The 57671-nt window shown below is 66.9% G+C and carries 37 protein-coding genes and 1 pseudogene (2 of these 38 cut by a window edge); 23 read left to right on the forward strand and 15 right to left on the reverse strand.

The annotated features are described in order from the left end of the window. Both GO999_RS20705 and GO999_RS20710 read left to right on the forward strand, forming a co-directional pair. A protein-coding gene (locus tag GO999_RS20705) for a methyl-accepting chemotaxis protein (RefSeq protein ID WP_211906805.1) crosses the window boundary here: on the forward strand, positions 1 to 611 show its 3' end. The gene continues 1021 nt to the left of window position 1, outside the view; 611 of the gene's 1632 nt are visible here — the last part of the coding sequence; the start codon falls outside the window, past its left edge; the stop codon is at positions 609 to 611. Between the two features lie 247 nt (positions 612 to 858). After that, entirely contained in the window at positions 859 to 3456 is a 2598-nt protein-coding gene (locus GO999_RS20710; protein WP_211906806.1) for a 2-oxoglutarate dehydrogenase E1 component, read from the forward strand. Between the two features lie 677 nt (positions 3457 to 4133). On the opposite strand, the gene yihG is transcribed toward GO999_RS20710, so the two are convergent. The 3 genes from yihG to GO999_RS20725 form a co-directional block, all read right to left on the reverse strand. Continuing rightward, on the reverse strand, positions 4134 to 5036 hold the full coding sequence (gene yihG, locus GO999_RS20715; RefSeq protein ID WP_021155554.1) for a 1-acylglycerol-3-phosphate O-acyltransferase, YihG family: 903 nt from the start codon (positions 5034 to 5036) through the stop codon (positions 4134 to 4136). Between the two features lie 112 nt (positions 5037 to 5148). After that, entirely contained in the window at positions 5149 to 6171 is a 1023-nt protein-coding gene (locus GO999_RS20720) for an FAD:protein FMN transferase (protein ID WP_058908594.1), read from the reverse strand. 4 nt (positions 6172 to 6175) lie between these two features. Further along, the gene (locus GO999_RS20725) at positions 6176 to 6583 is read right to left on the reverse strand and encodes a c-type cytochrome (RefSeq protein WP_011004617.1); all 408 of its coding nucleotides are present in this window, start codon (positions 6581 to 6583) and stop codon (positions 6176 to 6178) included. 228 nt (positions 6584 to 6811) lie between these two features. Here GO999_RS20725 and nosZ point away from each other — a divergent pair, with 228 nt between their 5' ends. The 13 genes from nosZ to GO999_RS20790 all read left to right on the forward strand — a co-directional run bounded on the left by nosZ (position 6812) and on the right by GO999_RS20790 (position 37593). Then, positions 6812 to 8752 carry a TAT-dependent nitrous-oxide reductase gene (gene nosZ / locus GO999_RS20730; RefSeq protein WP_028861889.1) on the forward strand — a complete coding sequence of 647 codons (1941 nt, stop codon included), beginning with the start codon at positions 6812 to 6814 and terminating at the stop codon, positions 8750 to 8752. Positions 8753 to 8809: 57 nt separating this feature from the next. Next, positions 8810 to 11428, forward strand: coding sequence for a NosR/NirI family protein (locus GO999_RS20735; RefSeq protein WP_211906807.1), 2619 nt, complete (start codon positions 8810 to 8812; stop codon positions 11426 to 11428). Beyond that, a complete protein-coding gene (locus tag GO999_RS20740; RefSeq protein ID WP_028861891.1) occupies positions 11425 to 12696 on the forward strand; it encodes a nitrous oxide reductase family maturation protein NosD in 1272 nt (423 codons plus the stop codon). Before GO999_RS20735 ends, GO999_RS20740 begins: the two co-directional genes overlap by 4 nt. Further along, a complete protein-coding gene (locus GO999_RS20745) occupies positions 12680 to 13624 on the forward strand; it encodes an ABC transporter ATP-binding protein (RefSeq protein WP_016724592.1) in 945 nt (314 codons plus the stop codon). The genes GO999_RS20740 and GO999_RS20745 overlap by 17 nt, the downstream gene beginning before the upstream one ends. Then, positions 13621 to 14445: an ABC transporter permease gene (locus tag GO999_RS20750; RefSeq protein ID WP_165591828.1), complete on the forward strand. Its 825-nt coding sequence runs from the start codon at positions 13621 to 13623 to the stop codon at positions 14443 to 14445. Before GO999_RS20745 ends, GO999_RS20750 begins: the two co-directional genes overlap by 4 nt. Then, the gene (locus tag GO999_RS20755; protein ID WP_211906808.1) at positions 14442 to 14972 is read left to right on the forward strand and encodes a nitrous oxide reductase accessory protein NosL; all 531 of its coding nucleotides are present in this window, start codon (positions 14442 to 14444) and stop codon (positions 14970 to 14972) included. The genes GO999_RS20750 and GO999_RS20755 overlap by 4 nt, the downstream gene beginning before the upstream one ends. A 621-nt stretch (positions 14973 to 15593) precedes the next feature. Continuing rightward, positions 15594 to 22931 carry a XopAD/skwp family type III secretion system effector gene (gene xopAD / locus GO999_RS20760; protein WP_249215131.1) on the forward strand — a complete coding sequence of 2446 codons (7338 nt, stop codon included), beginning with the start codon at positions 15594 to 15596 and terminating at the stop codon, positions 22929 to 22931. A gap of 262 nt (positions 22932 to 23193) precedes the next feature. Further along, positions 23194 to 33036, forward strand: a complete 9843-nt coding sequence (locus GO999_RS20765; protein ID WP_211906810.1) for a hemagglutinin repeat-containing protein — start codon at positions 23194 to 23196, stop codon at positions 33034 to 33036. Then, complete coding sequence (locus GO999_RS20770; RefSeq protein ID WP_071895811.1) at positions 33033 to 33332, forward strand: MafI2 family immunity protein; 300 nt, start codon at positions 33033 to 33035, stop codon at positions 33330 to 33332. The genes GO999_RS20765 and GO999_RS20770 overlap by 4 nt, the downstream gene beginning before the upstream one ends. A 230-nt stretch (positions 33333 to 33562) precedes the next feature. Further along, positions 33563 to 34042 (forward strand): immunity 42 family protein, encoded by a 480-nt coding sequence (locus GO999_RS20775; protein WP_118872774.1) that lies wholly within the window; start codon positions 33563 to 33565, stop codon positions 34040 to 34042. A gap of 50 nt (positions 34043 to 34092) precedes the next feature. Then, positions 34093 to 34737, forward strand: a complete 645-nt coding sequence (locus GO999_RS20780) for a hypothetical protein (RefSeq protein WP_127592247.1) — start codon at positions 34093 to 34095, stop codon at positions 34735 to 34737. A gap of 221 nt (positions 34738 to 34958) precedes the next feature. Beyond that, positions 34959 to 35849, forward strand: coding sequence for a hypothetical protein (locus tag GO999_RS20785; protein WP_165591824.1), 891 nt, complete (start codon positions 34959 to 34961; stop codon positions 35847 to 35849). A gap of 49 nt (positions 35850 to 35898) precedes the next feature. Further along, positions 35899 to 37593 carry a ShlB/FhaC/HecB family hemolysin secretion/activation protein gene (locus GO999_RS20790; protein ID WP_211906811.1) on the forward strand — a complete coding sequence of 565 codons (1695 nt, stop codon included), beginning with the start codon at positions 35899 to 35901 and terminating at the stop codon, positions 37591 to 37593. Between the two features lie 330 nt (positions 37594 to 37923). Here the strand turns inward: GO999_RS20790 and GO999_RS20795 are convergent, their stop codons facing one another. After that, entirely contained in the window at positions 37924 to 38226 is a 303-nt protein-coding gene (locus GO999_RS20795; protein WP_011004625.1) for a branched-chain amino acid transport AzlD family protein, read from the reverse strand. After that, the gene (locus GO999_RS20800; protein WP_071013924.1) at positions 38223 to 38975 is read right to left on the reverse strand and encodes an AzlC family ABC transporter permease; all 753 of its coding nucleotides are present in this window, start codon (positions 38973 to 38975) and stop codon (positions 38223 to 38225) included. The genes GO999_RS20795 and GO999_RS20800 overlap by 4 nt, the downstream gene beginning before the upstream one ends. A gap of 118 nt (positions 38976 to 39093) precedes the next feature. Between GO999_RS20800 and GO999_RS20805 the strand changes: the two genes are divergently transcribed. Both GO999_RS20805 and GO999_RS20810 read left to right on the forward strand, forming a co-directional pair. Then, positions 39094 to 39552, forward strand: coding sequence for an Lrp/AsnC family transcriptional regulator (locus GO999_RS20805; RefSeq protein ID WP_016725410.1), 459 nt, complete (start codon positions 39094 to 39096; stop codon positions 39550 to 39552). Positions 39553 to 39729: 177 nt separating this feature from the next. Continuing rightward, positions 39730 to 39963: pseudogene (locus tag GO999_RS20810) on the forward strand (IS3 family transposase); the annotation flags it as partial. A gap of 52 nt (positions 39964 to 40015) precedes the next feature. Here the strand turns inward: GO999_RS20810 and GO999_RS20815 are convergent. Next, entirely contained in the window at positions 40016 to 40489 is a 474-nt protein-coding gene (locus GO999_RS20815) for a cupin domain-containing protein (RefSeq protein WP_028854580.1), read from the reverse strand. A gap of 262 nt (positions 40490 to 40751) precedes the next feature. Here GO999_RS20815 and GO999_RS20820 point away from each other — a divergent pair, with 262 nt between their 5' ends. Further along, entirely contained in the window at positions 40752 to 42131 is a 1380-nt protein-coding gene (locus GO999_RS20820) for an FAD-containing oxidoreductase (RefSeq protein WP_019719956.1), read from the forward strand. Positions 42132 to 42213: 82 nt separating this feature from the next. Here the strand turns inward: GO999_RS20820 and GO999_RS20825 are convergent, their stop codons facing one another. Both GO999_RS20825 and GO999_RS20830 read right to left on the reverse strand, forming a co-directional pair. Further along, positions 42214 to 42555 (reverse strand): zinc ribbon domain-containing protein YjdM, encoded by a 342-nt coding sequence (locus GO999_RS20825; RefSeq protein ID WP_019719955.1) that lies wholly within the window; start codon positions 42553 to 42555, stop codon positions 42214 to 42216. A gap of 96 nt (positions 42556 to 42651) precedes the next feature. Continuing rightward, positions 42652 to 43209: a hypothetical protein gene (locus GO999_RS20830; RefSeq protein WP_016724601.1), complete on the reverse strand. Its 558-nt coding sequence runs from the start codon at positions 43207 to 43209 to the stop codon at positions 42652 to 42654. A 307-nt stretch (positions 43210 to 43516) separates the two neighbouring features. Here GO999_RS20830 and GO999_RS20835 point away from each other — a divergent pair, with 307 nt between their 5' ends. Next, positions 43517 to 44521 carry a sulfonate ABC transporter substrate-binding protein gene (locus tag GO999_RS20835; protein WP_011004633.1) on the forward strand — a complete coding sequence of 335 codons (1005 nt, stop codon included), beginning with the start codon at positions 43517 to 43519 and terminating at the stop codon, positions 44519 to 44521. A gap of 23 nt (positions 44522 to 44544) precedes the next feature. On the opposite strand, the gene GO999_RS20840 is transcribed toward GO999_RS20835, so the two are convergent. Next, entirely contained in the window at positions 44545 to 47415 is a 2871-nt protein-coding gene (locus GO999_RS20840) for a hypothetical protein (protein ID WP_249215077.1), read from the reverse strand. A gap of 75 nt (positions 47416 to 47490) precedes the next feature. Here GO999_RS20840 and GO999_RS20845 point away from each other — a divergent pair, with 75 nt between their 5' ends. Together GO999_RS20845 and GO999_RS20850 are read left to right on the forward strand one after the other, a co-directional pair. Continuing rightward, the gene (locus tag GO999_RS20845) at positions 47491 to 48042 is read left to right on the forward strand and encodes a YggT family protein (protein ID WP_016723494.1); all 552 of its coding nucleotides are present in this window, start codon (positions 47491 to 47493) and stop codon (positions 48040 to 48042) included. A gap of 121 nt (positions 48043 to 48163) precedes the next feature. After that, a complete protein-coding gene (locus GO999_RS20850) occupies positions 48164 to 48346 on the forward strand; it encodes a glycine zipper 2TM domain-containing protein (RefSeq protein WP_014631939.1) in 183 nt (60 codons plus the stop codon). A 9-nt stretch (positions 48347 to 48355) separates the two neighbouring features. Here GO999_RS20850 and GO999_RS20855 read toward each other — a convergent pair whose 3' ends face one another. Beyond that, positions 48356 to 48592: a helix-turn-helix domain-containing protein gene (locus GO999_RS20855; protein WP_211906812.1), complete on the reverse strand. Its 237-nt coding sequence runs from the start codon at positions 48590 to 48592 to the stop codon at positions 48356 to 48358. 347 nt (positions 48593 to 48939) lie between these two features. Between GO999_RS20855 and GO999_RS20860 the strand changes: the two genes are divergently transcribed. Together GO999_RS20860 and GO999_RS20865 are read left to right on the forward strand one after the other, a co-directional pair. Beyond that, complete coding sequence (locus tag GO999_RS20860) at positions 48940 to 50298, forward strand: type III effector protein (RefSeq protein ID WP_249215078.1); 1359 nt, start codon at positions 48940 to 48942, stop codon at positions 50296 to 50298. A gap of 139 nt (positions 50299 to 50437) precedes the next feature. Beyond that, positions 50438 to 51526, forward strand: coding sequence for an MBL fold metallo-hydrolase (locus GO999_RS20865; protein WP_058908299.1), 1089 nt, complete (start codon positions 50438 to 50440; stop codon positions 51524 to 51526). A 30-nt stretch (positions 51527 to 51556) separates the two neighbouring features. Here GO999_RS20865 and GO999_RS20870 read toward each other — a convergent pair whose 3' ends face one another. The 5 genes from GO999_RS20870 to flhB all read right to left on the reverse strand — a co-directional run. After that, positions 51557 to 52318, reverse strand: a complete 762-nt coding sequence (locus GO999_RS20870) for an RNA polymerase sigma factor FliA (RefSeq protein WP_011004640.1) — start codon at positions 52316 to 52318, stop codon at positions 51557 to 51559. Between the two features lie 9 nt (positions 52319 to 52327). After that, entirely contained in the window at positions 52328 to 53098 is a 771-nt protein-coding gene (locus tag GO999_RS20875) for a MinD/ParA family ATP-binding protein (protein WP_019719947.1), read from the reverse strand. Between the two features lie 15 nt (positions 53099 to 53113). After that, a complete protein-coding gene (gene flhF, locus GO999_RS20880; protein ID WP_118872783.1) occupies positions 53114 to 54973 on the reverse strand; it encodes a flagellar biosynthesis GTPase FlhF in 1860 nt (619 codons plus the stop codon). Next, complete coding sequence (gene flhA, locus GO999_RS20885; RefSeq protein ID WP_011004643.1) at positions 54970 to 57060, reverse strand: flagellar biosynthesis protein FlhA; 2091 nt, start codon at positions 57058 to 57060, stop codon at positions 54970 to 54972. Before flhA ends, flhF begins: the two co-directional genes overlap by 4 nt. Before the next feature lie 206 nt (positions 57061 to 57266). Next, on the reverse strand, positions 57267 to 57671 hold the final stretch of the coding sequence (flhB, locus tag GO999_RS20890) for a flagellar biosynthesis protein FlhB (protein ID WP_071013941.1). It continues 759 nt past the right edge of the window; 405 of the gene's 1164 nt are visible here — the last part of the coding sequence; its start codon lies off the right edge, out of view — the gene reads right to left on this strand; its stop codon occupies positions 57267 to 57269.

A 57671-nucleotide genomic window follows, 5' to 3' on the forward strand; every position in this document is an offset into this window, starting at 1 on the left:
ACGAGGCGATCCAGACCATGAGCACGATCAACACGTCGTCGCGCAAGATCGTCGACATCATCGGCGTGATCGACGGCATTGCCTTCCAGACCAATATCCTGGCGCTCAACGCTGCGGTGGAAGCCGCGCGCGCCGGCGAGCAGGGTCGCGGCTTTGCCGTGGTGGCTGGCGAGGTGCGCAGCCTCGCGCAGCGCAGCGCAGCAGCGGCCAAGGAGATCAAGGCACTCATCGAGGATTCCGTCGGCCACGTCAGCACCGGCACGGCCAAGGTGGAAGAGGCCGGCCAGATCATCCGCGACGTGGTGGCCGGCATCCAGAATGTGACGAACATCGTGTCCGAGATCAGCGCATCGAGCCGCGAGCAGAGCGACGGCATCGAACAGATCAACGAGGCCATCACGCAGATGGACAAGGCCACGCAGGAAAACGCCTCGCTGGTGGAGGAAAGCGCCACGGCGGCACAGGCCCTGCAGGACCAGGCCAATCAACTGGCCGACATGGTCAGCACCTTCAAGCTCCACGCAGACCTGTCTGGCCGTGGCCGCGCCGCGCAAGGCGAGGCAGGCTCTGTGGCACACGTCGCCTGGAGTCAAGCGCAAACGCTTTCGTAGTCGCAGTGCTGTTGCTGTAAACGGGCAACGGAGGAGGCACGGGCTGTCGCGAGGCGGCTCGTAAAAGAAGGAATCGACGGAGCGCCCGGCCGGCTCGCCCGGTTTGGTGTTTCGAAAGGTCCCGCCGTCTGTCCGAACATGCGCCTGCTGCACTGCGTCTGCGCTGTCTGAAGGACTGCGCGCGTGGAGAGGTGTCGGCGTGCCGACGGCGGGGGCAACTAACGGCGTCTCTTTCTCCTGCACAACCATGTTTTCCCAATCGCTTCAATTTGCCGATCAGGATTCTGTCGCCGCGTTCGACCCGTATGCCCTGCCGACGGAGGCGGCAGACGCCGGGCCGCGGTCTACCCCCGTTACCCGTCTGATCGACGCCTACCGAGGTCTCGGGTATCGCCGTGCGCGCCTCGATCCGCTCTCACGCGCACCGCTGCCCGAGGTGCCCGAACTCCGACTGCGGTTCCATGGCTTGGACCCTGCACACAGGCGCGAGTCAGCGGGCGCCGTGTTGCCGACGGCGACCACCATGCAGGAACTCGAGTGGCAGCTCAAACGGGTGTACTGCGGTTCCATCGGCCTCGATTGCAGCGGCGTGCGCAAACGCCAGCGCCGCACCTGGCTCTACGCGCGCATGGAGGCAGAGCTGACGGCACCGCCACTTGCCCCGGACCGCAAGCGTTGGCTCCTGGGTCGACTGGCCGCAGCCGAAATGTGGGAGCGCCTCGCAGCCGATCGGTTTGCGCATGCCAAGCGGTTCTCTCTCGAAGGCTGTGAGAGCCTGGTGCCGCTACTCGAAACGCTGTTCGACGAGGCGGGCAGTTGCGGTGTGCGACAGGTCTTTCTCGGCTTGCCGCATCGCGGGCGCTTGAACGCGCTGGTCAACGTGATGGGCTTCGATGCGCAAGACATGCTGGATCGGCTGGATCCGGATTCCGAAGTCGCCATCGCACAGCGCGATCTGCCGTACCACCTTGGCGGGCTCGCCAAGCGAACCACCGATGCTGGCGAGCTCACATTGGTGCTGGCGCCGAACCCCTCGCATCTGCAGAGCGTGTATCCGGTTGTTTGCGGTATGGCGCGCGGACACCTGGACGAGCATCCCGACACGCCATGCCTGCCGGTGATGGTGCACGGCGACGCGGCGTTCGCCGGTCAGGGCGTTGTCATGGAGACCTTGAACCTCACCCGTCGGAGCGGCTACACGGCAGGCGGGGTCGTGCACGTCATCGTCAACAACCAGATCGGATTCACGACGCCCAACGTGATGGACGTGCGCGCCAACGACTATTGCACCGACGTGACGCGCATGGTTGATGCGCCGGTGCTGCATGTCAACGCAGACGACCCGGAAGCGGTCTTGCGCGCTGCGCGGATCGCCATTGAGTACCGCATGGAGCATGGTGCGGACATCGTGATTGATCTGCTCGGCTATCGTCGGCTGGGGCATTCGGAGCACGATCTGACCGCCGTGACACAGCCGGCGCTGCACGCGGCCATCGCGTCGCATCCGACCGTCACCGAGCAGTATCACGCGGCCGTCGCGGAATCGACGCGCCTGGTCGATCTGCGTGAAGATGCCCTGCGCCAGTTGCTGGCGGGCTCCGCCGTAGCCACGTCAAGGGCTGGCGCTGCGGCGGTCGTCAACGGGACGCGCCATCGGCTCCAGCCGCTGTCGCTGCAGCGCTTGCAAACGCTGACGCAGACGTTGACCACGTTGCCCGAAGGTGTGGTTCTGCACGATCGGGTGCGCGATCTGTGCGAGTGCTGGCGCGCGGCGTTGGCTGATGGCCAACACACGGTCGATTGGCGCATGGCTGAAAACCTGGCCCATGCCACGCTGCTGGAAGACGGTCACGGCATCCGGCTGTCCGGCATGGACGTCGGGCGCGGCACGTTCATGCACCGGCATGCGGTGTGGCATTCGCAAGCCACGCTGCCGGGTGAGGGCCGCCAGCACGTTCCGCTGCAGCATGTCGCACAGCGCCAGGGGGCTTTTGACATCGTCAACTCTCCGCTGACGGAAGAAGCCGCACTCGGCTTTGAATACGGTTATAGCGTGCAGACGCGCACGCGGCTGACGCTCTGGGAGGCGCAGTTTGGCGACTTCGTGAACGGCGCCCAAGTCTTCGTTGACCAGTACATCGCGTCGGGCGAATACAAGTGGGGGTGCCAGTCGGCGTTGACCATGCTGCTGCCGCATGGCCATGAAGGTGTTGGGCCGGAACATTCCAGCGGGTTCCTGGGCCGTTTTTTGCAGCTTTGCGCGGACGAGAACCTACGCGTTGTCGTGCCCTCGACCTCCGGCCAGTGGTTCCATCTGCTGCGCGAGCAAGCCACACTGGCAGCCCCCAAACCACTGATTGCCATGTCGCCCAAGTCGGAGCTGCATGGCAATGGGCGTTCGCATTCTCGCGTGCAGGACCTGGTCGACGGAGCGTTCATGCCGGTGCTGGCGGATACGGGTGTGGCCGAGCCGAACGCCGTCACGCGCGTGGTGCTGTGCAGCGGCAAGTTCTTTTACGAACTGCTGGCGCAGCGTGAGCACGACGCACGCACTGACGTGGCGCTGATCCGCGTCGAGCAGCTCTACCCGTTTCCGGCGCAGGCACTCATGGCTGCACTGGCGGCCTTTCCGAACCTGAGAGAAATCGTCTGGGCGCAGGAGGAGGATGTCAACCAGGGCGCATGGCGCTTCGTGCGGGATGAACTGGAGGCGTGTCTGCCGCCCGGACGCCGGCTCGCCAGCGTGTGCCGTCACGCCACGCCATCGGGGGCGCATGCGTCGGTGCGGGCACATCAGGTGGAGCAGCGCAGGGTGGCTGCTGCGGTATTCGGTGTTTTTCGCTGATCTTCTAGTCTTCTAGTGACACTCGTGGAGGTAAGGTAGGCATTGTTGCGGCTACCCGACAGGCTATTGCGTTTCTGACTCGTCGCTGTCTGAGTTTGGGCTGACTACGTTGTGCACCGGCTCGCGGGCTGCGCGTCCGACTACCCATGGCCTCTCGACTGGCCGGGCACCGTCCGAGGGCGATCCGCGGGCCGGCAATCCCGCTCTCGACGGGATTGCCGTACCCGGTTCTCGTACGCTAGATGGTTTGTCCCTTGGACGTACCCGCAAAAGGCGACCCGACGCTCTGATTGGCAATGCGGACAGAACACGGTGGGATCGACCGACTTGAGCCGAGGATGCGGGGATCGGATTTGAGTGGCCCCTGGCGATGGAATGATCGCAATGTCGCCAAAATCGGAAGTACACGATCAGGCCATCCATGACAGCAACCGCTGGAGGGCCATCACCGAGCCTAGGACGACGAAAGGCTGCAAGGGGTCGATACGAGCCCGTTGCCCCTCCCCTGCGCATCGGCGAAGAAGAAAATGCCCCGACGTGTAGCCGGGGCGTATTCAACGTGGCAGGCCAGCACCGACTGGCTCAAACGAGCTCCAGCTCAGTCTGGGCTTTGCCCGCGTGGCTCCATCTAGGAATCCGACAGTGCTGCTGTCACCGCCAGCGAACAAAGCCCGCCTTCACCGCGCGGCCTGCGACAACATGGCCTCGATTCGCTGATCCTTCTCGTCCCAGAGCTGGGCGAGCCAGCGGTGGAAGTTGCTGCGGAAAGCGGCGTCAGCGCTGTAGTCGCCGCTGCAGAAGTCGGCCGGAATCGGCAGTTCGCGAATGTGCACCATCACCCTGCCGGTCTGGCCGCTGGCAAGCTGCCAGAAACTGGGCGTGCCATCCGGATAGGCAATGCTGATATCCAGCAGCGACTGGAATCGCTCACCCATGGCATTGAGCGTCAACGCAAAGGCGCCGGCTTTCGGCTTGAGCAGGTGACGATAGGGGGAGGACTGCGCTTGATGCTTGGCTGCGGTGTACCGCGTGCCTTCGGCAAAGTTCATGACGCTGGTCGGCACGTTGGTGAACTTGGCGCATGCGCGGCGCGTGGTGTCCCGGTCCTGATTGCGCAGCTCGGGGTGTTTGCGCAACGCGGCCCTGGAATGTCTGCGCATGAACGGGAAATCCAGCGCCCACCAGGCCAGGCCGATCACCGGCACGTAGATCAGCTGCTGCTTGAGAAAGAACTTCAGCAGCGGAATACGCCGGTTCAGCACCCGCTGCAGCACGAAGATGTCGACCCACGAGCGATGGTTGCAATTGACCAGGTACCAGCCCGCGTAGCGCAAGTCGGCGGCGCCTTCCACGTTCCATGGCTCGCGCTGCAGCAGGTCGATCCAGACATCGTTGCAGGTGATCCAGCGCGTGGCGACCCAATTGAGCATGGGGTCGATCCGCTGGCGCACCGCCACGGCCGGAACCAGCAGCTTGAACGCGGAGAGCATGAACAGCGGCACACTCCAGAACAGCGTGTTCAGCGCCAGCAAGGTCAGGCTGAGCACACCCAATACGAAGGTAGGCAGGACGCGTATCAACGGTACCTCCAGTGAGCGCCTGCCGGGCAGTCGCGGCAAGCGTGAATCGTGATGGCCAGGATACGCGAGGGTAGCTCGGATCGCCGGCCGAAACCATGCGTTGCGTCAGGATTCATGTCTGCAAGCGCAAGGCCATGCCGGGCGACATCCATGGACGGGGCCCGGGGCCCATGATGAGCGCATCCACGCCCGCCGGCGGCACCAGCAGGCGCCGCCCTGCCTCCGCGCCGGCCACCATGATGGCTGCACCGAGCCCGTTCACATCGTCAACGCTGCGTGCAACCAGGGTGACGCCATGCGGGCCATGGGTCGGCAGGCCGGTCTTCGGGTCGAGAATGTGGTGGTAGCGCTGGCCGTTGCGGACGAAGCCGCGCTCGTAGTCGCCTGATGAGGCCACGATGCCGTCGCTGAGCGCCACCACGCCGAGCAATCGGTCGGGCGCGAGCGGGTTGCGCAGCCCGACCCGCCAGTCGTGGCCCTGGAGCTGCCCGCTGACCAGCACGTCGCCGCCCCCGTTGATCATCGCATCACGGACACCGTGTCGCCGCAGCACGCGCAGGCCTGCCTGCAGGATCGGCAGCTTGGCGACGCCGCCCAGGTCGAGCTTCATGCCGGGGCGGCGCAGGTAGACACGGCCTCGTGCCTGGTCGAGGACGACATCGCGATAGTTCACCAGCCGCTGCTCGTGCACAAGCTCGGCGCGGCTCGGGATCCGGGCCTGGGCCGGATCGAAATTCCAGCCGGAGAACGCGCCGACTGTGATATCGAAGGCCCCCCCGCTTCGCGCCGAGAGCCGCGTGGCCAGCTTGAGTATCGCCATCAATTCCGGCGCCACCGGCACCGGGTTCCGCCCGGCCGCGCGCGCCAGTGCGCTGACCTGGCTGTCCGGGCGGTAGCGGCTCATCAGCCGTTCAAGCCGGGCCATCTCGGCGAAGGCGGCATCGATGGCCGGCGCGGCGGCACCGGGCATCGCGCCTTGCGCCACGATGTCGACTTGCGTGCCAAGCAGCCGGCGCGACGCGTGCTGGACGGCGGGATCGGCCAGCGCCGGCCGCACGAACAGGCCGACCGCCAGCAGGGGCACGCCGGTCAGGCAACGCCGGCGGGCAAGGTTGGAAGGAGCCGAAGCGCGCATGGCATCACTGCGACCGCGCCACCATGTAGTCCACCGCGGCCTTGATGGCGTCGTCAGGCAGGGTCGAGCCGCCGCGCGCCGGCATCGCGCCCGTGTTGCCGTTGAAGCCTTCCAGTGCGTGCTTGTAAAGGGTGTCTTTGCCCTGGGCGACGCGCGGCCCCCAGTCGGCCTTGTCGCCCGGCTTGGGCGCACCGGCCACGCCTGCGGCATGACACATGGAGCAGACACTGCCGTAGGTGCGTTTGCCCAGCGCATTCTCGGGGGCCGGCGCGGCGGCAGCAGTGGCTGGCGTGCCGCTCTGCACCTGGGCCGCCACCGCAGCGGATGCGGGCGCGGCGGTTTCCTTCTGACCGCAGGCCACCAGGACGGCACCGCCAATCAGCATCAGGCATAGGGTGGTTTTCGTGCGCATGGACATCTCCTTGAGTCGGCGCGAGTTCCGGAAGTGAACACGCCTCGCATTCTGTACGTTCTTCCGCATCAAAGATGCATCACGAATACTTATTTGTAGAGCGTGTGACGAAAGTCAATTGCTCCAGGGATCGGTGACCCGAAGATGCGACTTACCGAGAAGGTCAAAGCGCAGACGTGAGCCGGCGTCTTCCCGTCCGGCTTTGTGAAAACCGATACAGGGGGATCGATGATGAGCAAGCACCCGCATTCGCCATCCACACCGCAGGACGAAACACCAAGCGTCCCGGGGCGACGGCGCTTCATGAACAGCGCTGCGCTGGCCGGATTGGCGACGGTCGTGGCCTGCACCGACAAGGGCGCGCCGGCGGGGTCCGCTGCCGCAACCGGTGCGGCAGCCACGGCCGAGGAGCACACGGTTGCCGGCCTGCATCCGAAGCCGGGCCAGCTCGATACCTACTACGGCCTATGGAGCGGCGGGCACACCGGTGACATGCGCGTCATGGGCATGCCGTCGGGCCGCGAGATCCATCGCATCCCGATGTTCGTGCCGGATGCGCTGGTCGGCTGGGGCATCACCAACGAATCGAAGAAGGTGATGGGCACCCGGCCCGACGGCCGCCTGAAATACACGGTGGGCGACACCCATCACGTGCATGCCTCCTACAAGGACGGCAACTACGACGGCCGCTACGCGTGGATCAACGACAAGATCAACTCGCGCCTGGGGCGCGTGCGGCTCGACTACTTCATCTGCGACAAGATCACCGAGCTGCCCAACGTGCAGGGCTTCCACGGCATCTTCCCGGACAAGCGCGATCCGGTCGACCCGCAGATCAACTACACGACGCGCGTGTTCTGCGGCGGCGAGTTCGCCATCCCGCTGCCCAACACCGCCGGCATCGATGATCCGGCCAAGTACCGCTCGCTGTTCACCTGCGTGGACGCGGAAAGCATGGAGGTGCGCTGGCAGGTGCTGATCGACGGCAACTGCGACCTCGTCGCCACGTCGTACGACGGCAAGCTGGCCGCGACCAACCAGTACAACACCGAGATGGGCGCGCACTATGAAGACATGATGTCGGCCGAGCGCGACGCCTGTCTGTTCTTCAACGTTGCGCGCATCGAAGCGGCCGTCAAGGCCGGCAGGTTCAAGACCATCGGCGACTCAAAGGTGCCGGTGGTGGACGGCACGCACGCCGCCAACCAGGATCCGAAGACGGCGCTGACCGCCTATGTGTCGGTGCCGAAGAACCCGCATGGCGTCAATGCCAGCCCCGACCAGAAGTACTTCATCTGCGCGGGCAAGCTGTCGCCCACCGCCACGGTGATCGAGCTGGCGCGCGTGCTGGACTGGTTCGACGGCAAGCTGGCCAAGATCGACGACGCCATCGTGGCGGAGGTCGAGCTGGGCCTCGGGCCGCTGCATACCGCGTTTGACGGGCGCGGCAACGCCTACACGACGCTGTTCCTCGACAGCCAGATCGTGAAGTGGAACATCGACGCCGCGATCCGGTTCCACAAGGGCGACAAGAACGCCAAGTACGTGGTCGACCGCCTGGACGTGCATTACCAGCCGGGCCACCTGAACGCCTCGCAATCCGAGACCGTGGCGGCCGACGGGAAATTCCTGGCCGTCGGCTGCAAATTCTCCAAGGACCGCTTCCTGCCCGTGGGGCCGCTGCACCCGGAGAACGAGCAGTTCATCGACATCTCCGGCGACAAGATGGTGCTGCTGCAAGACCACCCGATCCGCAGCGAGCCGCACGACTTCATCATCTTCAAGCGCGAGCTGCTGCACCCGAAGCAGATCTACTCGCTGGACGACTTCCCGCTGGCCACCAAGGACCCGAAGCAATCCGGCGTGGTCCGCAACGGCAAGAAGGTGACGGTGCGGCTCACTTCGCAGGCACCGTCCTACAGCCTGCGCGAGTTCAAGCTCAAGAAGGGCGACGAGGTCACCCTGATCCTCACCAACCTCGACAAGGTGGAGGATCTCACGCACGGCTTCGCCATTCCCAAATACGACATCAACTTCATCGTCAATCCGCAGGAGACCGCGTCGGTCACGTTCATTGCCGACAAGCCCGGCGTGTTCTGGTGCTACTGCACGCATTTCTGCCATGCACTGCACCTCGAAATGCGCAGCCGCATGATCGTTGAGGCCTGAATCCGACAGGAAGCGCGCGGGTGCCGGCGCCCGGCACCCGCGCCGATGAACCCCGAGATGCCATCCCGAAACCAAGGGATCGCGGCCTGGGTGGCCGCCTTCCTTCTGCTGCTGTTGGTGGGCGTGCCGCCGGCGCTGGCCGGCCGTGGCGCGTATGAAGCCGAGCTGCCGGCGAACCTGACCGAGGCCAGGGACCTGTGCGCGCTGGTGCCGTGCACCGACGTGTTTCCCGGCGCGGCGCGTTTTTCCGAACGCATGGGGCAGCCGCCCTATGTCGAAGCCTACGGCCCGGCGCAAGGCGGCAAGGCGCCGCTGCTGGGCTACGTGATGCTGTCCACCGACATCACCGACATTCCCGCCTATTCCGGCAAGCCCGTGGTGACGCTGATCGGCATGGACCGGCAAGGCCGCTATGTCGGCGTCAAGGTCCTGAAGCATTCCGAGCCGATCCTGCTGCTGGGGATTCCGGAGTCCGCACTGCTGAACTTCAACAAGCAGTACATCGGCAAGTCGGTCAAAGACAAGATCGAGGTCGGCCAATCGCGCGCGGACGAGGGCGTGCTGGGTGTCGACGCCATCTCCGGCGCCACCGTGACCGTGATCGCACAGAACCAGGTGCTGACCACCGCGACGGCGGCCGTGGCGCGCCAGGTGGGCATTCTGTCGCCCACCCGGCACGCGCCGACGCGCTATGCGCAGACCGGGCAGCGCGCGAGCTGGGCAGACCTGGTCAAGCTGGGCAGCGTGCAGCGCCTGCTGATCCGGCCCGAGCAACTCGGCCTGGAACGCGCGCCGGAACCCTTCATCGAACTCTGGTTCGGCGATCTCAACCACCCGGACCTGGGCACGAGCCTGCTTGGCCAGTCCGCCTGGAACGATCTGCATGCGCGGCTCAAGCCGGACGAGCACGCCATCTTCGTGATCCGCACGGCAGGCGCGGCGTCGTTCAAGGGGTCCGGCTTCGTGCGCGGCGGCATCTACGATCGCATCCAGATCAAGCAGGACGCGGCGTCCTTCACCTTCCGCGATTCGGACTACCTGAACCTCTATGGCCTGGCGGCCGACGGCGCGCCGGCCTATACCGAATCGGCCATCTTCGTGGTGCGCTCGCCGGGGTTCTCGGCGGCGTATCCGTGGAAGCTGTCGCTCCTCGGCAACCGCGTCGATCGCGCGACCGGCACGCGCAGCTTCGTGACGTTCGATGCGCCGTACTGGCTGCCCGATGCGTTGCTGCAGGGCGGGCGCCCACACGTCGACGCGCCGGAGGCACCGTGGCGGCGGGTCTGGCGCACGCGCGCACCGCAGATCGCCCTGTTCGTCGCCCTGCTGGTGGCGGTGGGCGTGGTGTATGCGCTGCGTGAACGCCTGACGCGCCGCGCCACCCGCAAGAACAAGTGGCCGGTCAACGCCTTCAAGTACAGCGCCTGGGCCCTGAGCATCGGCTTCGTCGGCTTCGGGGCGATGGCCCAGCCGTCGATCACGCAGGTGCTGACGTGGTTCCATTCGCTGCTGTTCCAGTGGACGTGGTCGCTGTTCCTGACCGATCCGTTCATCTTCTGCTTCTGGATCTTCATCATCCTGACGGTGTTCCTCTTCGGGCGCGGGCTGTTCTGCGGCTGGCTGTGTCCGTTCGGCTCGCTGTCGGAAGCGATCCACAAGATCGGCGGCCGGATCGGCTTCAAGCGCTGGCAGCGCCAGTTGCCGCGCGCCTGGCACGATCGGCTGAAGTGGCTGAAGTACGCCCTCTTCTTCGGCCTGCTGACGGTCTCGGTGTTCTCGATGGGACTGGCCGAAAAGCTCGCCGAGGTGGAGCCGTTCAAGACCACGTTCCTGGTCGGCATCCGCCATCGGGCGTGGCCGTACGGGTTGTTCGTCTGCGCGCTGCTGGGGATATCGCTGTTTGTCGAGCGGCCGTACTGCAAGTACCTCTGCCCGCTCGGGGCGGCGCTGGCCATGCCGAGCACGTTCCGCTGGTTCGGCCTGCGCCGCAAGCAGGACTGCAACAGCTGCAAGGCGTGCGCCGTGGGCTGCGGCTCGCAGGCGATCGACGCGGATGGCCGCATCGACCATCGCGAATGCCTGCACTGCCTGGACTGCATGGTGCTGTACACCGACGTCAAGGGCTGCCCGCCGCTGGCCAGGGAGCGCAAGCGGCGCGAGCGCGACGGCCTGGAGATCACGCCCATCGGCAAGGATGGCTACTTCATCCCGATCCGGCCGGTGCCGATGCCCCAGCGCGTGGCACAGGGGCCGGACCCGCGCATGCCGCCCGAGCGCGTGGTGCCGCCTGGACAGGAGGGGTCACGCGGCCTGCGCCGGCTGATGCTGGAGCTGCGCGACCACCTCTGGCCCTGGAGCCGCGAGGGCTGGGCCTCGGCGCGTGCCCTGCAGATCGCGGGCATTTCGCTGGCGCTGGCGGCAAGCCTGGTGTGGGTGCTGGCGGCCATGGGGCGGTTGTCGTCCGGTGCCGTCATCGGGTGGTGGTTCGGCTGGAGCGCCCATGAAGTGCTGATCCGGCTGGCGGGTCGGCGCTATGTCAAGGACGGCCCGTGGTGGCGGACGAACTACCGGCGCGCAACCGTGATGGACATGCTCAGCTACGTGGGCTTCAAGAACCTGCTGGTCGGCGCTGCACTGTTCCTGACCCTGAAGGCGCTGGGGTGGCTGCCGGTATGAGGTGGCTGCCGATGCTGCTCTTCCTGGCCGGATGGCTGGCGCTCGCCCAGGCCGCCACGGTGCGCGTCAGCGCGGGGCAGCCGCTGCAGGCCGCGATCGATGCGGCGCATCCCGGCGATGTGCTGGAGATCGAGCACGCGACGTACACCGGCAACTTCGTCGTCAACCGGGCCCTGACGCTGCGCGGGCTGGACCGCCCCACGCTCAGCGGCGGCCAGCGCGGCGACACCGTGCGCGTGAGTGCGCCGGACGTCGTGATCGAAGGGCTGATCGTGCGCGATTCCGGCGACAGCCTGAAGGACCAGAACGCCGGCATCAACATCCTGCCGGGCGCGCACCGGGCCGTGGTGCGCCATTGCGATCTGACCTACAACCTGTTCGGGCTGTGGATCGAGAAGGCGGATGACGTGCGCATCGAGAGCAATACCATCACCGGCAAGCGCGACTACAACTCCGCGCAGCGCGGCAACGGGGTGGAGCTGTACAACACGCAGCGCGCCCGCATCCTCGCCAACAACATCAGCTTCGTGCGCGACGCGCTGTATGTCGACGTGTCGCACCACGCGGTCTTCAAAGGCAACCGCCTTCACCACAGCCGCTACGGCACGCACTACATGAACTCCTACTACAACCTGTGGGAGGACAACGACAGCTACGACAATCGCGGCGGCCTGGCGCTGATGGAGGTGCGCGATCAGATCGTGCGCAACAACCGCACCTGGGGCAATGCCGACCACGGCATCATGCTGCGCACCTTGCAGGACTCGCGCGTGGAAGACAACGTCGTCGCCGGCAATGACCGCGGGTTCTTCATCTACGACGTCGAATACACGCAACTGCGCGGCAATCTGGTGATCGGCAACCGGGTGGGCGTCCATCTGTCCGCCGGGTCCACGCGCAATGTGGTGCAGGGCAACGACTTCATCGGCAACCGCGAGCCGGTGCGTTACGTCGGCGCACGCGATGAAGCCTGGGGCGGCCGCTCGCCGGCGGAGCGCTCGCAAGGCAACTTCTGGAGCAACTACCTGGGCTGGGATCGCGATGGCGATGGCATCGGCGACCTGCCGTACGAAGCCAACAACATGGTGGATCGGCTGATCTGGCGCCATCCCGGCGTGCAGCTGCTGCTGGCCAGTCCGGCGGTGCAGGTGCTGCGGCTTGTGAGCCGCCAGTTCCCCATCCTGCGCGTGCCGAGCGTGGTTGACGCGTACCCGCGCATGCAGCCCATCCACCCGAACTGGAGCACGTGGCGTGACAAGCAGCCTTGAGAACAACGCCGCCATCGTGCTGCGCGACGTCGGCAAAGACTACGGCACCGTCCGCGCGGTCGATGGCGTGAACCTGGAGGTCGGGTACGGCGAGCTGTTCGGCCTCATCGGCCATAACGGCGCCGGCAAGAGCACGCTCTTCAGGATGATGCTGGGGCTGATTCCGGTAAGCGAGGGCGAGATTCACGTGGCCGGCGCCTCGCTGCGCACCGCGGCTTTCCGCGCCGCGCGCCGCCGGATCGGCTATCTGCCGGAGAACCTCGCCCTGTACGACAACCTGAGCGGACTGGAAACCCTGCGCTTCTTTGCCAGGCTCAAGGGCGCGCCGACGGGCGATTGCGAGGCGCTGCTCGCGCGCGTGGGCTTGCAGGGCGCGACCGCCAAGCCGGTGCGCGCCTATTCCAAGGGCATGCGGCAGCGGCTCGGTTTTGCCCAGGCCCTGCTTGGCGCGCCGCGCGTGCTCTTTCTCGATGAGCCCACCAACGGTCTGGACCCGGCGGCCATCCACGACTTCTACGCCATGCTGCAGCGGCTGCGCGAACAGGGCGTCACGATCCTGATCACCTCGCATATCCTGGCCGAACTCCAGCAGCGCATCGATCGCCTGGCCGTCATGGCCGATGGCCGCATCCTCGCGCTCGGCAGCGTTGCCGGCCTGCGCGAGCAGGCGGATCTTCCGCTGGCCCTGGTGCTGCGCGTCGAATCCGGTTCGCGCGCCGCGTTCCGGCAGCATCTGGCACCGTTGCGCGCGCACGGCGTCGAGATCGAGGACGGCCCCGCTGAGCAGGATCTCACCTTGCGATGCCGGCATGCCGTCAAGATGCAGGTCTTGGCGACATTGCAATCGCTGGGCAGCCGCCTGCTCGATCTGCAGATCCGGGAAGCGTCGCTGGAAGACCTGTTCTTCGGCCTCGGGAGCGCGGCATGACCGGCGTCGAATGCAGGCAGGTCGCCATCCTGGCGGCCAAGGAGCTGCGGGAGCGCCTGCGCAACCGGTGGGTGCTGACCGTGGCCGCCGTGTTTGCCGTGTTTTCGCTGGTGATCTGCTATTTCGGCGGCGCCGAGCAGGGTGCGCTGGGGCCGCATTCCATCGAGTTCGTCATCACCAGCCTGGTCAGCCTGGTCATCTACCTCATTCCACTGATTGCCTTGCTGCTGGGGTTCGATGCCATCGTCGGCGAGCGCGAGCGCGGCACGCTCGACTTGCTGCTGGCGCTGCCGATCACGCGGCTGGAGCTGCTGCTTGGCAAGTTTCTCGGGCTGGCCGCGGCGCTCACGCTGTCGACGCTGGCCGGCTTTGCATTGATGGTGGCGCTGCTCTGGCGGCAGTTCGGCCGGGTTGGGCTGGTGCAGTCCGCCGGTTTCGTGCTCAGCTCGATTCTGCTGGGGCTGGTGTTCCTCAGCCTGGCGCTGTGCGTCTCGGTGTTGAGCCGCGAGCGCACACGCGCTTCGGGCTTAGCCATCGCCCTGTGGTTCGGCTTCGTGCTGGTGTTCGATCTGCTGCTGCTCGGCTTGCTGGTCGCCAGCGGCGGTGCCGTCGGCGGACCCGCGCTGGCCTATCTGCTGCTGCTCAATCCGACCGACATTTTTCGCATCCTCAATGTGTTCTCGCTGGACCAGTTGCGCGGCTTTCAGGGCCTGGTCAGCATCGTGCCGCCGGCCTTGGGCAATCCCTGGGCGATGGGCGGGGCGATGCTGGCCTGGATCGCCGCACCGCTGACGCTGGCCGCCTGGAGATTCCGCTCATGAACGCCGACCGTCGCCGCTTGCTGCTGGCCGCCCTGGCAGGGTGCGCCGGCACGATTGCCGTGGCCGCATGCGGCAGGCAGGATGCCGCTGCGCCCATTCCCGCCGAGATCGACCTGGCCAGCACCTGCGACCTGGACGGCATGCTGCTGTCCGATTACCCGGGCCCCAAGGCCCAGCTTTACTACCATGGCGATGCGCAGCCGCACTGGTGCTGCGACACGGTGGAGATGTTCAACACCCTGCTCAGGCCCGAACAGGCGAGGTCGATCCGCGCGGTGTTCGTGCAGGACATGGCCCTGGCCAACTGGGAACGTCCGCGTGGGCATTGGTTCGACGCGCGGGCGGGCTGTTACGTGCTGGGCAGCCAGCGTCAGGGGTCGATGGGCGCCACACTCGCCAGCTTCCGGCAGGAGGCGGATGCGCGCGCCTTCATGACCCGCTACGGCGGCAAGCTGCTGCGCTATGCCGAGGTGACGCCCGAGATGGTCGATCTCAGCGGCGGCGCCATGCACGACGGGCGGATGTAGCCGTGCAAGCGCGTCGCCTGCTGCTGCTCGCCATCGCCATGCCGGTGCTGCTCGGGTGGGTTGCCGCCCAGGCCGCCCGCCGCGGCGAGCCGGCGTTTTGCGGACGCCGCCTGGCACTTCGGATACGGCGACCTCGCTTCGTCGACAGCACAACAAAGCTGCGCCTCATGGCCCATTCTGAAAGGCTGGGGCGGGCTACTTCCAACATTCCCGGAGCATCGGGACATCCTTGAGTCGAATTGGCTTGGGGCGTCCCCGTACGAGCACATAGCTCACGTCGTGATGTATTGGCGCATGACGCCTCCCCGCAGAACACCCCGTGCCTGCAGCCTCTCCCGAGCGACGGGCCTTGCGAAACCCACCGGCACCGCCGGCGTTGCGAGTACCCGAAGCCGCATAAAAACATCGGCAGAACCCTAAGTGACACGTATTACCCACGCTTCATCGCACTACTACCCGCGGTCGCATGACAACCAGGCGCCCGCATCATCGACCCACCCCCGCAAGCGCGACCGAGACCCGGCACACGACGCGTCATCGTCATTCGATGGCCTGCCGCGCCGCACGGACAGCCGCCGCCACCCGGAGCACGTGCCCGCGCCCAAGCGCCAGCGCGTATCCGTGGCGGACCGGCAGGAGACGGCGAGCCATGCGAGTGCGCCGCATCCGCAACACCGAGCGCGAACGACGGCCGAAGCGCCCAGGCGGCAACGCTCTGATCGGGAGCCGCCGGCCCGGCAGGCCAAGCGTGCGCGCCATGACCGCAGCGATGCCATCCGGACCGAAACCGGACGGGCTCGGACGGCGCCCGCACCCGCGCAGGCACGCGATCGGCACGACCCGTCCGATGCGCGCCGCCGCGCGCCGGCTGCCGTGCCGCAAAGGCCCACGCCCGAAGCGCGAGCGAGCTTCCGGAAGCAGTTCGCCCGCACGCGGAAGCTGGACGACGACGAGAGCGATCTGCTGTGGACCATCGCGAGCGATGCCCTTTCGCATCGCGACTGCGGCAAGGCCCTGCGCCTGCTGGAAAGGCCCGCGGTCGACTTCATGGACAGCCTGGCCTGCTTCGCCAATTTCGTGAGGGCGGTCTCGACGCTGCTGGAGTCTGCCGGCAGGCTCGGGCTGTCCGAACACGCCACCGACCAGCTGAAAAGGAAGTGGGAAGAGTCGTCGCACGCGTTCTATGCCGTTCACCACGACATGGCGATCGACAACGAACGCTTTGTCAGCAAGCTCGCCAGCCTGTGCAACCGCTGGTCGCAAGCGCAGCCCGCGCAGGGTGCCGGCTGCGTGGCGGTGGCGCGGATCCTCGAGAGCCTCGGCATGCGTTACGGGCCCGGCCTGCTCCGCAACCGGCTCGCAGACACCAACCCGCTGCTCGGACGGGACATGAGCCTGCTGATCAATGCCTTCAGCAAGTGGCCGGAGGACGAGGCCTGCCGGGTGGGCGCGCAACTGCTGGCAGGCGTCGTCGCCGACGAGCAGGACGCGCTGCTCTCGCCGGTGCAGTATCAGCCGCAAGCGCTCGCGCGCCTCGTCGGCGGCGTGAGCAAATGGCCGGATGACAAGACCTGCCGGCAAGCGGCGGCGGCGGTGGCCGGGGCCCTGTGGCAGCGCCGCCAGGAGCTGGACAACCCGGAGGCGTTCAAGCCGCAGGAATTGGCCATGTGCCTCAACGGCTTGAGCAAGTTCACCGACGCCGCATGCGAGCAGGCGGCCATGGCCGTGGCCGGCGCCGTACTCTCGCGCAAGGCCCAGTTGCTGGATCCCGGGACCTTCCCTTCCCAGCATCTGTCCATGATCCTCAATGGCCTGAGCAAGTGGCCGCTGCGGGAGCCGGCACGGCTGGCGGCGGTGGAGGTGGCGGCGGCGCTGTGGCATCGCCGCCGAGACATGGCCGACACCGGACAGTTCAACGCCCAGGACGTGTCCAACTGCCTCAACGGCCTGAGCAAATGGCATGGCGATGCAACCTGCCGGCAGGCGGCCGTTGCGCTGGCGGAGGCCCTGCCGCGGCACCGGGACGCGCACAACGATCTGCCTGACTTCCTGCCGATGCACCTGGCGAGCTGCCTCAACGGCTTGAGCAAGTGGCCTGAAGAGGCGAGCTGCCGGCAGGCAGCGGCAGCCGTGGCCCGGGCGCTGCTGTGGCGCAAGGCCGATCTGGACGATGCAGAACGATTCAGCGCCCAGCACCTGTCCAATTGCCTCCACGGTCTGAGCAAGTGGCCCGACGAGGACAGCTGCCGGCAAGCGGCGCTGGCGGTGGCTGACGCACTGGTGCGGCGCCTGGGCACGCCGGGCGGCGCCGATGCCTTCACGCCCCAGCAGGTGTCCAACTGCATCAACGGCCTGAGCAAGTGGCCGGAAGAGCCCGCCTGCAAGCTGGCGGCGGTGGCGATGGCCGCCGCGCTGTGGCGGCGCCGGGACGCACTGGACGATGCCGCGCAATTCACCGGCCAGGGCCTGGCCAACTGCCTCCACGGCCTGAGCAAGTGGCCCACGGAAGACCCCTGCCGGAAAGCGGCGCTGGCGGTGGTGGGCGCACTGATGCCGCGCTGGAGCAGCGTGGCGGTTGCCGGCGATCCATTCCTGCCCCAGCTCCTGTCCAACTGCCTCAACGGCCTGAGCAAATGGCCCGAAGAGGACAGCTGCCGGAAAGCGGCGCTGACGGTGGCCGAAACCCTGATGCGGCACCGGCGCGCGCTGGCCGACCCTCGGCAGTTCACGCCGCAGGAGCTGTCCAACTGCATCAATGGCCTGAGCAAGTGGCCCGAAGCACCCGGTTGCCGGGAGGCCGCGCTGGCGGTGGCCGAAGCGCTGCTGCTGCGCCGGGACGAGCTGGGCGATACCGAGGCGTTCGGCGCGATCGGCCTGGCCGCCTGCCTCAACGGCCTGAGCAAGTGGCCCGGAGAGGCGACCTGCCGGAGGGCCGCGCTGGCCGTAGCCGAAGCGCTGCTGCTGGGCTGGGACACGCTGGCCGCCGACGGCCAGCTCACGCCCCAGCGCCTGGCCAACAGCCTGAACGGCGTGAGCCGGTGGCTGCAGGATGCGGCGAGCCAGGAGGTGTCCATCCGGATCATCGGCATGCTTGGCAGCGGTGGGCAGCCGTTCGGCGCCTTCACCATGGCCCAGCTCGCCCAACTGGCCAACGGCACGGCCCGCTTCATCCTGGAGCTGGGGCATGCCGGCGAGGCCGACGACGGCGACGCGATCCAGAGCGATGCCTCCATGGCGCTGGCCCAGGCCCGCCTGCGCGAGCTGGCGGCGCATCTGGACTCGCGCCCCGACAGGCTGGCGCAGGCCGAGACGCGCAACGTGGCGCTGATCCTCAAGGCCCTGGCCAGCACCGGGCTCAAGGACGGGCTGCGCCTGCTCGCCCATCAGGGGCTGACGCGCCTGGCCGCGCTCTACGCAGAGACCGGATTCAAGCCCGACAACCTGGAGGCGCTGGCCAGCGTGGCGGCCGGGCTGCTGCCGGTGGCGCGCGCGCCCGAACTCAAGGCCTATCGCGCGGATGCCCTGCGGCTGCTCGATCAGATGCAGCCCGCCGTGGACCGCAAGATACGGCTCTACATCGATGCCCACCTGGCCGCCGCCGCCCCCCGCCGGCCGGCAGCGGCCGAAGCGCCCCCGTCCCTGCAGATCCGGCGGGACGGCGAGGCCTTCGGCACCCGCCGCCCCGGCCTGACCTTCTTCCTGCTGCTCAAGGCCTACTCGGTGGTGGCGGATTGCTGGAAGCGCAGCAACGTGCCGGACATCCCCCTGCCCGCGCATGCCCGGCGCGATGCGCTCAGGACCTGGGTGGCCGAGATGCTGGACCGCACACGCGGCGCGATCGAAACCGACCTCGATGAAATGAGCTGGAACCTCATCGCGCAGATCGAGGCCGCAGACCAGGTACTCGACGCCGTAGACCTGAAGCTGCACAAGGATCTCGACACGATCCTGGCCGCGCATCCGCCGACGCCGCTGAACGTGGGCGACGTGCGGCGCGAACTGCGCGCGCTGCCGGAGGTGCGCGACATGATGCACAGCGATGCGGGCGCGGCGGCGATCGAGGTCATCGACCTGACCGGACGCGACCTCACCCCCCATCGGCCCGACGAAACCCGGGACACCGCCGCATCCCAGTACGCCTTCTTCACGCGCCTGACCAGCGGGCGGCTGCCGCTGCTGGAAGTGCAATTGCCCGGCAAGGTCAGCGCATTCATGCTGACGCGCGTCATCCGGCGCGGCGGCGATCTGCTGCGCATGGACCTGTTCGGGGGCAGCCACCTGAAGCCGACCAAGGTGCACATGCGCAGCCTGCTGGGCGCCTCGGGAACGAAGGGCGGGATCAAGCGCTACGGCAGGATTCCCGCCATGCGGCTGGCCGACACTGCGCCCGATGCCGCGCTGATGAAGGACGTGATCCGCAAGCTCAATCCGCAGCGCGAAGACTGGTTCCGGATGCAGCGCGCGCTGCTGGAGGTGGTGCCGCGCGACCATGTGGTCGAGGGCCCCATCCGCCTGGCGCTGCTGCCCGACCGGCTGCAGGGCTCGCCGCCGGCCTTTGCGCTACGCACGCCCGAAGGGGCCGCCATCCAGCTGGTGCCCAACGACGGCTGCGGCTTCATCCGCGAATCCCTGGCGTGCAGGATTCCCGTCATCCGGCAGGCGATGCACTCCGCGCAGGCACAGGCACTGGAGGGCGAATCGCAGCGGATGTCGCTGCTGCCGCCGCAGGCGACCCACCATTTCCCGCGCGACCAGGCGACGATCGAAGAGGCCCGGGCGCACCTGCGCGCGTCGCTGCGCGACGATCCGGAGCTCTGGGTGGCCAATCCCGCCGATGGCACGCGCGACATCAAGACACACAAGCTCTACGAGGCGCTGGCGGGCGCGCTCATCATGGGCACGCAGGGCATCGCCGTGCCTTCGGGAGACGACCGGCTGCACCTGCCCAGGGACAAGAGCAAGGTGTTCGATGCCACGGGCGGCACCGTGCTCCTGGGCAAGCCCCCTTACGACAAGGCCAACCTCATGCCGGTCACGGCCGACCGCATCGGCACCTGCGACAACGGCGACGCCACGGCCCGGTTCCTGGACACCGCCTTCGCGTTCCAGTACAGCTACACCGCCTGGGACGAGACCGGCAACCCGCCGGCCGACGACGACGATGTCCCGATGCTGCACGGCAAGGGCGTGACCATCGTGGTGCCCGACAAGATGTGGCCCCAGGACAACGACGCGCAATGGGTCTGGTCGACGGAAGACATGAAGGTGCATTCGAGCTGGACGGACGGCCGCCGCCGCGACCGGCTAGCACCGCGCATGGACACCGTGGGCAGCCTGCGCGTCAAGGAGATCTTCCCGCCCGGCGCCCTGATGGCCCTGCCGATCAACGAGCTCAAGAAGCGCGATGCCGATTGCGACGGCGACAAGGTGTTCCTGTACGCGGGCCTGCCGCGGATGACGCAGGCGGTGACCCGGTTCTTCGAGGAGCGCGAGCGGCGCATCGGCAAGCTCGGCTCGTTCAAACCGCCGAAGACGGCCCACGGCGTGCTGGATGCCGAGGGCCGCTATCAGGCCGGGCGTGCCGCCGAGGTGCTGTCGGCGCTGCACGGGCAGGAGCTGGTCGGCCGCCTCAGCACGTTGCAGTTCCTGTTCTTCGGCCAGCCTCCGGCGCTGCAGCAAACCTTGGCCGAGCGGACGCTGTTCGGCGTCTATGAGGGCACCGAGCGCGAGCTGCGGCGCGGCGTTCGCGCGCTGCTGCGCGGCGAGCGGGCGACGACGACGCAGGTCATGGAGGACTTGCTGCTCCGCGCGGGCCTGGGCGTCCAGCATGCCTGCCATCCGGTGGCGCTCGAAGTGGCGCGGGCGCTGGAGGCGCAACTCCTGGAGGTCATGCGCGAGGCGCAGTCCCCCGTGCGCGCCGTGTCGCCCGACACGGCGTCACGAGCGCCCCAGGCCCTGTCCGGCGGGTCGACCCTGCTGTTTGCTCCGCTCACGCAGGCCTATGCATCGGCCACGACGCCGCGCGAACGCCTCGCGGCCCTGGTGACGCACTACCCCCGGGCCCGCCTGCCGCACCCGGCCACGATCCTGCCCACCACGCCCCCCAAGCAACCGGACCCACTGGCCCAGCCGGCCCCGCTGGACGACGCGCCCATCGGGCAGTCCGGCTACGTACCGGGCGCGCCCCTGGAAACCCTGCACAACCTGCTCACGCTCGGCGTGAAAATCGGCACCGACGCCCCCAAGGCCGTGACGCAGACCGATCTGTTCCTCGACATCGCCGATCATCTCGAGGGAACGCTGCGCAGCAGCCCCGAGCGCATCCGGTTCATGCCGTACACCAGGAGCGGCGTGATGCAGGAGCTGAGTCAGGGGCGCTTCAACGCGCAGGCCACGCTGCAGCGGCTGCGCGACAACCCCACCCTCGCGGCCGGACTCATGGAGATGGCGATCGAGGAGCTGCTCGCGCACGGTGCGATCGAGGGCACGCCGCCCTTGCGCACCACGCCCGCGGAAACCGAAGCCCAACTCCGGCATTGCGCCCGCACGCTGCACGCGGCGGCCCGCCTGGTCGAGCCGGAGATCACGCCGGTCATCAAAGCGGCCATCGAAGGCATCGGCGCCCTGCGCGGCCAGGCGCACCGCGTCAAGACGGAGCGCGCCCTGCACGACAAGCTGCGCGTGCTGCTGCACAGGGGCCACCCGAGCCCCGAAGACGCGGCGGCCATGGTGAACGACGCGCTGCGCTATAGCGTCGTGCTCAAGCCCGACGACTTCGCCGCGGGGTATGCCGAGGTCCTGGGCAACCTCGACCGCGCCGGCCTGATCAAGACGCGCGTGCACAACGCCTTCAAACCCGCCTGGGACCCGTTCAAGGGCATCAACGTGAAATTCATGGGCCGCGACGCCGCGGGCCAGAGCGTGCGCCTCGAAGTGCAGTTCCATACCGACGAGACCTTCGCGCTCAAGATGCGCTACCACGACAACTACAAGCAGGATTTCGAGCTGCAGATGCAGGGCGCCAGCGTCGAGCAGCGGGTCGCCTGCCTGGAGGAGGCCCGACAGGCCTGCAGACAAGTCGCCACGCCGGCGGGCTGCGAACACATCGGCGACTGGAACAACGAGCCCCCGCAGGTGAACAAGCGGCGCGCGCAGGCCAAGGCGGCGCAGTTGCCGGGCGCCGGCGCCGGGAAGCGCCCCGACGCCATGGCAACGCAGGTCGAACGGCTGCGACAGGCAGCGGTCCGCATCGAGCGCGAGGTGGGGCCACTGCTTCAGACGATGCAGTTGCACGTGATCCGGGAGCACAGCGTCGTGAAGAAAGCGAAGTCCATCGAAAAGAAAATCCAGCGCCTGTGCGTCCTGAACGGCATCACGCCGGAGCAGGCGGCCGACCGCGTGCGCGACGCGATGCGCTGGATCATCCAGCTGCCCCACGAGACATTCGGCGCGCACGCCCAGAAGGCGCTGGAGACGCTGACGGCCAACGGCCTGCGGATCACGCGCGTGAACAACAGCTTTATGGCCAGAAACCGCACCTATGCCGGGTTGAACGTGAAGCTGCAAACCCGCGAGGCGCTGAACTTCGAAATCCAGTTCCACACGGGCGACAGCCTCTACACCAGGAACAAGACGCACAAGATCTACCGGCAATGGCAGGACACGGACGTGGAACAGCGACAAGCCACCGACCCGGCCCAGCGGCAGGCACTGCAAAAGGCCAATGCCGACCGGCTCGCGGCGCTCAAGACCTATGCCGCCACCGTGCCGACGCCCATCGGCGCGGAGCGCATTCCGTCGTTCGACCGCTACCGGCGGGATGGTGCGCGCCAGGACCCGCCCGGGGATGGACCGCACGAAGCGCCGGCACGCGATCGGGCCTCTGCCTCGTCCTCTCGGGCGAAACACGCTGAGGCCGCCCTGCCCCCCGCCCCCGAGCGACGGGGTGGCCAAAGCTGAGCCGATGCGCCGGCGTCCGGCTCCAACCAAGGAAACAGGCTGCTCCGATCGACGTCGGCGCGACCTGTTTTGCTTGAGCTGAACGGCATTGCCCGCCGGGCTGGCCGGAATGATCAGGGTTCTGCAACAACTAGGTCGCTCAATGTTGATGTGATCAGTGGTTTGCTCAAAAATGTTCAAAAAGTGAATTTCAAGTAACTTATATGAGGTAGTCGCCGCTTAGAATCCCGGCCTTGGTAAAAATTGCAAAGCCTGGGTTGTCATGAACGCGAAGTGCTATCGAACCGTCTTCAACGCTGCACGGGGCATGCTGGTGGCCGTGGAGGAGTCGGCCAGGAGCACGGGCAAGGGGCGCGGCGCGGGCAGCCGGGCGAGCCGTCGGCGCGCCTCCGTGCTGATGCTGACGGCGGCGGGCGCACTGGCGTCGCCGGGGCTGCATGGGCAGTCGCTGACGGTGGACCGTGGCGCCCCTGGCCCGCACCCTGTGGTGGGCGTGGCGGCGAATGGCACGCCGGTCGTGAACATCAATGCGCCCTCCGCCGCTGGTGTGAGTGCGAATTCGTTCACGCACTACAACGTCGGTAGCGCTGGCGTCGTACTCAACAACAGCGGCCAGAATTCGCAGACCCAGATCGCCGGCTGGGTCCAGGGCAATCCGTTCCTGGGCAACAACAGCGCGCGCGTGATCCTGAACCAGGTCACCAGCGGCAATCCGTCCACGCTGGCGGGGCCGACCGAGATCGCCGGCAACCGGGCGAACCTCATCGTGGCCAATCCCGCGGGGATCATCTGTTCGGGTTGTTCATTCATCCAGGCCCCCCGGGTGACGCTGACCACCGGCACGCCCAACTTCGATGCGCTGGGCAACCTCTCCAGCCTGTCCGTCCAGCAGGGCCAGATCACCGTCAACGGCGCGGGGCTCGATGCGCGCGGCGCGCAGCTCGACCTGCTGTCGCGCGCCATGGCCATCAATGGCGCGGTATGGGCCGAGCGGCTCAACGCGGTGGCCGGCGCCAACAGCGTCGACTATGGCAGCGTCGCGCCCACGGCCATCGCGGGCACGGGGCCAGCGCCGCAGGTCGCTATCGATGTCGGGCAACTGGGCAGCATGTTCGGCGGCGGCGCGACCCGTCTGATCGGGACCGAACGCGGCCTCGGCGTCAACATCGGCGGCAATCTGGCCGCGCTGACCGGGCGGCTGGACCTGTCGGCCAACGGCGACGTCACCATCACGCCCACCGGCCGCGTGCAGAGTGCCGCCGATCTGGCGATTGCCGCGCCGAACGTCACCAACCAGGGCGCGATCAGCACGCCGGGCAACGTGTCCATCTCCGGTAGCACGGCCAATACGGGCAGCGTGGTTGCCGGCGGCAACGTGGCGATCGCTGGGCCGCAGATCACGAACACCGGCACCATCGGCGCGGGCGTCGATGCAAACGGTGGCGTGACCCAGGCCGGAAGCGTCGCGCTCAATGCAGCGGGCACCGTGCGCAATGGCGGCAGCTTGCTGGCGGGCCAGGATATCGGCGTGAGCGCCGGCAGCATCGATACCGGCAACGGCAGCGTCAACGCGCGTGGCGCGGTCACGCTGTCGGCGGCGGGCGATGTGTCGAGCCGGGGCGCGGCCGTTTCGGCCAACAGCGTGGCGATCCAGGCCGGCGGCACGCTCGACAACGCGGCCGGCAGCCTGTGGTCGACCACGGGCATGCAGGTGGGTGCGCAGCGCGTGGTCAACCAGGGCGGGTTGCTGGGGGCGGTCGGCGATGTGGCGGTCACGGCCGGTTCGGTGGACAACGGCGCGGGCACCATCGGCTCGCAGACGGGCCATCTGAACGTCAACAGCACGGGCGCCATCGCCAACGCCGGCGGCAAGCTGATCGCCGCGCAGGATGTGTCGCTCACCGGCACGGGTCTGGGCAACCAGGGCGGCACGGTATCGGCGCGCAATCTGTCGATCAACACGGGGACCGGCGGGATCGATAACACCGGCGGTACGGTGTCTGCCGCCGGTACGGCTGCCATCGGCGCCGGCGCGCTGGTCAACCGGGGCGGCACGCTGGCCGCCGTTGGTGACGTGGCGCTCAAGGTCGGCCGCCTGGATAACACCTCGGGTGCGCTCGGCTCGCAGACGGCCAGCCTGAAGCTGGACAGCACTGGCGATGTCGTCAATGCGGGCGGCAAGCTGGTCGCCGCGCAGGATGCTTCGATCGCGGCCGCCAGCCTGAACAGCCAGGGCGGGATGGTGTCGGCGCGCAACCTGCTGCTGGATGCGCGCGGCGGCACGATCGACAACACCAAGGGCACGGTGTCCGCGGCAGGCACGGCGACGGTCGATGCGGGCAGCCTGATCAACCAAGGCGGCACGCTGGCTGCGGTGGGGGATGTGCGAGCCAACGTCGGCCGTCTGGACAACACCGGCGGCGCGCTTGGCTCGCAAACGGCCAGCCTGAACGTGGCCAGCACCGGCGCCATCGACAACGCGGGCGGCAAACTGGTCGCCGCGCAGGATGCCACCCTCAGCGCAGCGAGCCTGGGCAACCAGGCCGGCACGATCTCGGCGCGCAATCTGTCGCTGAACACCGGAACCGGCGCCATCGACAATACCAAGGGCACGGTATCCGCAGCCGGCACGGCGACGGTCGATGCGGGCAGTCTGATCAACCGAGGCGGCACGCTGGCCGCGGTGGAGGATGTGCAAGCCAACGTCGGCCGGCTGGACAACACCGGCGGCGCGCTCGGCTCGCAGTCGGCCAGCCTGAACGTGACCAGCACCGGCGCCATCGACAACGCCGGCGGCAAGCTGGTGGCCGCGCAGGATGCCAACTTCAGGGCCGCGAGCCTGGGCAACCAGGCCGGCACGATCTCGGCGCGCAACCTGTCGCTGAACACGGGGACCGGTACCGTCGACAACGCGGGCGGCACGGTGTCCGCCGCCGGGACGGCTGTAATCGGTGCCGACACGCTGGTCAACCGGGGCGGCTCGCTGGCCGCGATGGGTGACGTGACGCTCAAGGTCAGCAGCCTGGACAACACTTCGGGCGTGCTCGGCTCGCAGACGGCCGGCCTGCATCTGGACAGCACGGGCGATGTCATCAATGCGGGTGGCAAGCTGATCGCCGCGCAGGACGCAACCTTCAATGCCGCCAGCCTCAACAACCAAGGCGGCGCTGTCTCGGCACGCGGTCTGAGTATCCACACCGGCTCGGGCACGCTCGACAACACCCGCGGCGCCGTTTCCGCATCGGGCGCGGCGACGATCCAGGCCGGCAATCTGGTCAACCAGGGCGGCACGGTCGCCGCTGCCGGCAACCTCAACGCCACCGTCGCCAGCCTGGACAACACGGCCGGCGGCGTGCTCGGCTCCAGTGGCGGCAACCTGACGGTCACCAGCGCCGGCGCGGTCGCCAACGCAAGCGGCAAGCTGCTCGCCGCGCAGGACATTGCGCTGTCGGCCGCGAGCCTGGGCAACCAGTCCGGCACCGTGGCCGGGCGCAACGTCACGATCAACACCGGCACCGGCGCGCTGGACAACACCGGTGGCGCCATCGCGGCTGCGGCGGCGCTCGATGCAACCGCCGGCGCCGTCACGAACGCCAACGGCGTGCTGCAGGCCGGTACCACGCTCACCGCGCACAGCCAATCCCTGACGAACACGAGCGGCGCGCTGATCGGCAACGCCGTGTCGGTCAACACCGGCACGCTCGCCAACCGGCAGGGCACGATTTCATCGGCCACCACGCTGGACGTACAAGGCCAGTCGCTGAACAACGCGCAGGGCAAGCTCGTCTCCAATGGCACCCTGACGATCCACGACGACACCGTCACCAATGCCGGCGGCCAGATCGCCTCCAACGCGGATGTCACGCTAAGCGGCACGACGCTCGACAACAGCGCCGGCCTGATGCACGCGGGCGGCACGCTGTCGGTCAACGGTGCGACCGTCGTCAACAAGAACACCAACACGGCCGGCACCGGCATGGAAGGCGCCAACGTGGCGCTGACCGCCACCACGTCCTTCGACAACACCGCCGGCGCGGTCCGCTCGGACCAGAGCACGCAGATCACCGCGCCGGCCATCGACAACACGCAGGGTGCGATCCAGTCGGCCGGCACGGTCGGCGCCAAGGCGGCAGGGGCGCTGACCAACACCCGGGGCAACCTCAACGGCACCCGCAGCGTGGCGGTCGCGGCCGGCCGCATGAGCGGCGACGGCACGGTGCAATCGCAAGGCAGCGTGTCGCTCGATCTGCAATCGGACTTCGTCAACACCGGCACGGTCGCCGCCGGCCAGGACGTCTCGGTCACGACGACCGGCAACGTGACCAACTCGGGCACGCTGTCCGCCGGGCGCAATCTGGCGGTCTCGGCCAACAACATCGCGAACACGCAGAGCGGGCAGCTGATCGGCGCGGTGTCCAACACCCTGACCGCGCGGGGCACGCTGTCCAACGATGGCCTCATCGATGGCGGTGCCACCGTGGTGCGCGCGAACACGGTGGTCAACACCGGCCGCCTGTATGGCGACACGGTGGCGATCCAGGCGAATACGCTCACCAACACCGTGAACGCCAGCGGCGTGGCCGGCGTCATCGCCAGCCGTGGTGACATGGACCTGGGCGTGCAGACGCTCAACAACCAGGAGCACGCGCTCATCTACACGGCGGGCAATCTGCGCGTCGGCGGGGCGCTGGATGCCGGCAACCACGCCGCCGGCTCGGCGCAAACGGTCACCAACGGCTCGGCCACCATCAATGCCGATGCCAACCTCACCATCGCCGCCGCGCAGATCAACAACGAGAACAATCACTTCTCTGTGATCAACCAGACGTCGGCGGGCAGCCATATCACGTTCTACCGGCTCGACGGCTCGCTGCAGAACATCGATCCGTCCACGGTCTGGCTCTTCCACCAGAACACCGGCGAGTGGCACACCGGCGCCGACTGGCCATGGCTCGGCGACGACGATTACAAGGTCATGGTGATGCCCTCGGCGCAATACCCGTTCGAGCGTTACGGCCCGCCGTTCGATTACAGCAAGGAGGCATCGAAGGTGGCCATGATCGGCGCACCGCTCAGTTTCCCGATCGGCGCCGCCTACAGCCCGGGTGGTGTCTGCTCCGGCGACAACTGCACGGTGAGCGAGTATCCGGAGCACTTCGTCTACTCCGCGAGCGACCGCATCTGGGATGTGTTCGGCATTGCGCGGCCGCAGGAGATCGGACCGCAGCCTATCCAGGAGAACTACATCGGCCGGGCTGCGCAGTACGCGATCGATTATGCCGCGTGGGAGCAGCGGCATGATGCTGCCCTTCCGCAATACCAGCAGCTGAACAACGCCATTGCCGCCTTCAACCGGGACTTCAGCCACCGGCAGGTCGACCACTTCACCATCTACGACGGCACCCAGCAGGTCACCCGCACCGTCGTGACCCAGAGCGACCCCGGCACCATCACCTCCGGCGGCAGCATGACGCTGAACGCCGGTGTGGTGAACAACGTCGCCAGCCAGATCGTGGCGGGCGGCGACCTGACCGGCAACAACGTTATCGGCACGCGCCCGAACAACGTCGGCATGCAGGGCACGCAGACCGTCACCACCACGGGTCAGGCGATCTACACGCACGTCGATGACCGCGATCGCGTCAACGATGCGCAGCCGTGGCAGGGCCAGACCGAGCAGACCCAATTCCAGCTGGACGTCAGCGCCACCAGCGGCACCGGCCCGAACAGCCAGCACGCCGTCAAATCCGTCGCGGTGGCCGCCACGGCCGGTCAAGGCAACGGCGGCGCCACGGCAGTCGCGGATCACATGACGATTGCGGGCGGCACGGCCTCCGTTGCTGTGCCGACGGGCGGCACCGTCCGCGCCGTGACGTCCACCGTGGCCGCGCCGGCCGGCAGCACGGTCAGTGCCGGCACCGCCGCCGTGACCGTTCCGAACAGCGGGGCCGTCATCCGCACCGTGGTGCCCAACCTGACGCTGCCCAACAATGCCCTGTACCGCGTCGTCCGCGACCCAGGCAGCAGCGTGCTGGTCGAAACCGATCCGCGCTTCACCAACTTCCGCCAGTGGACGTCCAGCGACGTGATGCTGTCGCAGTTCCGCAATGACCCGGGCGCCACGCTCAAGCGCATCGGCGACGGCTTCTACGAGCAGCAGTTGATCCAGCAGCAGATCATCCGCGCCACCGGGCAGCGCTTCATCGGCGATTACACCAGCAACGAAGACGAGTACAAGGCGCTGCTTGCCGCCGGTGTCGCCGCCGGCAAGGCCTTCGGGCTGAACGTCGGCACGGCGCTGACCGACGAGCAGATGGCGCGGCTGACCACCGACATCGTGTGGATGGTCAAGCAGACCGTGACGCTGGCCGACGGCAGCCGGCAAGAGGTGCTGGTGCCGCAGGTCTACCTGCGCGCCAAGGACACCGACCTCACCGGCGGCGGCACGCTGATGGCGGGCAACAACGTGTCGTTCCAAGCCAAGGGCGATGTCACCAACAGCGGCACCATCGCCAGCCGCAGGGTGACGGTCGTCACCGGCGACAACATCGTCAATACCGGTACGCTGGCGGGCAAGACGTTGCTGGCGCAGGCTGCGCAGGACATCAACAACCTCGGCGGGCACATCCAGGGCGACCAGGTGCTGCTGAGCGCCGGGCGTGACGTGAACCTGACCAGCACCAGCACGTCCACCGCGAACGCCACCACCCTCGGCACCAATATCAGCCAGGTGGCAAGTGTTGATGCAGGGACACTTGGGATTCAGGCCGGCCGCGATGTCAACCTGACAGCAGCCGCCATCACCACGTCGGGTAGCGCTGGAATTGCGGCGAACCGAGACGTCAATCTAAGCGCGGTACGCCAATCGAGCGAAGAGCATGTCGTTTGGGGTGACAAGAACCGTTCCGACCGTTCGGCCTATGCCGATGTCGGCACACAAATCCAGACTGGAGGCAATCTGGCCATCGGCGCAGGCCAGGACGTGAGCGCCACGGCAGCCTACGCCAATGCAACCGGAAGCATCCAGGTGGCCGCAGGGCGCGACGTGAACCTCAATGCCGGCCAGAGCCACCAGGACGTGCGGGACGAGCACTTCCAGACCGAAAAGGGTTTCCTGTCGTCCAAGACGACACACACCATCGATTCGGTGGGCCAAACGAACGCGGTCGGCACCACATTGTCCGGTGATAAGGTGACTGTGGCGGCTGGGCGTGATCTCAACGTGAGAGGCAGCAACGTCGCAGCCACGCAGGATGTGTCGCTGCAGGCGAAGAACGACGTCAATATTGAATCGACAACATCATCCACAAGCGAAACGCACTATCGCAAAGAAACGCAGAGTGGCTTGATGGGGTCTGGTGGTATCGGTTTCACCATCGGCAACCGGTTGCAAAGCGAGGATGATCGCACGACGCACACCTTGGCAGCGGCATCGACAGTCGGTTCGACTGGAGGCAACGTCAGCATCACAGCAGGCAATCAGTATCGCCAGGTTGGCAGTAACGTCATCGCGACGCAGGGTGATGTAGACATTCTTGCCAAGAAGGTCGACATACAGGAGGCGCGTGAGCAAGGTCGTAGCAGCCGGGAATCGAAGTTCGAACAGTCTGGGTTGACGGTTGCCGTAACCGCGCCGGTGATTGCCGCAATGCAGACGGCCTCGCAAATGGGAAGTGCAGCGAGCGAAACATCAGACACTCGGCTCAAAATGCTGGCAGGAGGTGCCACGGCATTGGCAGGTAAGAACGCAGCAGATGCAATTGCTGCGGACCCGAAATCGGGCGGTGGTGCCAGCATTTCCATCACCGTTGGCGGCAGCAAGAGCGAAAGCAAGCAGACCCAGGATGCGGATACCGCTGCAGGTTCCACAGTCAGAGCTGGTGGCGACGTTCGTATTCGTGCCACTGGCGATGGTCAGAACTCAACGCTAACGGTGCAAGGCAGCGATGTCCAAGCTGGCAAAAATGCGCTGCTCAAGGCCGATGGTGACATCAACCTGCTGGCAGCGAAGAACACTGCGGACATGGAACGCTCCAGCAGCAGTATGAGCGGTGGCGTTGGCGTAGCGGTATCGGTCAGTTCCAACGGTGCGTCGTTCGGCGTGACAGCCAACGCCAGCGCGTCTCGTGGTACGGGCAATGGCCACGATGTGACGTGGACCAATACTCACGTCAATGCGCGCAATCAGCTCACGCTGGAATCCGGCGGCGATACCAACCTCAAGGGCGCGGTGGCTTCCGGCAGGCAGGTTGTGGCGGATGTGGGCGGCAATCTCAACGCAACAAGCCTGCATGATACGAGCACCTTCCACAGCAAGGACCAGTCCATTTCCGGCAGCGTCACGGTGGGCTACGGCTTCTCTGGCAGTGCCAGCGTCAGCCAGCAGAAGATCGACAGCGACTATGCAAGCGTGACCGAGCAATCTGGCATCAAGGCCGGCGACGGCGGGTTCCAGATCAACGTGCGCGGCAACACTGGCCTTAAGGGCGCGGTGATTACGTCCACGGACAAGGCCGTGCAGAACGGCGCCAACAGCCTGACGACGGCGACGCTGACCACAAGCGACATCCAAAACCATGCGGATTACAACGCGAGCAGCATCGGTATTGGTGGTGGCTATAGCAGTGGCGGAAGCGGCGTGGGCAAGAATCAGAAGGGCGAGGCCACCACGGGCGGTGACAAGGTGCCGGGCTCGACCTTGCCTTCGGCTGGCGGATTCAGCGCAACGCCGCCTGTCGTGATGGGCGCTAGCGGCAGTGGCAGCAGTACAACCGTCAGTGGCGTCAGCGGCGGGGCCATCCACATCACCAATGGCGCCAAGCAGCAGGCACTGACTGGCAAGGATGCCGACCAAACGGTGGCAGGTCTGAACCGGAACGCTTCCTCGGAGGTCGATACAACAGGCGCCCTCAAGCCGATCTTCAACGAAAAGGAGATCAGGACAGGTTTCGAAATCACCGGGACCTTTATCAGTCAGGCAGGAACCTTCCTGAACAACCGTGCGCAGGAGTCAACCGCCGCCCAGAAGGCGCTTGATGCTGAGAAGGCCAAACCAGCGGACCAGCAGGACGCGGCCAAGATCGCGCAACTCACGCAGACACTCCAAGACAACGCTACATGGGGGATGGGCGGCACCGGGCGCATGCTGCTCACCGCGCTGACGGCTGGAGCTGGCGCGAACGTCACCGGCGGGATGGGTCAACTCGCGCAAAATGCTACGGTGGCGTATCTACAGGCGCTCGGCGCCAATCAAGTCAAGCAGATCGCAGACGGTTTGGGCAGTGAGGATGCGCGTGCGGCCCTGCACGCGATTGTTGGGTGCGCTGGTGCGGCTGCTGGTAGCCAGAGCTGCGGTGCAGGCGCGATGGGTGCGGCGACCAGTTCCGTGATCGGCAGCTTGCTCAGCCCGACGGACGGCATGACGCCGGACCAGCGGCAGGCGCGAGAGAATCTGGTCACGAGCCTGGTGGCGAGCATTGCCGGGGCAACGGGCGTGAACGCGGCCACGGCGACGAGCGCCGGCCAGATCGAGGTGGAGAACAATCAGGTGTGGGGGCCGGCACCGCGCCCGTCGCCACCGCCGCCCTCGCCTGGTCAACCGCGAAAGCCTTTCGAAACTCCGGGCTTCAAGGGGGAAACGGCAAAGAAGGGGGACGGCGTTATTTCCGATCCGGTGCAACAACTGGACCCGACGGTGAACGTCCACGCCAACCCGATTAACGAGCAAACGGGACCCAAGATCCTTGTGTCTCCGATTGATATCGTCAAGAGTGCGATCGAGCATATCATCGCGACCGTGAACGGAAACGCGCCAGAAGTGGATGCGGGGAAACAAGGAAAGCACCAGCCTGGTCACAACAACTTTATCCAAGGTCGTAGTGAGTTGACATACCCTGATCCGCAGTCACTCGTAGATGAACATGCCGGCAAGGGGCAGCCGGCGAATAATGTTCCTGTCGGTCAGGCCGGCTCTCGTGAGCGAGTTGATTTTGGGAAAATCATCGGAAAATATGTGGATCCCGTTACAGGGGAAAGCATTCCCACCACCAAGGGCATCATTCATTACGGAAAGGATGGTGTTCATATCGTTCCGTCTAGACCATGATAGATAAAGAAATTCGTATTCGACTCCTGCTTTCTGCACAAAACTCTCTTCTTGGAAACGTCGGAAGGGCCGTTCGCTGCGTTTGTTGTGATATTTGCGAGGAAGGGATTCTTCTGAAATTCATATTTGATGGTGAAGTCAAAGATGATGACGCGGATGCTGCGGAAGAGGCCGGAACCCTGATGGCGTCACATTTTGATGATGCGGACGTTAAGGTTCAGTGCGTGCGTGTTGATGCACCGAGTCCATTTTCCCGGGAGGTTGCTGGATACGTTGTGTTTCAGAGGAAGGAATAGTCGGTCTGGTTTTCTGGATAGTCGGCAATCTTGCGATTTTGGCTTGGCGAATAAAAAAGATTCAATGAAATTCAGCTCAGCCACTCCCAGTGGATTTTCGTGATTTTTGATGTGAAAATTCAGTTTTATCAGGACGCGCTTTTGGAAAGCAGGATCTTCTTGCTTGATCGTAAAGCGCTTCCGGAAGGACTGACAAAAGTTAAACATGATCTTGGATTTAGGGGGAAGTAATGCTAGTCGGAAATCCAGACAGTTTTGCAATTTGGTGCGATTCTGTGGAGTCCTGGTCCAATGCGACCTTTAAGAACGGTTGTTTCGGTTTTTTTATTGGCGGTAGGTTGATTTGGTCCTTGAGGTCGACCCTTGGGGTTGATTTTTCCATGCTAGAAAATCGCCACTGCATGAAGAGTAGCTTGGAGAATGCTGCCCTATTTGATCTGCCTGCTTTAGATGCGTACGAAGAGCTTCGCATGCGAGCTTTCCCGGAGATGGACTCAGATGCAGAGGATAGTGATTTTGATAATCTAGTGTCCCCAGAAAGTCTCTTGGATGATGGTTACGAAGTATTTTTGGTTGAATCTGGAAAGGATGCAAAGCTGATTTGTGGATCAAACAAAGGAAATAGCTCTGATGTTTTTGAATTCGTGTTGAAGTGTGGGGAGTTCCAGATGGTTGTAAGGGAGGCTGCAGCGAGGTGGAAAGCGAGTTGAACAAATCCGGCAGCGCCGCCATGACATGAGCAGTGATGGTGGAAACCACAATGACTATCGATGTAAAAATTCAGTTTTCTCAGGACACGCTTTCGGAAAACAGGATCTTCTTGCTTGATCGTAAAGCGTTTCCGGAAGGACTGACGTTAGCGGCGGCGGAGTGGGAGGCAGAGAGGCGAGCTTCCACGGATTCACTCGGTGCTGTACTGGAGCTAGTTAGAGAAAGAATCTCCGAAGTCTTGAGTTCCTATGATCTTTGGTTGTTGCTTGGAGATACTGCTTGGCAAGACGACAGCAGAATCGTTCGCTATCGAAAACTGTTTGGCTCCCTCAAATATCAGGGCGTGGATTTTGGAGAGGGTGCGGAGACTCTTGAGTCCGTGGTGGAGAAAGGCGGAAAAATAAAATTCTTTGGCGCTGTGAAGATTACTGATGCAAACGTGGGCGCTGCACCTAAGACAATGCAAGTCGGCTCGTGCACCTACCTTGTTGCAAAAGATCGAAGCGGTGATTGGCAGTTCCCGCTTTCAACCGGGTGGTCTGGGAAATGGAACCAAGACTCCGCTCTGATTTGCGATGTCGTTGACAACGGAGGCATCTTGTTGCGGCGGTTTGGGTTTTTCGACGATCAAGAAGTCGGGCTGCAGGCGTTAGGTTCCCCCGAGATCCTCAAGAAGATTGCATCTGCGGGGTAATGTCGGTGAGTCTCGACTCTATGGGTGAAACACTTGCGCTCGCTTCCGGAAATCGAAAAGCCTCAATGCCGATGACACACAACGATACCAATACGTGGCAGTCGTAATCACAATACATAACGAATCAATGAATAAGAAGCGGACGAGTCCGTTCCTCTGGATCGCTCGCCGAAATGTCCCGCACCTTGAGCCAACATTCATTGACGAGTCGCATTACCACAATGACCACATTTTTCTTGCGTGCTAAGCGTGCAATTGTTGCCGTTGCGCTGAGCTTTGCAGTCGTGCCGGCTCTTGCAGTCGAAAATTTCCTCCTCGCTGCTCATGAACAGCGCTTGGCAGAGGCTCAATCTAACGTTTCGGTAGCCAAGACTGATTCTGATAGAGCGTACGCTTTACGGCAGCAAGCGGCAGAACTGGACTCGCTTGGAAAATCGACTGAAGCGCTGGCCGTTATCGATCAAGCGCTGAAGTTGGTTGAACCCGCCCGAAACAAGGACTTCATCGCGACCAAGGCTGGCATCCTGTTCAGCATGAACGACCCGCAAGGTGCTTTGGTGCTGTTGACTCCAAACTTGGAGGACACTCGCAAGTTTGCGCAGAGCCAAGTCGGGTCAGGGCGGACCAGTGCACTAAGCACCTTCACCGAAGGTTTCATAACGGCCACCTTTGCTCATATCCAACTGGAGCAGTGGCGCGATGCCATCGCCACGCTGGCTGATGCTGAGGCGATGTTGGAAGGGCCGAGCTTCTATGCCTACCGTAGTCTTGTCTACCGCTACATCATGGGGCGCGCCAGGGACGCTTCGCTAGCCAACGCTCGATTGGAAAAATCTACGGCGTACTACACCCAGAACGACAAGAGTCATTACGGTGCCTTGCTGCGCTTGTGGCAGGGTGAAGATACGAGCAAGGAAGTGGCTGCGTTGATCTGGCGGATGTCAGGTCAGGAGCAGCAGGAAGCGTGTGGCGAAGCGCTGTTCTACACCGCTGCTTACGTGAAGTTCGTCAAAGGCGACGCCGCGAGCGCCCGCTTCATGCTGGACCACCTCAACCGTGTCGCACCCTACGGAAGCATCGAGTGGATCTATGGTAAGCGCGTTCTTCAGTAACGGGTTTTGCCGCAAACCTACCGTCTAGACGTTCGACCACTCGCCTTCCATGTCGCATCATCGTTCGCGCCTAGTTGCTCTCCTGTTCGGGGCAACTTTCACAACTGCACTCGCGCAAGTCGCGCCTGCACCCATCACGGGCCCTGGCCCGGAAGTTCAACGTTTGCAGGAGCAACAGGCCGAGCAAGCCCGCGACCGCGCCAACGCCCGCCCGGACGTCTTCACGCCGCCTGCGCCAACTCAGGCGATCTCACTGTCTGCGTTGCCCAAGGAAACACCGTGCTTCCCCATCCAGGGCATCGTGCTGGAAGACAACGTCTTCAACTGGCTGCCCTACCTGCTCCAGCCCGTGAACGGCCAGTGCGTGGGCAAGCAGGGCCTGGAGGCCATCGAGCTTCAGGTCAACAACGCGCTCATCGAGCACGGCTATGTCACCTCGCGCGTGCTGATCCCGCAGCAGAACCTGGCAGCCGGCACGCTCGTGCTCAAGGTGTTGCCGGGCCGCATCGGCACCATCCGCAATGCGTCGGACGACAACATCGGCTGGGCGCGCATGGCGCTGCTGGCCGGGCCGGGCGATCTGCTCAACCAGCGCGATCTGGACCAGGCGCTGGAAACCGTCCGCCGCCTGCCGGGCCAATCGGAGGCGAGTTTCGACATCGTGCCCGGTGCGCATGTCGGCGAGTCGGACATCGTGCTCAAGCCCGGCACCGAGAAGCGCTGGCACGCCACACTGTCGGCGGACAACACCGGCATGAAGAACACCGGCAAGTACCAGATGAGCGGCTCGCTGGTCATCGATTCGCCGCTGCACCTGTATGACCAGCTGGCGATTTCCGCGTCGTCCAATACGGACCGTGGCGCGGCGACGCAGGGCACGCGTTCGTACAGCATCAACTGGAGTGTGCCGGTCGGCTATGCGACGGTGTTCGTGGGGGCCAACCGGTCGCGCTACCGCCAGACGGTGGCCGGGTTCGAAGATCCGATCGTCTACAGCGGCCAAAGCTCGGAGGTGAACCTGGGGATCAGCGGGGTGCTGCATCGCGATGCCACGTCCCGTACCGGCGCGCAGTTCAAGGTCTTCCGCAAGATCAACCGCAACTACCTGGACGACACGGAGATCGAGGTGCAGCGCCGCGATGTGGTGGGCTATGAGGCGTCGATGTCGCACCGGCACTACCTCGGCCCCGTGGCGCTCGATGGCGGGATCGCGTGGCGCGAAACGCTGCCGGATCACTCCAACGTGCCGGGCGTGGTGCAAGGCGATCCGACCTATGGCGGCCGCTCGCAGATCGAAACCGCGAATGCGAGCCTGTACTGGCCCTTCAAGGTCGCCAGCCAAGTCTTCGAGTTCAGCAGCAACTGGGCCATCCAGCATGCCCGCACGCGTGTGCTGCCGAGCGACTACTTCACGATCGGCAACCGCTACACCGTGCGGGGCTTCGACGGCCAGCTGACGCTGGCGGCCGAGGACGGCTGGTACTGGCGCAACGAGCTGGCGTGGCGTGTGGCCGGACAGGCCATCTACGGCGGCATCGATGTGGGTAAGGTGCACGGCCCGAGCGCCGAATCCTTGCTCGGCGAGCAGTTGGTCGGTGCCGTGATCGGTGTGCGCGGGCGGGTGCCGTCGGGGCGCTATGCGACGGTCAACTACGATCTGTCGTTCGGCTGGCCGTTGTCGAAGCCGGCGGGCTTCCGCACCGAGCGGCCGGCGGTGATGGCGCAGGTGGGTGTCGAGTTCTGAGCTTGGGAGACGTCAGCCAACCGTACCAGGAGCACGCGCTCATCTGCACAGCGGGCAACCACGCCACCGGCTCGGCCGCGTCAACGCCGATGCCAACCTCACCGCCACCGCGCAGATCGACAACCGGAACAATCACTTCGCCACGGTCGGCCAGACCTCGGCGGACGTGCACGTGACGGCGTACCGGCTCGCAAGCACGGCATCAGCGCAGCAGCACGATGGGATGGCCTCTTATTGAGCGTTCGAACAGATGCCAGCGGCGGGCAACGATGCGCCCTTGCGGGTGTTGCCCCCGTTGGTCCCGACAGGTGATCGGGTCAACCGCCTCCGTCATGCGCTGAACACATGCCGAAGCAATCCGGTGGAAACAATGCCGATCAGAACCGTGGGCAGGATGGACAGCCGACAGGCCGCCGCGACGGTGATGGCCAGCGCGATCAGATCGGCGGGACGCTCGGACACGAACGCCGGCGCGATGACCGAGATCAGCACGCAGCCGGGCACGCTCTCCAGCACATAGCGCATGCGTGGGCTCAACACCCGGTTGCGCAGCGCCAGGTAGCCCAGGATGCGCGTCAGGTACGTGCCTGAGGCCATCAGCGCGATGGTGGCGAGTGTGGCGGCGTTGATCATGCCCGAGCCTCCTTCGGCACGGTGAGTGCGGCGCATGCCAGGCCGGCCAGCGCTCCCGCCGCGACATACCAGGCGCCGTCGGGCATCAGCCGGTAGGTGAGCGCCGCCGCCGCCAGGCTGGCGAGCCAGGGTCGGCTGGCCCACAGCCCGCGCCACATGCCGCGCAGCAGTACCAGAAAGACCGCCGTGAAAGCCATGTCGAAACCATAGCGCTCCACATCGCCGATGACCGGCCCCAGGGCCGCGCCGATGGCCGTGAACACCACCCAGGTCAGGTACAGCCCCGCCGATACGCCAAGGTAATAGCCCAGGCTGATGCGGCTGGTCGCACGGCGCTGCGCATCGGCCAGCGCCAGCGCCCAGCTCTCGTCGCACATGAAGAACAGCGCCGCCAGCGCACGGCGCCGGGGCACGTGCCGCAGGTAAGGCGCCAGCGCCGCGCCCATCAACAGGTGGCGGCTGTTCACCAGCAGCGACATCGCCGCGATCAACAGCAGATGCGGCGGCGACGTCCACAGCCGGATGGCGGTGAACTCTGAGCCACCCCCGAAGTTCAGTCCCGTCATCAAGGGCACTTCCATCACGCTCAGGCCCTTCTGCGTTGCCTGCGCACCCAGCACCAGCGCGAAGGGGATGAAGCCCAGCAGCACGGGCAGCGAGGCCCGCAGGCCGCGACGGGCTTCCTGTGCCGCTGAGCGCGGTGCATGGTCGCCGGCACACGCAGCGGCCTGATTGATGAAGGCTGACATCCGGAGGCTTCTCCCTGAAAGACGATCAGCATTCTGCGCCGATACCGGCAAAATCGGGTTGCGTAGTTGCTCAACAAGCGCTAAAACTAGGCATCCAAAACGTAGGAATCGTAGATTCATGGAATTTGATGCTATTGATCGTCGAATTCTGAGCGCGCTGCAGCGCGACGGGCGCCTGCAAAACATCGAACTGGCCAAGGAGGTCGGGCTGTCGCCTTCACCCTGCCTGCGGCGGGTGCGCCTGCTGGAAGAGGCCGGCGTGATCGAGCGCTATGTCGCCGTGCTCAATCCGGCCAAGGTCGGCAAGGGGCTATCGGTGTTTGCGCGCATCTGGCTCAAGGGACAGGACGCGGCCACGGTGGATGCCTTCACGGCGGCCATCCAGCAGTTGCCGGAGGTGGTGGAGTGCCACCTGATGGCGGGCGACTGTGATTTCCTGCTGCGCGTGGTCGCGGCCGATCTGGAGGACTATCGGCAGTTCCAGATCCGGCACCTGACCCGGATTCCCGGCGTGCAAAGCGTGAAGACCGAGGTGCCGATGCAGAAGATCAAGCTGACTTCGGCCTTGCCTGTCTGAGCCCGTTGCCTGTTCATCGGCACCCGATCAGGTAGCGCAAGCACGGAGCCATCCACGCACGCATTCCATCCGGCCGATTCGCCAGGACAGGACGCCGCGTCGCCCCGAACCGCCTCGACGCGATCATGGGCACCCTACAGCCGCTTGCCTTCGGATGCCGCCGTCTGCCCGGGCAGGATTCGGCCCGGAATCCTCTTTGCGCTGCGGCTGGTGAAGGCCGGGCACAGCATGGCGGCGGCGGACGCTGCGCCGGGTGTTGCGGACCAGACGCTATTCAACTGGGTCAAAGCCGCCCGGGAGGATCGGCTGGCCGGCATGGATACGCAGCCCGCGAGCCCGGAACCGATGGCGTTGGCCCGTTTGCGGGCGGAAGCGGCGCGCCTGAAGATGGCGCACGACGTGCAAAGAAAAAGGCCCAACATCCGTTGAGCCTTTCAGCAACCAGGGCGACGCCGCCGATCGTTCAGTCCGCGTGCTTGTAGTTCGGGTCGAGCCGCGTATTGGGGCCGGACCAGCCGAGCACGTAGATGATGGCCCCTTCCGGCCCCGTCATGAAGCTGTGGTCGTAGTACGCCGGCTCGTAGTACTGCATGCCGGCGGTCAGGACGTGCTCCTCGGCGGCGCCCTTCGGGCCGTCGTAGGTCGTGGAGATCCATTTGCCGCCCTGGACCATGACCACGCGGTCGATCGGGTGGTTATGGCGCTTGCCAGCATAGTTGGGCGGGAACTTCAGCATCTGCACGAACGGCTTGCCGGGCGTCTTTGCATCGCCGCAGACCATGTGTTCGTACGCCTTCATGTTCTCGTTCCATTCCCATTTGACTTCGCTCGCTTCAAAGAACGGCTTCTGGGTTCCCACGCAGTCCGGCGCGGCGTAGGCAGCCGAAGCAAACAGGCCCGACAGGCAGGCGGACAGGACGATGAGTTTGTGTTTCATGGCAACACCCGGTTTCATGGAGGGTCGAAAAATCCTGCGATTCTAGCGGAGGGGGAAGCCGCCGCACGGCGCGAAGCGAAACGATGCAAGGAATCGGGAAGCCATGCCGGATCGGCGCCGGACGCCGGAAACGCGCCTTCGCACACCCGTTGACACGCCGGGGGACTACCATAGCTTGGACTGCGGGCCGCGCGCATGGCGGCCGCGGCCCTCGGCTTGCGCACGCCACGCGCACGCTGCCGCCACCGCGAAGGAGAGCGCCATGACGCAACGCTTCGACGCCATCATCATCGGCACCGGGCAATCCGGCCCACCGCTGGCCGCGCGGCTGTCCGGCGCGGGCATGAAGGTGGCCATCATCGAGCGCGGGCGGTTCGGCGGCACCTGCGTGAACACCGGCTGCATTCCCACCAAGACGCTGATCGCCAGCGCCTACGCGGCGCGCCTGGCCCAACGGGCCGGCGAGTACGGCGTGGTGATCGACGGGCCGATCACGGTCGACATGAAGCGCGTCAAAGCGCGCAAGGACGCGATTTCGGGGCACTCCAGCCAGGGCGTGGAACAGTGGCTCCGCGGCCTGGAGCACGGCACGGTCTACCAGGGGCATGCCCGCTTCGAAAGCGCGCACGCCGTGCGGGTCGGCGACGCGCGGCTGGAAGCCGAGCGGATCTTCATCAACGTGGGCGGACGCGCGCTGGTCCCGCCCATGCCGGGCCTGGACCAGGTGCCCTATCTCACCAACGCGAGCATGATGGACGTGGACTTCCTGCCGGCGCACCTGATCGTCGTGGGCGGCAGCTACGTGGGGCTCGAGTTCGGGCAGATGTACCGGCGCTTCGGCGCCCGCGTGACGATCGTGGAAAAGGGCCCGCGCCTGATCCAGCGCGAAGACGAAGACGTATCGCAGGCGGTGCGGGAGATCCTGGAGAACGAAGGGATCGACGTCCAGCTCGGCGCCGACTGCCTGAGCGCGCGGCGCGACGCGGATAACGTGATCGTCGGGCTGGACTGCGCCACCGGCGCCCGCGAGGTCGCGGGCTCGCATCTGCTGCTCGCCGTCGGGCGCGTGCCGAATACCGACGATCTCGGGCTGGACCGGGCCGGGGTCGAGACCGACGCGCGCGGCTACATCCGGGTGGACGAGCAGCTGCGCACCACTGTCCCCGGCATCTGGGCACTGGGCGACTGCAACGGCCGCGGCGCATTCACCCACACGTCATACAACGACTACGAGATCATCGCGGCCAACCTGCTCGACCACGACGCGCGCAAGGTGTCGGACCGCATCCCGGCCTACGCCATGTTCATCGACCCGCCGCTCGGCCGCGCCGGCATGACGCAGGCCGAAGCGGTGCAATCGGGGCGCCGGCTGCTGGTCGGCACGCGCCCGATGACGCGCGTGGGCCGCGCCGTGGAGAAAGGCGAGAGCCAGGGCTTCATGAAGGTGATCGTCGACGCGGATTCCGGCGCGATCCTGGGCGCGTCGATCCTGGGCGTCACGGGCGATGAAGTCATCCATGCGCTGCTCGACACGATGTACGCGAACGCCCCGTACACCACGATCAGTCGCGCGATGCACATCCACCCGACGGTGTCGGAACTGCTGCCGACGCTGCTGCAGGCGTTGCGCCCGCTGGGGTAGCGACGGGCTTGCGGCCGAAGGCCCGCGTCGGCATTGTTCACGCCGGCCGGCATGTCGAACCGCGCGGCATGCCGCGCCCTGATCACACCTTCTTGACGAATTCCGATTTCAGGCTCATGGCGCCCAAGCCATCGATCTTGCAATCGATATCGTGGTCGCTGTCCACCAGCCGGATATTCTTGACCTTGGTGCCCATCTTGATCACGCCGGCGGAACCCTTGAGCTTCAGGTCCTTGATGACGGTGACGGTATCCCCGTCCTGCAGGACGTTGCCGGCCGAATCGCGATACACCCGCTCTGCCGTTTCGGCCGGCGCGGCGGCTTGCGTCGACCATTCATGCGCGCATTCCGGGCAGATGTAGAGACCGCCATCTTCGTACGTGAACTCGGAATGGCATTTCGGGCAAGGTGGCAACGTGCTCATGTGGGGACTCCTCTCAATCTCAATACTTGGCGAGCGCGACGAAAGCGCGGAAGTATAGCGCCGCCCGGCCGCTACGCCCGGCGCGGCGCGCGCGGCTCACCGCGTCGTGTCGCCGCCGCCATTGCCGGCCTTCGCGCCGGGCGCGGGTGCCGTGGCGCGATAGCGCGCATAGGGCACGCCACGCTCGGGGTGCGCGGTGGTCTCGTCGATCACGCGCTCGACATCCGGCACGGCGCGCAGCGCGTCGATGAACGGCCCCACCGCGAAACCCGGCGCCACGCAGCCCTGCACCAGCATCCAGCGCTGCCACACCGTCACCCACAAGGTACTCTGCCGCCAGGCGGGCATGTTGGCCGACAGCCATTGCAGCCGGCGGCGCGCGCTGTCGGCGATCTCCTCGTCGTAGGCGAAGGCATTGGGCAGGCGGCATCGCCCCTCCACCCAGCAGTGGTTGCCGTGCTCGATGCGGTGGTGCGACTCGCGCTTCCACTCGGCCTCGCTCACGCGCGGGCCGGCGGGTTCGGGACAGCCGGGAATGGCCGCAGAGATCTGGAAGAAGGGATCGTGGCCGCGGTTCTGCAGGTCGTCTTCGGCGTGCGCCGCGGGCACGGACAGCATCAGCGCGAGCAGGATGTGGCGGCGGTGGGGTGTCATCATTGTCTCCCGGACCCTCGCTTCAGGGTTTCAGGATAGATGCCCGATGCGTCTCGCGATAGCCCGGCCGGGCCGGCCACGGCCTGCGGCGCGCGCCGCTGCCGGCCCGTCCACCCCAACTCAGGCGGCGGCCACGAGGTCCCGGAGGTCATGCAGGCTGCGGCCGATCAGCTGGAATGCCTCGTGGCCGTCGCGTCCGGCGGCGTCTATCCACATGCGATCTTGTTCGTTCCTCCGGGCGCCGCCGCTCCGTAGCATCGACGGTATCCAGCCAACGTCATGCGCGGCACCTGCCGCAGGAGGACCCATGCCAGCCCCATCGCCCCACGCCACCGCCACCCCGCCCACCCGCCGCCGGCGCTGGCTCGCCGCACTGCTCGGCGCGGGCCTGGCCCTGTGCGGCGGGATGGCGGCGGCGGCCGATCCGGCCGGCACGGTGCGCATCGGCTTCCAGAAAGCGGGCCTGCTGGCCGTGCTGAAAGCACAGGGCGCACTGGACACGCCCCTCGCCGAGCTCGGCTACCGGATCGAATGGAAGGAATTCCCCGCCGGCCCGCAGCTGCTGGAGGCGCTCAACGCCGGCAGCATCGACTTCGGCTACACCGGTGCGCCGCCCGCCGTGTTCGCGCAGGCGGCCGGCGCGCGGTTCGTCTACGTGGGCGCCGAGCCGGGCGCGAGCGCCAACGAAGCGCTGTTCGTGCGCGACGGCTCGCCCGCGCGCGGCGTGGCGGACCTCAAGGGCAAGCGCATCGCGCTACAGAAGGGATCGAGTTCCAACTACCTGCTGGTGCAGTTGCTCAAGCGCGCCGGCCTGACGGTGCAGGACATCCAGCCGATCTACCTGCCGCCCGCCGAGGCGCGCGCCGCCTTCGAGAGCGGCGCGGTCGACGCCTGGGTGGTCTGGGACCCGTACTACGCGCTCGCGCAGACCGCGCTGAAGGTGCGCACGCTCGCCGACTACACCGGGCTGCCGTCGCCGTTCAACTTCTATGAGGCGACACCGGGCTTCGTGCAGGCGCATCCGCGCGCGGTCAACGCCATCCTCGCGCAGCTGCGCACCACCGGCCTGTGGGTCAACCGGCATCCGCGCGAAACCGCGGCCCTGCTGTCGCCCAAGCTGGGCATCGCGCCACCGGTGGTGGAAACCTGGCTGCGGCGCGTGCCTTACGGCGTCACGCCGATCACGCCCGAGGTGATTGCCGCCCAGCAGCAGGTGGCCGACCTGTTCCACCAGCAGAAGCTGATTCCCCGGCCGGTGAGCGTGCAGGGCGCGGTGTGGCGGGCGAGCTTTCCCGTGGCCGCGGCCGACTGAGCGTCCGGACGACGAGGCGCCGGTCAAGCGTACGGGCCGGGGCCGGGATGATGCGCGTGCAGGGCTTCGATCATGGCGACCGCCGTACCGTACCGGTTCCAGGCATCGCCCCGCGCCTCGCTCGGGCCCGGCTGGCTTGAGAGCCGGAATTCCAGCGCTCGGCCGGCCTCGGCAGCCAGCCGTTCCATGTGCGGGGGGTCCACGGTCGCGCGCGGTCCGGACGCCAGGCGCAAGCCGAGCTCCGCGTCCAGCTCCGTCTGCAGTTGCCCCGCCCAGGTCCGCGCCACGTCGGGCGGCAACCCAGCCGCGATGCGCGCGAACGCGCCTGCCTGGCCCGCAGCCTGCGCGGCCAGCCGTTCCATGACGAACGAGAACACCAGCGCGCGCGTGGGCGGGTCCACCGATGCCACCGCGTTTGTCAGCCCCGCCAGCACCCGTGCCTCATCGGCCAGGTTCAGGCTGCGCAGATGCTGCGCGGCAAGGGATGGCAGCGACGGCAGCTCGCCGCGCCGGAAGAACGCCGCCAGCGTGGATTCCAACTGCTCGCGCGGCACCGCGCCGAGGCATTGCCTGCCGATCGCTTCCATGAGAAGCGCCACGTTGTCCCGAAACGGGCTGGAAACCGCAGTCGCAGTCCACGCCAATGTCGCGGCCAGCGAAGCGACCACGGTCGTCCTTCGCTCGACGGGCGCGATGGACAGCGCATGGCGGATCGCGTCATACAGCAGGCCGGGCGATCCCACCAGGGTGTGCGCGATGGTGTCGGCAAAGGCCGTGCGCAATGGATCCTCGATGCCACGCAGCATGGCCCGGTGCTCATCGACCGTCACGGCGGCCAGCTGACCCAGGGCGAGCGGCAGCAGGCCGGGGACCCTGGTGACCGCAAATGCAAGTGCATCGGCACGCTGGACGGCCGGCAAGCGGGGCAGCAGGTGATGCCAGGCCTGCATCAGCCGTGGAGAGATGTCGTGCCACGCGGCGGCCTCGCGCGCGTCCAGATGCCACGCGGGCGGCTGAATGGCCCGCTCCAGCAGCTTGCGCAGCGGCCGGGCGATGCGCTCACCGGGCAGCGCCTCGAGCGCGCGCTCGACGATCGACAGCAGTTGCGGCCGGCTGCTCGCGGGCACGGGCAGCCTCGCCGCATCGGTCAGCAGGGATTCCAGCGCCGCGCCGGGAAAGCGACCGAGCCGGCCCGGCGCCAGCTGGTTGTCGAGCAGCTTCATCGCCTCCTCGCGCATGACGTGCTCGCCCATGTTGGCCAGCTGGCTGAAAACGGCCTGCATCAGCGCGTATTGCCCGGCGACATCCAGGTGCGACAACCGGTTCTCGGAAGGCGGGGTGCCGGGAGGGCGCCGCAGGATCCCGTTGAACAGGCGGAGCTGATCGCCGATCGCGGGGAGTTCCGGGAGCATCGCCATCAGCCTTGCGCCCCCGTCGGCGCGCGCATTGCCCTGGAGATGCGGCAGCAGGATGCTGAAGAGATCGAGCATCACCTGTTGCGTCGCCGGGGCCGGCATCGAGCGCCGGGCCATGTTGACGACCGACTGCATGAGAAGCTCCGCGGCGTCGGACGGCATCGGGCCGATCCGGCGAGCCGCGTCGAGCATCATGGGCAGGGTGCTCGCGAGCCCGTTCGTGTGCAGCCGCGCCAGCGTGCGTTCGTGCTCGGCCCACATGGCGAGATCGGTGAAGTCATCCAGCCGGTCCCACTCCATCGCTTCGGCGTTGTCGAGATGCTCGGCCAGCTCGGCCAGGGCATCCGCACGCTCGCCCGGCGGCAGGCTGTAGAAGCGCTGCTCGCCAAGCGCCTCCCGCGTCCAGCGCAGGGCGTCGGCCTGCGAGCCGGCATAGGCGCACGCCCCAATCAGCCGGCGCAGCGCCTCGGCCTGCGCTGCCGGCCCCGCGCGATCGAACGTCTGGAACAGCGTGACCCTGGCCTGCCTCACCGCGCGGCGCATCCTTCCGATCAACTGGACGTCCGGCAAGGCCGCGGCCCGCGTTCCCGCCAGCAGCAGCCAGCCGGCCCGGTCCAGGCGTGCATCGGCGCTGAGCGGCGCGCCGTGCGAATCGGTCTCCGCCAGCGCCAGCGCGAGCGCCTCTTCGTCGCGGTTCAGATACGCGCCGCCCATCTGCGGCGGCAGCAGGCGCGCATGCTCGTAGCGCGCCTCGGGCGAACGCGCCAGGGTCGCGTCGAGCCGATGCTGGTCTTGCGCGGGCAGATGCCGGGCAATTTCGGCGCCAAGCTCGCTTTGCAGCAAGCGCACGACCGGCTGCTTCGCCTCCAGCTTCTGCACGAGAAACGCGCGCTGATTGGTCTCGATCTGCCGGTTGATGTCGGCTTGCTCGGCATCGGTGGCGGAGTGCCTGGCCAGCGCCGGACGCCGGGGCGCCCCGTCCCGAAAGGACATGGCAAACTTGACCGAGCGCCGCGGCATCTTGCGCGGCGGCTCGCTGGAACTGCCGGCGCCGTCGTCGCCTGCGGGCCGCTTGACGCCCGCGCGGCGGGTCTGGCTCAGTTCCGCGAGCGAGGCCAACGGGCTGCCGGCCGCGTGCGCGCGGCTGGCGGAGGGCTCGGTAGCCGGCTGCGTGCCGGCGGCCTCCTGCACCGCGGACGGCGAAGAAACGGACGCGCCCGGCGAAGCGGGTGGATTGACTTTCATGGCCTGGATGGACCGGCTCACTCGGCGAAGATGGCAGGCATCATGCTCGGCGCCGCCGGGCCAGGGTCGTCCGGAAACGAAAATCTGCGGGCCCGCGCGAACCGCCTCCGCCGATCGGCGATCGTCGATCCCATGCGGCGGCGCAGCATTGGCGGCACCGCACACGGGGTGCCCCGACCCTGCACATTCCATACGTTTTGCCTTACCGCCCCCCGCCGCCTCGACGGCGCCCATGCGACAATACGCGGCCCGCGCGGCCATCGTCCGCGCAAGGGGCTCCGCACCACCGACCATAGGAGAACCGGACGCATGTTCGGCGACATCACGCGCTTTCTGCTCGACACCCTCTTCACCCTGTTCGGCGCCGCGCTGCTGCTGCGCGCGTGGACGCAGGCGGTGCGGCTGTCGCCGCGCAATCCGCTGTCGCAGTCCATCTTCCAGCTGACGGGCTGGCTGGTGCACCCGCTGCGGCGGATCATCCCGGCCACGGGCTACATCGACTGGTCATCGCTGGTGGCGGCCTACCTGACGGCGCTGGCCTACCTGGTGCTGCTGGTGGCAGCACTCGGAGCGAGCCCGCTGGGCCTGCTGCCGTTCGGTTTCCTGGCGGCGCTGTTCACGGTGCTGAAGTGGGGGTTCAACGTGCTGGTGTGGATCACCATCGTCTCGGCGATCCTGTCGTGGGTGGCGCCGCATGCGCCCATGGCCGCCGTGCTCAATACGCTGATCGACCCGCTGCTGCGCCCCATCCGCCGCGTGCTGCCGCCGATGGGCGGCCTGGACCTGTCGCCGCTGGTGCTGCTGGTGGTGGCGCAGGTGGTGGTGATCGCGCTGTCGCACGCCTATCCGCTGTTCATGTAAGCGAGCGGGCCCTTCCGCTCCCGGCGGTGCCCCGGCGCGGGCAGCGGCATGCCGCTTGCTCGACGGTAGGCACCCGCCGCGTGCGCGCCTGCCGCGCCGCAGCGATCCTCGGGAGCCCATCATGAAGCACTGGAAAACGATCCTGGCCGCCATCGCAGCCGCGCTGCTGCCGATGCTGACGGCCTGCACGCTCGGCGGCGCCGTGGCCGGCGGCGTGATCGGCCATGAAGTGACGCATAGCCCGGCCGGCACCATCGGCGGTGCGGTGGCCGGTGGCATCATCGGTCACGAGCTCGGCCAGTGATGCCCGGCATCACGTCTGCGCGAACAGCGCGCGATATGCGCTAGGCGAGGTGTGATACGCGCGGCTGACATGCCGCCGCAGCGACACCGCGCTGCCCAAGCCCGCGTGCTGCGCGATCACGTCGATCGGCGGACGCGTGGTCTCCAGCATGCCCTGCGCATGGGCCAGCCCCTGCCCGAGCAGCCATTGCCCGACGGTCGTGCCGGTCCATTCCTTGAAACGCCGCGTGAGGTTGCGCCGGCTCATCGCAGCGCGCGGCCGCACCGGAGGGGCGCGGCGCGCGTGATGGGCGTGGCCCGCTGCCAGGCTTCGGGCATGGCCGCTTGATTTCGCATCACCGGCTTGGCAACGGTCGGATGGCCCCTATATTGCAGCCCCGTTTCATCATCCTACAGGCCGCCCGCCGCCCGTCACTTCGCTGCACGATGCCTTCGATCCCAAGCCGTTCCGGCGCAACCGCGCGCCCCCTCTCCGCACCGGATGAACCCGCAGCCCGCGATGGCGCCGATGCCGCGCGCGCCCGCCCGCCACAACCGGCCCGGCCGGCGGCACGAACCGCGTCGCGGGCGATCGAGGCCTTGCGGCCACGCACCATGGCCCCCGCCGGCGAGGCCGCCCGCCCGGATCACCATGTCATCGACATCGACCCGCCCGGAGCGGATACGCACATCGCCCCACCCGCCGCCCCGGACTTGCGCAGGCGCGCCCCGCTGCACCGCGGCGCCGCCCCCGGCGCCATGCGTCCGGACCATCACGCCATCGACATCGACCCGCCCGCGCCCCAGGCTGAACCGCCCCGAGCGGGCGCCATTGCCGCGCCTCCCGTCGTGCCGGCCTGGCGCAGACCCGCCACGCTGCGGGCGCTATCCCACGTCCAGGCAACGGTGAGTGCCGTCGCCTCGGCCGGTTTCCTTGCTCACCGGCACCTCCCGGGTTACGGCCTCGACAAGGCGGCGCTGGGCCTCGCTCTCGCTAATGTGCCCTTGACCTGGGCGATTGTGCATGGGCAGTTGCAAGCCATCCGGGCCGGTGCCGAAGGACTGCGGCATCCCGAACTGCGAGGCCAGGCCCTCGATCAGGTGGTCAAGGGATTCTGCGCGCCGGACTCCGCGGCGGCGCGCTTCGACTGGAACGCCTCGGGCCTGTTCGTCAACACCATGGGCATGGACATGGCGGACGAGGTCTCGCACATCCTTGCACGCGCCTTTGCCGCTGCCCGGACGCCCGCGGGTTCCGCAATCGCGCCCGAGTTGCGCGTCTACGCCGACAACCTTGCCTCCAGCGCAACCCTGCGCACGGCACTGGCCCAGACCGCGTACGAAGCCAATGCCGCGTGCGACGACCGGGTCGGGGTGCGCCTGGGCGAGCTCATGCTGGCCGGCTGCCATGCGGTGCAGGCCGCCCTGGTGCGCAGAGGACTGGCGGTGCCGGAACTGTTCCCGGAACACCTCTTCGGCATGGATGATCTTCACGTGCACCGGAACGCTGTCATGGCCACCGCCGAGGCCATTGCCGAGGCCTGCCATCCATCGCGCGCGCCCGGGCAGCCCGCTGGCCACGCCATCGTTCGGTTCCTGGAGCGCCATGGCGGCGAAGCTGCGCAGGCAGTGCTCTCCGCCCGCCTGGCCCACTTGGCCAAGCCACTGCAAGCGACAGCGCAACGCGAGCTTGCAACGCTGGACGCGACATTGGAAACACTGAGCGACCAGCAATACCGCGACGACGCGGACAAGGTGAAGCAAGACTACGACACCGCGGTAGCGCAAATGCGTGCGCATGCGATCGACGGTGCGCTGGCCGGGGATGACGCCGACTGGGTGATCCCCGACGCGCCGGCCTCCACGTCAGAACCGGAACCGGCGCAAAGCCACGGTGCAACATCCGCAGATGCCGGAGCCGCGCCTGTTCCCGACGGCTACGACCCGACCAGGGGCAAATGGAAAACCGGCTGACCTCACCGGCCGCAGCCCCACTGGTCGAGGTGGTTCAGGTGGTGCAAGCGCTACTTGCACGTCGCGGCCGTTGAAGTGGCAGTATTGATGCATGGCCCGGACGCCCCACTTGTCCGGTCCGCCCACTGCCCGCGACACCATGAAGAACCCCGATTACGAGCCGTCCAAGCCCCACCACACCCCCGACGGCTTCCGCAACCGCTACCCCCACGCCCCCCGCGACAGCAACGGCAGCGCCTGGAAATGGATGCGCGAGCGCCGCCGCCTCGGCCTGCCCAAGCCGCCCACCGCCGATCTGTCCTGCGTGCCGCCCGATCTGGCGGCCATCCGCGGGCCGAGCGCCGTGCCGCAGGTGACCTGGATCGGCCACGAGACCCTGCTGCTGCAGATCGACGGCCTGAACGTGCTGACCGATCCGGTGTTCGGCGAGCGCGCCTCGCCGCTGCCGTTCGCCGGCCCGCGCCGGCACCAGCCGCCGGGGCTGTCGCTCGCGCAGCTGCCGCACATCGATCTGGTGCTGCTCTCGCACAACCACTACGACCACCTCTGCCGCGCCAGCGTGCGCGCGCTGATGCGGCAGCCGGGCGGCGCGCCGATGTTCTTCGTGCCGCTGGGCATCGACCGCTGGTTCAAGCGCCACGTGCGCGGCACGCGCCTGTCGGGCGAGCACGTCAACGTGCGCGCCTTCGACTGGGACACCGAAGCGCGCTTCGGCCCGTTCAGCGTGCATTTCTGCGCCGTGCAGCACTGGTCCGCGCGTGGGCTGTACGACCGCAACCGCACGCTGTGGGGCAGCTGGGCGCTGCTGCATCCGCAGCTGCGCTTCTGGTTTTCCGGAGACCTCGGCTATTCGCAGGACACCCGCGACATCGGGGCCCGCTTCGGCCACTTCGACGTGGCGGCGATCGCCGTGGGTGCCTACGAGCCGCGCTGGTTCATGAAGACGCAGCACATCGACCCGGCCGAGGCGGTGCAGGTGATGCAGGATATCGGCGCTCGGCATGCGGTCGGCATCCACTGGGGCACCTTTCCCCTGACCGACGAGCCGCTCGACCAGCCCATCGCCGACCTGGCCAACGCGCTGCGCGCGCGCGACATCGACGCCGAGCGCTTCGTCCTGTTCCGCCACGGCGAGACGCGCGTGTGGGACGCCCAGGCAGCACGCCTGCTGACCCCGGCCGAGCAACAAAAAGCGCGGCCGCGAGTCGACTCGCTGGCCGCGCAGTAGACCACTGGCGGTGAGGCGCAAGGCGCCGGCTCAGCCCGGCGTCGGCAGCCAGGCCCGCTCGCGCAGGCGCGAGCGGATGCGGGCGATGGCCTGGCTGTGGATCTGGCACACGCGCGATTCCGACACGCCCATCACGGCGCCGATCTCGCGCAGGTTCAGGTCCTGCTCGTAGTACAGGCTCATCATCAGCTTCTCGCGCTCGGGCAGCGCCTCGATGGCGGCGACCACCGACTCGCGCAGATCGTGGTCGAGCAGTTGGTCCAGCGGCGTCGCGTCGTTCTCGGGGGCGCGGTTCTCGATGAAGGCGTCGGCGTCTTCGCGGTCGAAGTCTTCGTAGTACAGCAGTTGGCTGCCCTGCAGCTCCACCAGCAGCTTCTGGTAGTCGGCCAGCGACATGTTCAGGGCGGCGGCAATCTCGGTCTCGGTCGGCGCGCGGCCCTTCTGCTGCTGCAGCTTCTGGATCGCCTGCTCGATGGTGCGCGCGTTGCGGCGCAGCCCGCGCGGCAGCCAGTCCGAGCCGCGCAGCTCGTCCAGGATGGCGCCACGGATGCGCTGGGCGGCATAGAACTCGAACTGCACGCCCTGGGTTTCTTCGTAGCGCGACAGCGCGTCGAGCAACCCCATCATGCCAGCCTGGATCAGGTCGTCGAGCTCGACGCTGGCCGGCAGCTTCACCATCATCTGGTTGGCGATGCGGCGCACCAGCGGCGCGTACGCGGCCATCTCGTCGGACTTGGTCTTGCGACCGGTAGCGGTATACATGTCCATGCCTGCCTTTGGCGCGTCTTGCATGATGCGCCCTCAATAAACCATCTCGGCCGCGCACGCGGTGGCGTGGGGCGTAGGGATCGACGTTGTCTGCGCCGGCGCATGCGCCGGATCCTGCGCCGATATGGCCACCCCTGACGCCGGCGGTGCGTCGGAACCGGGCTGGGCCTCGACGCTGGCCCAGCTCAGCATCTCCTCGGCCAGCTGGCGGAAGGCCATGGCCGAAGGCGATGCGGGGAACGCGCTGACGACGGGCTTGCCGAGCGACAGCGCCAGCTCGATATGCCGGTCATCGGGGATGTAGCCGGCGAAATCGATGCGGGTATTCAGGTACTGGCCGACGGTGTTCGACAGGTTGCCGAACACGCGCACGGCGGAATCGACCGAACGCGCGCCGCTGACCACGGTGCGGATGCCGCTGCCGCCCTTGCTGCCCTGCAGCACCGCCGTCTTCTTGAGCAGCGTGTAGGCGGCCTTGATGCCCTCGGGCGCCTCCGGGAAGATCAGCAGGACGTCGTCGCAGGCCTGCGCCACGGTGCTCAGGGCGCGGATGCCGAAATGCGCGGCGACCAGCGTCACATCGGCCTCCGCGTCGTGCTGCTCGAGCACGCCGTCGAGCGCGAGGATGGTCGGCGCGCTCACCACGGCGGTATTGCGGCCCATGGTGGTGAGCGCGGCGCGCAGGTTGTCGACCACGTCGTCGACCTGCTCCTCGCCGGCGATCACGAGCACATGGCGGCACGACGACTGCCCGAGCAAGCGGCGCAGCCCATCGGCCTGGTCCTTGGCGAATGACGTCGTCATGCTCGCCCTCCCGCGTCAGGCAAAGTCGAACGCAGTCAGACCGGGTTCGCGGCTCCGCGCGGGGCCTTGGGCCACCAGCAGCGATTCATCCGAGTCCAGCGCGAACGACGACTGCTCGGCGCTGGTCCGGAACGTGCGATGGATCAGCATCTTCTTGTTGGGCACGGCGATGTCTTCCGGCACGCGCTGGCCGTACGACACGTAGTGCAGCGGCAGGCGGTGGCGGATCATCGCGTCCATCGCGTGGCCGACGGAAGCGGCCTCGTCGATCTTGGTGAGGATGCAGCCGGCGAGGTTGGCGTCGCGGTAGGCGCTCACCACTTCGTCCAGCGTCTTGCCGTTGCTGGTGGCGTTGAGCAGCAGCAGGCGCTTGATCGACGGGCCCACGGCATGCAGCATCGCCATCTGCTCGGAGACGGCGCGATCGCGCTGGCTCATGCCGATGGTGTCGATCAGCACCACGTGCTTCTCGCGCAGGTCGCCCAGCGCCAGGCTCAGGTCTTGCGCGTCCTTCACGGCGTGCACCGTGACGCCCAGGATCTTGCCGTAGATGCGCAGCTGCTCGTGGCCGCCGATCCGGTAGCTGTCGGTCGAGAGCAGCGCGACGCGCGAGGCGCCGTGGCGCAGCACGAAGCGCGCGGCCAGCTTGGCGGTGGTGGTGGTCTTGCCCACGCCGGTCGGGCCCATCAGGGCGAACACGCCGCCCTGGTCGAGCAGGCTGTTCTCGTTGGGCACCACCGTCAGGTTCTTCTCCAGGGCGCGCTGCACGAAGTCCAGCGCGCTGTCATACGTGCCGTGCTGCGGCATGTTGTCCAGCACATAGCGCGTGAGCTGCGCCGAGAAGCCGGCGTTCAGCATGGTCTGGAACAGGCGCGTGCGCACCGGGTCGCCCAGCTTGACGCCCAGCGAGGCCAGGCTCGACATCGCGTCGGTGAGCGTGCTCTTCAGGACTTCGATCTCGCCGACCATGCGGCGGGTCATGGCGTCGGTCTCTGCCTTGAAGTCAGCCTTGAAATCGGCCTTGAAATCGGCCTTGAAGCTGGCCTGGATTTCCGGGCGCGGCAGGCTCAGATCGTCGTACGGCGCGTCGGCGCGGGCCACCGGCTCCTCCATGCGCACGAAGACGTCGGAGGGCTTGCGGGTCTCGGGCTGCGCCGCCGCGACCGGCTGCTGCCGGGCCTGCTCGGCCGCGGCCTGTTCGGCGCGCGCGGCGCGGGCCTGGGCCTCGACGCGCTCGGCGAAGCTGCGCAGCGAGCGCGGCTCGCGGGCCGTGGCCGCGCGCTGCACGGGCGGCTCGCTCTCGTCGGCGGCCAGGGTGCGGCGTGCGATGAACTGGGCGGTGCTGGCCAGCGTCTGGGCCGCGTCGTCGTTGGCGTGGTCCATCAGCAGGCCGGCCAGCACGCGGGTGGATGCGGCCAGCGGCTCCTCGGCCGCGGCGTCGAGCGAGACGTCGTCGTCCACGCGGGTCTGCACCTTGCGGCCGGCTGCGGGCTTGGCGGCGTCCGCCTCTTCGTGCGCGGCGGTGCGGCGCGCGCCGGCAAAGCGGTTGCGCAGGCGGGCCAGCGCGTTGAGCGTCGGCGCATCGGCCGAGGCCTGTGCCGCCGTTGCGGCCGCGGCCACTTCGGGTGCGGCGCTGTCGGCGGCCGGGGCCGGCTCGGGAATCGGCGCGGGCATCACCGGCCGGCGCTGGGCCGCCCTGGGTGCCGTGGACTGCGTATCGATCAGCGCATCCAGATGCGAGTCGGAGGCTGCGATGACCTCGATGCCGCCGGGGATGGCGCGGTTCGAGAGAATCAGCGCGCCGTCGCCCAGCTGGTCGCGCACCTTGCGCAGGACATCGCGCGAGGTCAGTCCGGTGAATCGATGCATCTTCATGCGCGGCCTCCAAGCATGGCGACAACTTTAATCGTGCGGTGATCGGGAATTTCTGCGTGCGACAGCACGCGCAGGCTGGGTGCGGCACGCTTGAACAGGCGGGCCAGCATCGGCCGCAGCGCGGGCGGCACCAGCAGCACGCCGGTCTGGCCCTGCTGCTCGTACTGTCGCGACGAATCGGTGGCCGCCTGCAGCAGCGAGTCGGCGAGTTGCGGTTCGATCGGGCCGGCGTTTCCGCCAACGACGCTTTGCAGCAAGATGTTCTCCAGATTCGGTTCGAGCGTGACGACCTGCATTTCGGTCTTGTTCGGAAACAGATGCTGGGCGATGGCCCGGCCCAGCGCGATCCGCACGGCGGCGGTGAGTTCGGCGGGGTCCTGGGTCCGGCCTCCGTGCTCCGCCAGCGTCTCGACGATGGTGCGGATATCGCGGATGTGCAGGCCTTCGTCCAGCAGGTTCTGCAGCACCTTCTGCACGGTCGCGACGGGCAACAGCTTGGGGCAGACGTCTTCGACCAGCTTCGGTGCTTCCTTGGCCAGATGATCGAGCAACTGCTGCACTTCCAAACGGCCGAGAAGCTCGGTGCTATGGGTGTAAATCAACTGATTGACGTGGGTGGCGATGACCGTGCTGCAATCGACCACGGTGTAGCCCTCGGCCTGGGCGCGGTCGCGCACGTCGGCGCTGATCCACAGGGCCGGCAGGCCGAAGGTCGGGTCCACGGTAGGAATGCCCGGCAGCTGCGTGCCCGAATACCCCGCCTGCCCGCCCGGGTTGATGGCCAGGAACTTGCCCTGCTGCACCTCGCCCTGGCCGATCTCCACGCCCTTGAGCGTGATGCGGTACGACGACGGGCCCAGCTCCAGGTTGTCGCGGATATGCACCACCGGTGCCAGGAAGCCCATGTCCTGCGTGAACTTCTTGCGGATGCCCTTGATGCGGCGCAGCAGCTCGCCGTCCTGGCTCTTGTCGACCAGCGGGATCAGGCGGTAGCCGATCTCCAGGCCCAGCACGTCCACCCAGGCCACGTCGTCCCAGCTGGCTTCGGGCGTATCGACCGGGGCGATGGCCTGCAGCACCGGCTGAACCGCCGGCACCTCGCGCTTCTTCTTCAGATGCCAGCCGGTGTAGCCCAGCAGGCCGGCAAACAGGATGAACGGAAAATGCGGCATGCCCGGCACCAGGCCCAGCAGGCCGATCACGCCGGCGGTGGTCAGCAGCACGGCCGGCATGCCGAACAGCTCGGTGGAGAGCTGCTGGCCGATGTCCTTGTCGGTGGAGACGCGGCTGACCATGATGCCGGCCGCGGTGGAGATCACCAGCGCGGGAATCTGCGCGACCAGGCCGTCGCCGATGGTCAGCAGCGTGTAGTTGGTGGCCGCGTGGCCGACGTCCATGCCGTGCTGCAGCACGCCCACCGCCAGGCCGCCCACGATGTTGATCAGCAGGATGGCGATGCCGGCCACCGAATCGCCGCGCACGAACTTGCTGGCACCGTCCATGGAGCCGAAGAACTCCGCCTCCTGGGCGATGTTCTGGCGGCGGCGGCGGGCCTCGTCTTCGCGGATCAGGCCGGCGTTGAGGTCGGCATCGATGGCCATCTGCTTGCCGGGCATCGCATCGAGCGTGAAGCGCGCGCTGACTTCGGCGATGCGGCCCGCGCCCTTGCTGATCACCATGAAGTTGATGATGATCAGGATGACGAACAGCACGATGCCGACGGTGTAGTTGCCGCCCACCAGGAAGTGGCCGAAGGCCTCGATCACCTTGCCGGCGGCGTCCGGGCCGGTGTGGCCCTCCATCAGCACCACGCGGGTCGAGGCGACGTTGAGCGACAGGCGCATCAGCGTGGTGATCAGCAGGATGCTGGGGAACGACGAGAAATCGAGCGGCTTGAGCGTGTGCATGCTGATCAGCAGCACGATGATCGACAGCGCGATGTTGAAGGTGAACAGCAGGTCCAGCACCATCGGCGGCAGCGGCAGCACCATCATCGCCAGGATCAGCATGATCAGCACCGGGCCGGCGGCGGAGCGGTAATCGCCCTGGCGCAGGAAGTCTGAAACTCGGAGCAGTGCGGCGTTCATCGATCGGTTACGGGCGTCGGCTGGGGGATCTGTGGCGGCGCCGGTGGCGGCGCGGCTTTTCGATGGATGCCATCTTGCCGGGGAGTGCGCCTGATCGAAGGCGTGAGAAAGCCACCCAAAAGGTGGCTTTTCTGCGATATACCCCACAACTGGAGGGTACGGAAGCGGCCGTCGGTGCCGCCGCGACCGTCAGCGCCGCGCGCGGCTCAGGCCGTGTCCGGATCGTCGTCCGGGCCCGGCTGCGGCCCCGGGTCCATGTCGGCCGGCACCGGCAGGTCGGTGGGCCGCACCGGCGCGCGGCCGCCGTGGGTGCGCACGCGGCGCAGCTGGTAGACGTAGGCCAGCACCTCGGCCACGGCCGCATACAGCGCCGCCGGAATCTGGTGGCCGATCTCGGTGTGGCGGTACAGCGCACGCGCCAGGGGTGGCGCTTCGAGCATGGGAATCTTGTGCTCGGCGCCCAGCTCGCGGATCTTGGCGGCCACCATGTCGGCGCCCTTGGCCAGCACGCGCGGCGCGCCGCCCTCCTGCTCGGAGTAGCGCAGCGCCACCGCATAGTGCGTCGGGTTGGTGACGATCACGTCCGCCTTGGGCAGGTCGGCCATCATGCG

The organism is Ralstonia nicotianae (assembly GCF_018243235.1).
Taxonomy (GTDB): domain Bacteria; phylum Pseudomonadota; class Gammaproteobacteria; order Burkholderiales; family Burkholderiaceae; genus Ralstonia; species Ralstonia nicotianae.

Coding starts and splice junctions, on each gene's coding strand:
- GO999_RS20710 (WP_211906806.1), top strand. CDS start 859: ATGTTTTCCCAATCGCTTCAATTTGCCGATCAGGATTCTGTCGCCGCG.
- GO999_RS20720 (WP_058908594.1), bottom strand. CDS start 6,171: ATGCGCGCTTCGGCTCCTTCCAACCTTGCCCGCCGGCGTTGCCTGACC.
- GO999_RS20725 (WP_011004617.1), bottom strand. CDS start 6,583: ATGCGCACGAAAACCACCCTATGCCTGATGCTGATTGGCGGTGCCGTC.
- nosZ (WP_028861889.1), top strand. CDS start 6,812: ATGATGAGCAAGCACCCGCATTCGCCATCCACACCGCAGGACGAAACA.
- GO999_RS20735 (WP_211906807.1), top strand. CDS start 8,810: ATGCCATCCCGAAACCAAGGGATCGCGGCCTGGGTGGCCGCCTTCCTT.
- GO999_RS20740 (WP_028861891.1), top strand. CDS start 11,425: ATGAGGTGGCTGCCGATGCTGCTCTTCCTGGCCGGATGGCTGGCGCTC.
- GO999_RS20750 (WP_165591828.1), top strand. CDS start 13,621: ATGACCGGCGTCGAATGCAGGCAGGTCGCCATCCTGGCGGCCAAGGAG.
- GO999_RS20755 (WP_211906808.1), top strand. CDS start 14,442: ATGAACGCCGACCGTCGCCGCTTGCTGCTGGCCGCCCTGGCAGGGTGC.
- GO999_RS20765 (WP_211906810.1), top strand. CDS start 23,194: ATGAACGCGAAGTGCTATCGAACCGTCTTCAACGCTGCACGGGGCATG.
- GO999_RS20770 (WP_071895811.1), top strand. CDS start 33,033: ATGATAGATAAAGAAATTCGTATTCGACTCCTGCTTTCTGCACAAAAC.
- GO999_RS20775 (WP_118872774.1), top strand. CDS start 33,563: ATGCTAGTCGGAAATCCAGACAGTTTTGCAATTTGGTGCGATTCTGTG.
- GO999_RS20780 (WP_127592247.1), top strand. CDS start 34,093: ATGACTATCGATGTAAAAATTCAGTTTTCTCAGGACACGCTTTCGGAA.
- GO999_RS20785 (WP_165591824.1), top strand. CDS start 34,959: ATGACCACATTTTTCTTGCGTGCTAAGCGTGCAATTGTTGCCGTTGCG.
- GO999_RS20790 (WP_211906811.1), top strand. CDS start 35,899: ATGTCGCATCATCGTTCGCGCCTAGTTGCTCTCCTGTTCGGGGCAACT.
- GO999_RS20795 (WP_011004625.1), bottom strand. CDS start 38,226: ATGATCAACGCCGCCACACTCGCCACCATCGCGCTGATGGCCTCAGGC.
- GO999_RS20800 (WP_071013924.1), bottom strand. CDS start 38,975: ATGTCAGCCTTCATCAATCAGGCCGCTGCGTGTGCCGGCGACCATGCA.
- GO999_RS20805 (WP_016725410.1), top strand. CDS start 39,094: ATGGAATTTGATGCTATTGATCGTCGAATTCTGAGCGCGCTGCAGCGC.
- GO999_RS20815 (WP_028854580.1), bottom strand. CDS start 40,489: ATGAAACACAAACTCATCGTCCTGTCCGCCTGCCTGTCGGGCCTGTTT.
- GO999_RS20820 (WP_019719956.1), top strand. CDS start 40,752: ATGACGCAACGCTTCGACGCCATCATCATCGGCACCGGGCAATCCGGC.
- GO999_RS20825 (WP_019719955.1), bottom strand. CDS start 42,555: ATGAGCACGTTGCCACCTTGCCCGAAATGCCATTCCGAGTTCACGTAC.
- GO999_RS20830 (WP_016724601.1), bottom strand. CDS start 43,209: ATGACACCCCACCGCCGCCACATCCTGCTCGCGCTGATGCTGTCCGTG.
- GO999_RS20835 (WP_011004633.1), top strand. CDS start 43,517: ATGCCAGCCCCATCGCCCCACGCCACCGCCACCCCGCCCACCCGCCGC.
- GO999_RS20840 (WP_249215077.1), bottom strand. CDS start 47,415: ATGGGCGCCGTCGAGGCGGCGGGGGGCGGTAAGGCAAAACGTATGGAA.
- GO999_RS20845 (WP_016723494.1), top strand. CDS start 47,491: ATGTTCGGCGACATCACGCGCTTTCTGCTCGACACCCTCTTCACCCTG.
- GO999_RS20850 (WP_014631939.1), top strand. CDS start 48,164: ATGAAGCACTGGAAAACGATCCTGGCCGCCATCGCAGCCGCGCTGCTG.
- GO999_RS20855 (WP_211906812.1), bottom strand. CDS start 48,592: ATGAGCCGGCGCAACCTCACGCGGCGTTTCAAGGAATGGACCGGCACG.
- GO999_RS20860 (WP_249215078.1), top strand. CDS start 48,940: ATGGCCCCCGCCGGCGAGGCCGCCCGCCCGGATCACCATGTCATCGAC.
- GO999_RS20865 (WP_058908299.1), top strand. CDS start 50,438: ATGAAGAACCCCGATTACGAGCCGTCCAAGCCCCACCACACCCCCGAC.
- GO999_RS20870 (WP_011004640.1), bottom strand. CDS start 52,318: ATGCAAGACGCGCCAAAGGCAGGCATGGACATGTATACCGCTACCGGT.
- GO999_RS20875 (WP_019719947.1), bottom strand. CDS start 53,098: ATGACGACGTCATTCGCCAAGGACCAGGCCGATGGGCTGCGCCGCTTG.
- flhF (WP_118872783.1), bottom strand. CDS start 54,973: ATGAAGATGCATCGATTCACCGGACTGACCTCGCGCGATGTCCTGCGC.
- flhA (WP_011004643.1), bottom strand. CDS start 57,060: ATGAACGCCGCACTGCTCCGAGTTTCAGACTTCCTGCGCCAGGGCGAT.